The following is a 50,569-nucleotide window of genomic DNA, read 5'->3' as shown; positions in this document are numbered from 1 at the left end:
ATCATGGAAAGAGTCCTCCTTTTAGCGCTTAGCGCCTTCTTTTCTTGTTTGAGGACTCTTTCTTTTTTTGTCTGGAATATCCTCCCTCTCTTCTTCAAGCGTCCCTACGAAATTTGCGTGGACCCCGTATTGCCTGAGCAAAATCCGTCTAAGAATTGTGGCGGCGCTTCTCACCCCTTGTCGCCGCAGGAACCCTTTGCTTTCGGCTGAAGCAACATCCCTAGCCACCAAGTCTGTGGCTTCGCCCCATTTTCAGTTCGTTACGTAGGAAACCACCGGCCAGTACTTTGCTACTGTTATCAGAAGTGTACTTATATTCCCAAATTTCTGTTCCAATGTATCCTGCTTGCACCGCAAGAAGTCCTTTAGGCTGCAATCTCCCATATCTTAGCTGGGCTCTTGATGTTCTCAGTGAATCTCGACATTAAACCATTTTCAGCACGCAAGTTACAAGAAGAAGTCAGCCTTACAACCCAGAACACTAGAAAACCATTTCTTGCACCGGAATCTCTCGTTTACTATTAAGTAAGGGCGTCCAGCAGGACGCCCCGATCCATGCTCCGCCCTTGGCTTAAAGTTTGTTGAATTCCTCAGGGGTTATCGGCGCAATGTGAATATTGCTGAACCGGACCCGGCCGCCGAAGGCCATAAAGCCAATGGAGCCCGTCTCACTGTGCCATTTGTCGGTGTTGAAGGTCTTCACCCGGATCCCATCGATGAACAGTTTGACCTGGTCACCGCAAACCACCACTCGCACATCATAGGGCCGCCCCAACTCAAGGTCATAGAAGGCCCGATCCCGCTCGATCCACTCCGGCTCATCGAAGCTACTCCTGAACCTTAGACCAATTCCGTCACTGCGGCTTGCCGCACCCTGACGGATAACCAGCTTATGGCGTGGCAAGTTACTATTGGCGTTTGAACGGAAAAGGATGCCGGCAAAACGCGAGTCGCTGTCCACTTCCATAAAGGTGATCGTTACGCTAAGATCAAAATCGGCTACCTCAAGACCCTTGAAATAGATGAAAGCACCTAATCCATCTCCAGCCCTAGGAGGAAAGTTGGCCTCCAAAGCATTGTCTACCACTTGCCACTCGTCCGCGAAGACCTGCATCTCCCTGGGGATGCTACCCTCACTGACTTTGCTCAGATCCAACGTATAGGGCAAGGTGATCTTGGTGCCCTCGTGCTCAGAACATCCACTTAGCACCAGACAAACCAGCAATGCAACAAAGACAAGACCGTATTTACGCATGAGCTTACCCCCCTCTTTGGATTTTGCATAACGCGGTCTTGCTACCCCGTCGACTATCTCTACCGCGTTACCTGGCCAGACCGAAGGCCGCCCATCTGCAGACACAAACGGCCTCCGGCACTGGCCAGCAACATCACCTACACGCTCCCTCGAAGCGGCTTAGGGAATGGAAGCTGTCACTTACTAAATCCGTCCTTTTTGGCACACCACAACAGAGGCACTAGTATATGGAGTTGAATTTCTCCTCATCCACCGAATCGATCCGGATGTTACTGAAGCGCACGGTGGCACCATGCACCACAAAACCGATGCCTCCCTTTTGCAGGTAAGTCCTCGCGGTCAGATCCATGACCAGAGTATCCTCGATGAGGAGTTTAATGCGATCGCCGAACACCACCAGTCGCACCCGGTAAGGGGTATTCAGCTCGAAATCGTGATGCAGGGGCATTTCACCGATCCGGGTGGCCTTCTTGTCAGAGTCACGGTACAGCAAACCGATACCATTACGGTCCGTAGTCCGCTGTCTGATCTGCAACTTGTGACGAGGCGCACCGGTGGCGGGGGCGCTACGGAACATGATAGCACCAAACCGAGAGCCCTGGGCAGCAGACTTAAACTCCATGGTCAACTGAAGATCGAAGTCATCCACCATCAGGTTAGGGATGAAGATGAAGGCACCCTGACCGTCACCGGCCGCGGGAGGATAGTAGCCTTCCAGGGTCCCATCTACAACTTGCCAATCACCGTTCAAAGGATACCATCCAGGCGGTAGACTACCATTGGGTACGTTGGATAAGTCCACTTCATAGGGCAAAGTAGCACCAAGGGCCACACCTGCTACAAGCAAAACGAAAGCTGCTACCAGTACACATCTCACAACCAGATGTCTATTCATTTTTCCTTTCTCCCTTCCTATGTCGTTTATCTGTGGCTCCGCCTCTAGACAGAGCCTTGTTACAGCCTGAATTCATACTCAATCCGGAACCAGCTAACGCCGGGTGAAGATCTGCCTCAGGCGCTCCAAATCGGCTTTTGGTTGCCGATCGATGGTCAGCAGACCATTGACCTCCTGCTCCACATCGGTCAATTGCGTATAGCAGTAACCGGCAATTTGGCTAAAGCTCAAAAGAGCGTCCACCAACTGGCTCACCCGGTTCAGCATATCTTCCGCATCCTTCGCGGCATTACCGTAACCCCATCCCGACTGGCCATCTTCGATTTTTACGCCGCCGAACTCCGAAACAATGATCGGCTGATCCGTAAGTTTGAATCCGTCTAGGAGGGTCTCGCGGTTGTGACTGAAGGTGGTGGCATTGGGATTATCTGCAAAGGCTTGAAAGCGACGTTTAAGATCCTTTGCATCCTGGGTGTATTCGTGGATGGTCAACAGATCCGTTGTCCCATGTTGCCATCCGTCATTGCTTACCACTAGGCGGGTGTGGTCTAGGGAACGGGTATGGTAATACAGGGACTCGAGGTAGGCCACGATTCTCGAATCCACGCTCCGGAAAAGCTGATCCACGCCCCAGCTCTCATTCATAGGCACCCAGGCAATAATACTGGGATGATTTCTGTCCCTGAGCACTGCCTTAGTCCATTCCCGACGCAGGTTTTCGGCACCGGTTTCGGTATATTCGTAACAGGCGGGCATTTCTGACCAGACCAACAGTCCCAACTTGTCACAATAATAGTAGAAATAGGGGTCTTCAATTTTTTGGTGCTTCCGTACCCCATTGAAGCCTAAGGCCTTGATCAGTTCCACATCCTTCTTCAAGTCTTCCACCGATCGAGGCGTATAAATCCCTTCGGCCCAATAACCTTGGTCCAAAACGAGCCGCTGGTAACAGGGCCGTCCGTTGAGATAGACCTGACCATGCTTCCGCGTTACTTCCCGCATACCAAAATAGGTCTTGATCTCATCCACGATCTGCCCATCCCGCTTCAGGGTAAGGGTCAGGTCATACAAGAAGGGATCCTCCACCGACCATAACCGGGCCTGGGGTACAGGAACACTCATCTTCGCCACGTCCATCGGAGTAATGTTGCTCCATCGGGTGTACAGCGGACTCACGGTCACATCCTGCTGCACAATCTGTTTCCCCTCACAAAGAACCGTGGCCTCTAATGAGAGCCCCTCCACTACCTCACTCAAGGTGTACTCGATTAGCAAGCACTGATTCTCTATATCCGGCACCAAATAGAAATCTTTGATGTGAATTCTGTCTAGATGCTCTAACCATACCGACTGCCAAATTCCTGTAACCGGGGTGTACCAACAAGCCCACGATTTATCCCGGGCACTCTGTTTTCCACGGGGTTGGTCGATCCGCGCCATGTCCACCACCCGCAGGACAACCTCGTTTTCCCCCGGTTGAAGCAGATCGGTAATATCAAAGGAGAAGGGAACATATCCCCCCTGGTGACTGCCTACGTAAACACCATTCACCCAAACGGTGGCCTCATAGTCCACGGCCCCAAAATGGAGGATCGTCCTTTTGTCCCAATTGGCGGGGACGGAAAAGCGTCGTCCATACCACACAATGGGATGATACTCCGACGTCCCTATTCCACTAGCCTTCGCCTGATAGGGAAAGGGTACGACTATCTGTTGATTGAGCTTAGACAAGTCCTGGAACCAACGTTCTTTCGTGCCCCTGTTTTCATCGTCAAAGGCAAACCCCCAGGTTCCGTTTAGACTCATCCATTCTTTCCGAACCTTATCAGGTCGAGGATATTCGCTTCTCAACACACTACTCAATACCGAAACCCCTTTCATTCAACACAATGCCTTCGGAAAGCCCACTGGTCTAATTCACCCCGGCTCCCATCCTTCCCAGTGCATTGTTCTGTGCATGCACACCCACTAGATCCATAAATGCTCCATAGGAAGCACCGATCTCCCCTTGCTCCCACCCCCAGGACAAACTGCCAATGCCAGATAATTGGTCACCTGGTTTCCGACTTTCTGTTCAGAAGCGATGCCTAGACAACCTACCTCACCGAATACATTGGCTTCTATCCTATGTTCTTCTTACCCATCTTCTTTCCAAAGGGCTGCAGGAAGCGATCCTTCGTGCAACGATAGCCGCTCGAGACTAGACAACCTTATTCATCGCCTGGTGCAAGGGGCAGGTTTCCTTGTTCCTTTTTCTACGTATGATCCTGCAGAGATGCCTCGACAAGGCATCTCTGCCTCCCAACCACCGATTACAGAGCTTCGAACTCTTCCGGAGTGATACTGTCGATACTGATGTTACTGAAGCGCACACGGCCACCAAATACACCCAAGCCAACGGCGCCCTTGTCCTTATGCCATTCTTCCTCAGCAATTTCCACATCGAACACGAGGTTGTCGTCTATGAAAAGCTTAACCTTGTTCCCGCATACCGCCAGACGGAAATCGTAGACTTCACCCAGTTCGAAGTTTTCACTATAGGAGGCTCGGGCTTGCTCTTTACTTGTGTTTGCGGCATTCCTGAATAGGACACGCAAACCGTCGGCCCTGGTTCCACCCCGACGCACCTGTATTTTGTGCCGTGGCAGGTTTAGGTGGTCGGCCCGGAAAAGCAACATGGCGAAGCGACTATCGCTATCCACCGCTTCAAAACTAATACTTACCCGCATATCAAAATCTGCCAACTCAAGGCCACGGAAATGCAAGAAGGCTCCCAATCCTTCCCCTGACTGCGGCGGGAAGTTTACTTCTAAAGCGTTATCGATAACCTTCCAGTCACCTGTAATAACCCTGATCTCTTTAGGAAGGGTCCCCTCTTCCACTTGGCTCAGATCCAACGTAAAGGGTAAGGTGATCTCCACGGGCTCTTGCTTCTTCGTGAAGCAACCACTGAACATTAAACAGACCAATAAGGCCATAAGCGTAAGAGTGTACCTGCGCATAAGTTGTTCCTCCCTTTTTGTGATTCATTATATCTAAATGGTGTCTGGGCACCATTTAGTTCAGACCTTGGAAATTCAGCTCACCAATCTGCAACGAGTCACCTGCAAAACCACTTTCCACCAGGGTCAATCTAAAACGTTCATATCCCGACTTTCCATCGACCGCGGCCGACAGCTCAAGTTTGATCCAACTGTCATTGGCATCCTGTTGCACGATGGAATAGGGCAGTTCCTCCCAGGATTGCCCGTCTTTAGAGACGGCAAAACATACAACGTCCCTCACCCTATCCGCCATTGCAGGCTGTACGTAGATGGTGGCCTGTATCAGCTGCAATTTTGGAGTATCCCAGATGAGATACTCGGTGGTATCGGCCTCTCTGGTGAGCCGGTTCTCATCTCGGAAAAACAGCTGCGGTGAGTCCTGCCGATATACCCAACCCTCCGACTTCGAGGAAACCTTGTCATGGTTGATGACTCCGAACAAGGTCGCCTGGGGAGCTCTCAAAGGATCGAAAAGGGTCCACCGGTTAGCAATGGCAATAGGTACCTCTTGGGACCAGACCAGATACTCCTCGTCATAGACCGCAGTCAGCTTCAGGGTCTTCGGCCCATCGGCAAACAACGTACTGTCGAAACTCAGTTGTTGCGGCACTGTCGAACCCCTATATATTTCTCGGTCATCCAATTCCACGACCAGAGTCACGGGGACCAAACGAGGTGAACTCGTATTGAACACCACTGGCACTTCGCCACTAACGGTCTCCGCCGGCCGAGGACTCCTGATCTGTACTCCACCCGTCTCCGTGAGGAAATCCCTCAGCACAAAATAGGCACGATGTGGATTCATGGAACTCCAGGAATGATGATAGTCCGAAACCCGAATCCACGTAGACCGATACCATTCCTCGAAAGGCGGCCGTTCCGCCTTCAGGATCTCCCTTTCCAACTGCTTCAAGTACTCAAAGGCCTCTAGGCAAATTGCAAAAGCCCGATCAAGATTGGGTTCCCTCAGGGCTTCGCTCAGTTTCAAAGCGGCCTGCACCGGTCGATAGTCGATAAGCATCCCGAACTGCACATGTTCATAAAAGAACTGACGTTGTTGCGGCGTCATCAGCTCTGACGCCTGCCGGGCCAATTCCAGAGCCCGTTCAAAATCCTTTTCCCTCTCGGCCAGAGCGGCAATAGTACCCCCGCCCACTTGGTTGTAGGACTCTCCGGCAAACTTCTTATACAGGGATTGGACCATGCTGTACACATGGCCACTACCATACCAGACCCGGTCGAAGGAACCCATCAACCGATAGTAATTAAAATAGGAGTTGAAGGCAGGCAGATAGGCCGTATCAAAATACTCTTGGCACCACCACTCCACAAACCGGTAAGCCGAATTGGGGCCACTGAGGTGACTCTCCGCATCCCAGGCGATATCGGCGATCATCCGGACCTCCATAACGTGCTCCCGCAGCTCAGAAACGTTGACCAACAAATACTCTGTAGCGCCCGCGTCAACAATGTTCCGGAACTGCTGCTCAATGCGCATCGGGGTAACGGTGTGGATTGTCTGTTTGGCAGACCAACCGAAAAACGCCAGGTGGTAGTAAACCCCGTGCTTGTCATTAATTCGATGGTCTTCCTCGGTGGGCAAAGCCCGCATCACACCGTCACCGTCATCATCCCAGACCAAGATGACCCCCTCGGGCAACTTGAACTTGCCCTTCTGATAGAGATCCAGCATCTCGTTATACATGGTAAAATGGAAGATGGGTTCTTTATCCGGGGGTAGAAGCTCCTTCACCATCTCCACCTGCAAGGCAAAGATCTCGTTATAAATCTCAATCTTCTCCTCATCGGTGGTGCCTGGCGGGAAACTATAGGGATAATCATCGGTAGCCCGCATGCCAATGGGCCAAATGCAATCTAATTCACGGTTTTCCAGGACTCCGGCCTTCCAATACTCGATGATCCCTTCCCGGTTGCTAAACCAATCATAACCACCGCTGATCCCCCGCTGTTCCGCCAGTCCGTGCTTGGAAAAACCATAGGGGTTAGAGATCAATATGTCGTAGTGTTGGCCGCTGTAGTACAATCCCCAATCACTGGCCATCTTTTGCACAGCAAAGTTGCGATATGCCCTTGTGAAGGGAACTACCATGTTCATCTTCAACCGAAGGGCCGTCTCAAAATACCTTTCGTACCACTCGATGGGAACTTCACCCCGAATGTATGGGTACCCAGTACTGGGATCGATGGGGCGAGGCAGAATATCCTCATCGTCGTGGAACAAGCCACGGTATCTGAAGGTAGGCGAATCGGAAAGGTAATCCACCTGTTTCATCCTCAGGGGATTGTGTCTTTCTGGTTCATAGCCCGTCCAATGATACAAGGGATCAATGCCCAACCGTTCACTCAATGTGTATATCGCAAAAGCTGTACCTCGGAAATTGGAACCAACAAGATAAACGTCTTGATCAACGGTTACAATCTGAAAGGCTTCCCACTTTCCCGCCAAGAAGGCTTCGTCCACCGCCTCCGGCACATCACCAACCCCCAGAGTGATCACATGGATCCGGGCCAATGCCTCCTCGGAGGGAGTTTCCACAATCTGCGGGGTCACACCGGTGATCTTAGTCAAATCTTGGACAAGGAAGGTTACCGCCTGTTGCACAGCCGAGTGTTCCACTGTAGACACTACGATTTCACAACTTCGGTTCCCGTTCACCAACAAAACAGCCGATTCTTCCCCTGGTTCCACAACCCAGGATCCCCGAATAGGTTCAGTCCAACCCTCGGCAAAACTACTTCCCACCGCCACTGCGATAACCAACAAGACAAAGCTAAAAACAATGAAAGCCTTACGCATCGTTACACCCTCGCCCCCTTCCTAGTCCAGTCGCTCCCCGTTAGGTGAAGTCACCGAGGGCAACAAACCGTCGCCCTCGGTTCTTCACTTGCAAACTGCGTGCTGACTTAAAAATAGGGACTTCCTACTTAGCCAATCCCTTCAACTGCAACATGGTACTGGCCTGTTCCTGGGCCCGGGCTATACCTACCTCAGGCGCCACTTCACCCCGGATGACGGACCAGACATGATCGTTGATGATCCTGCCTACATCATCGTCCACGACGGGTCGGATATAGCTGTCGGGATCCGACAGAAGCTCGATCCAGACATACTCCCAGGGAGAAGCCATGGGGAAGTAGGCCTGGTAGTCAGCAACCGCGTGCAACCATGCCGCCGGCCGCCCGGTGACCATGATGTGGTCAACAGCCGCTTCAGTGGCCAGGAACTTAATCCAGCGCCAAGCCGCTTCCTTCTTGCTGGAACCAGAGCTAATCGCAAAACCGATACTAACAATCTCACTACCGGCCCGTTCCAACTTCGGATTCGGTCCGAAGGACCATTCCCAGTTCACGTTGTTCCGTCGCAGGATCGGTGTAATCGACGGCCCTGCGTGCAGGAATATGGAGATCTCTTGTGCAGTAAAGGGCTCGGGATAGGGATGATACGCCGCGATCCGCTCGATGGAAGTCACCCTCTGCAAGAACTCCAGAGCCTGCCGTACCGCTTCAGTATTCATCGTGATCTGAGTGGGGTTGATGTACGGTTCATACATGAATCCACCCGCATTGTGGATCCAGGTGCGCCAATGGGAATAGGTAGCGCCCCAGCGGGTCACATTTCCGGCCGCATCCATCCGCAAGAGCTTCCGTCCAATATCAGCGAAATCGTCCCAGGTCCAGGTGTAGTTGTACCGGGAGGGAACCTGCACGCCACTTTCCTGGAAATGGGTGTCGTTAAAGGCGGCTCCGATTACCCACAGGGACATGGGCAGGAACCAATGGCCACCCTCCATAGGTCCGTCGAACATCGTAGCACATTGTGCGGCGATGGGGAGAAAGTCTTCCCAGGAGATCTCCGAGTCATTCTCGATGAAGGGGTCGATATTGTCAAACAAGCCGACAGTGGCCAAGTTGTAGTGGTCCGAGGAAAGGACTTCCATCACATCGGCCCCTTCCTCCATACCATGCGTGAGCAAGAACTTCTCCCGCTGTTCATTCCGCCCGTGGACAATGATCTCGATCTCAATGTCGGGGTTCAAAGCTTCGAATTTCAGCTTGGCCGCTTCCAACCAGGCAGTCCAATCCCGCTGATTATACACATCGTGGGAGTGGCGGATTACGGTCTTTTCCGCGCTTACTCCAAGGGACAGAATAAAGACCAGCGAAATAGCTAGACAGAAAATGAAACGTTTTTTCAAGATCCCGCATCTCCTTTCGTTCTCCGGTTCAGAGTTTGCCGGCAACTACAAAGTCTATGAAGCTTCACCTTCTGAGTTCATCATCAAGACACTCACGTGTACGCCTGAGAAATGTGTTGTTTCCCCCAACACGCTTTCTGAGCCATGACATCCTTGAGACAATCGTGAACTTATATCATATTTTGTCCGATCTAGAACACAAAAGCGTCCTGCCTTCACCTCCTCCAAATCGGAATATGTTTCATATCTTACAGTTATGACAGGACCCGAAGTTCCAGATCGCCGAATCTTCTTCCATATTTCGTTTAAAGGTAAGTATATCTTACTCCAGATCCACTTTTCGGTCAAGACGCCGTCCCGGGGACTCCGGAAAGGCCGAGGAGCCCCCACATGGCATCAGACCAACGTTTCGCAGGTACGGACCGCCTTATCGGCACTAATTGGCAGTAAGGTTTTACCCAAGGATTCGGCCACCCGAAACTGTCAGGTCCTGCTGTAAGCCTTAAACCTACTCCAACGCAGCCAACTCCGCAATCTCCACACAGGCCCACATGAGGGGAGCCATACCGTGCCAATCACCAGCCCGGGTGGGTCGTTCGAAGTAGTATTCCAGTGTATCACCGGCGTTAGTCCCGACGCAGATGTCCTTCAGACGATACAATGGATCCAACCTTTGTAACAATGCCTCAAAACCACGGAAGGCGGCCTCCTTCGCCTCCTCACTAATCTGCTCTGGGAGCCATCCGTTAATACAACCAGCGGCCAGGGAATATACAAACATTGCCGTACAGGAGGTTTCTTGGTAAGATTCGGGGTACTCCAGCACTTGGTGCCACATACCTTCTTCATCCTGAAAACGTAGGATGGTGTCCATATATTCCTGATACATCTTCAGGAGTGTGCCCCATCCTTCAAAGCCTTCAGGGATGAACTTCAAACATTCCACCAAGGCCACCGCGATCCAGCCGTTAGCCCGTCCCCAGGCATAGGGCACACTAAAGGTGTGCTGGTAGAGACCATTATCCTTCAATAACGCTTCTCTGTAGGCTTCAAACTGGCTTACCACCAAAGAAAAGTACTCGGGTCTGTCCAGGATGTTACCAGCCAGGGCCAACATAGGACAAACCATGTACAAATCGTCGGCCCAGAATCTGCTATGATTCACCACCCGCGTAGCGCCAAAGACCAAGTCTACAATGTTCCGATTGGCAAGATCAAGGTACCCTTGATTGCCGGTATACTGATAAAGCTTCAGGGCCACTAGACCGGGCATGTCTTTGTCCACATGGCCAGTGGCAATCTGTCTGTTACCGTTGACAAACTCGTCACCCCACAGCAGCACCATTTTCAAAAAGAGTTCGTCTTCAGTGGCCTCGTAGACCCGCAGACCACCGTCCAGGGCAATCACCCCAGAATAGAACCAGTCGAAATGGGGCTTGATGCTAATCTTGGCCACTTCGCGGGCTACATGCATGGCCCGCTCCTGGATATCTACCCTTTGGGCAAAGACCGGTACAGTCAGGACCACAACGGCTATTGCCGTCAACGCCAGGGATAATCTTCGTTTCATATTCTGTGCCCTCCCCTTCTTGTAGGCATCGTCAATCGACAATCAAAGGTACGTTAACGGCATCCTGTAACCCCACTAGACGGACATAACCTAGTTGCAGCTCATCCTTAGGTAACCCTTGGGCAGTGAAGACCACCCGGAGGAATTCCGCCTTGAGGTCTGTGGGCACCGTAGCGATCACTTTCAGTTCCCACCACGGGTTGTCCTCAGTTCCGGGCCTGATGATCTCCGTTTCGCAGATAACCGGGTACCAATCATTGCCATCGGGCGAAGCCTCCACCCTTACACTGCCTTCGATTTCCGGATACTTACTGTACACCGTTAAGATACCACGATACAGATTGGACAAATTCCAGGTCAAATACTCATCGGTATTGCTACTACGCAGCATGCGATCCCGATCACCGGAAAACAATTCCGGGTTGACATCGGTATAGGCCCATCCTTTGGACTTGTCGGAGGTCTTCAGGGACTCAAGGATACCAAACAACCCCAGGTTCTTCGGAGGCAGCAGATGATCCTCTAGTACGGTCCAGTTGCTGACAACCACGCGCTCTCTTCTTTCGGACCGAACACCATGGACAGTAGTGGCATGGATAGCAATGTCATAGGCCCCATCCTCTAAAGCCAAGGTGTTAAGCGCACCCGACCATGGTAGGGAAGTGGTCTGGAAAGAAATCCGATCTACACCAGTGGTATCGAAGACAATCAACTTCTCATCGGCGACGAACCGTTCCACCACGATTTCCACCTGGGCTAACTCCTGGTCCGGGATAACAGGAGCAACCTCCAAAAGCACTTCTCCACTAAGCCGTGCCCCCGGGTCAGGGGTGACCAACCGAGCATGCTCCACTTGGAATCCGGTATCGTACTGATATTCTGTATCATGTTGATCCACCAAGCTAACAGATAGGCGATAATAGCCCCGCTCCAGCTGCGCAGGATCGAGGATGAGCCCTGTCGGTAGAACATCGTCTTCATACCAGATTTCCTCGTTCATGGCAATTTGTACCCACTTCACCGGTATCCCCGGGGCTTCCACAGATACGGGAGTCACTTCCGTAAGGGTGTCTCCCTCGTTGAAGGAGGAAATCCACACCATCCCTGCGGGATAACCCAAAACCATCACTTCACTCAGGGCCGCAGTTCCGGCCGGATTCACCAGTTTATCGATGGAAATCTCAATCCAACTGATGTCTTCATTGTCTGGCAGTGTTACTACAACGGCCACGCCCGGCTCCAGCGGGAACATTTCAGTGGTAACCTGCCCCGCAACCTCGTCGCCCGTTCCGTAAGATACGGTGGCTTGTTCAATCCGCGTCCCCATTACACTGCCGTACAAGAAGAGGTACTTGATCCTTCTCGGGGTCGGCCATTGGAACCGAACCCAGGTGCCTTCGCCGTCGTTGCTTGCCCAATCATACTGGGCATTCTTGATCTGGGTCACGATTTCCCCGTCCTTTAGGGCATCCACCCGATAGGGAACTCTCACGGAACTAGCGGTCACAACGGCCTCCGCCGCCAGATTTACCAGGGGCGTAGTTCCCGAGGGTTTCGGCTGCGGTGTCAAGGTCGGACCACTCACATAAATGCTACCATCTTGTCTAAAGCCCATGCGGTCAATGGCCAGGCGACGGTTTCCGCCACCCACCGCCGGATCAGCATGTACGTGGTAGACGATGAACAGCTCTGTTCCATCGGGAGAACGTACCACGCTATGGTGTCCAGTCCCTGAAAGCTCCCCGACCCAGGGTCCCCGGGAAAGAACAGGGTTATTTGCATACTTCACATAGGGTCCTAAAGGATGCTCGGATACCGCGTACCCGACAGAATAGTGGACGCCACCGTAGTAGTTGGCCGAGTACATCAAATAGTACTTACCGTTATGCTTGACGACGTAGCCACCTTCGTTCCACAGGCGGTTCCCGGAGAGCAGCTCCCAAGCTTGATCCGGTTTGATTAAAAGGACTGGCTCTCCCACCACAGAGGTAAAGTCATCACTGAGCTCAACCCCGTAGATGGAACTCTCGTAACGCCCTCCGCCAATACCCACTTGATCCTTTGAATAAAACAGATACTTCCGACCGTCGTCGTCGATGAACGGGCTAGCATCGATAGCGGAATAGCCGAAATCGAAGAGGGGATGACCTAAATCCTCAAAGGGCCCGATGGGACTGTCGCTAATCGCCAAAGCCACTCGCTTCCCGCCTTGGGGACGCTCCGCTGAATAGAAGAGATAGAACTTGCCTTCGTACTCAATGACCTCCGGAGCCCAAAAATCTGCCACGCCCCACGTGTTGGCCGGCTTTACGCTTCCTTCCCGTTTCCAATTCACCAAGTCATCGGAGGACCAAACAGACAACCCGGTGCTGTACAGATAGAACCTGCCGTCTGAAGCTCGGATAACACATGGATCCGCTATACCAATGTCAATCGGATTGTTATACGTGATCGATTCTAGGGATTGGGCAGCTGCCGTCATTGCCATCACTGCAATGAGTAGGAAAACGGAAGCGACCGTCAATCCCCTTTGTAGACCCCACTTTTTGTACATGCTTCTTCTCCTCCCACAAACAAGGCTTATACCGATAAAGCTTCGCTCCCTAGGGTTGCTATGCTAAACCATCACCTACCCTCTTTACCCCCGTATGGGAAATATGAGAAAAGGCCCCTAAGGGTAAATATCGTTGACCTATGTATCCTAGTTAATCACTAGTAGTCCCCGAAACTTGCCGAGGCAATGCCAACTATCAAGCTACTCCAGTTCAGAACGCCCCAGCCGTCTTTCAAACCACCCAAGCACTTGCCTACCACTATAAACCCTGGGGAACAAACCTCCGGCCACAACGCCCTACTTTTACCAAAATCTACAATAACTTGGGCCCACAGCAGGCTGTGCTCAACCAAAGCCGATGCAAATGATGGCTTTATCTCCACAAAACAGCTTCTATTCTTAAACAAATAGTTGCTGCTTATTACACATTATGGACTAAGTTACCTTCATAGTACCACAGTTCGCCCGGGAAATCAACTATATGATTGCGGCGCCTTGAAAAAGGACCTAGGTCTTTTCGCCAATATTGGAAAAAGGAAACAGACCGGAGGAAGCCCTGTTAGCCATTACTTTCGTTCCGCCCAAAGGAGGAGGATGACTCCACAGAGGCCGAAGATGAGGTTTGGTAACCAAGCTGCCGCCAGTTCCGGAAGATAAGCATTGCTTCCCATAGAACGGAAGACGGCAGAAATGATGTAGTAGGCAAAACCCAAGGCCACACTAGCAGCTACGCCAAAAGCTTTACCACCCCTTACCGAATAAAGGCTTAAAGGAGCGGCCAAAAAGACAAAGATGAAGGAAGATACGGGCATAGACAACTTCATATGGTAATCCACTACGAACGAACGCACCTGCAGGCCACTACGCTGAAAGCGTGCGATGTGTTCCGCCAGTTCCTTCCTACTCATCTCATCGGCGGTCTTGTATCCGCTAAGATAAACATCCGCCGGCTCTGCGGTAACAATCTGCAGTTCATTGAACTTGCGCTCATTGACCACCATGCCGTCCCGATCTAGTTCCGTGCTGACCCCGTTACGCAAGGTCCACAGATTATCCTCGTACGTCCCCTCCCGGGCACTGATGATCGAGGGAAATCCTGTGCGGGGCAACTGATAGATCAAGATATCCTGGAAGGTCTGGCGCCCCGGATCTATGCGTCGAATATAGAAAAACTGATTGTCCAACCCTTTGAAAAATAGGTTCTGTTGGATCCGGGGGGATTCTTCTTGTAACACCACCCGACGCCACATCATCTGAAACTGGTGGTTGGCCCAGGGCACCACCCGTTCATTGAACTCGTAGGTTAACAGAGTCACTAGCAAACCCATCACCAGGGTGGGGATAATAAACCGGGTAAACCTCACTCCGAAGCTTCTGACCACTGTAACCTCATTGTCCTTCACCAGTCGACCCAAGGAAGTCAAACAACCATATAGGGCCGCCACAGGAAAGCTCATGGCAAAAAGATGAGGTAGTTTGTATAAGACCATTTTGGTCACTTGGGAGGCAGGGATCCGTTTGACGAAAATAAGATCGCTCATCTCGAAGAGCAATTGGCTGATCAACATCAAGGTGAAAGCAGCAATGCAGAGGAAGAAGGGTCCCAAAAACTCCTTCATCACGTATCGGTCAAGTATCCTAAACTTCACTAACTTCCTGCGCAACTGGCGATTCCCCTCTGACAAACCAACCCACGTCCTTACATCTCTCTAGATACCTCTCTCTAGCTTACCCCGTTGGGGAAGCCCCCATCAATAAAAGAAAGGGACCTAGTCCCCCGGATCATCCCACCAGCAACACAGGAAAAGGGATCCGGGGAGACTAGGTCTTCGTCGTCAAAACTGCGTGTTGAACTTCACACCCCAACCCAGTTCTTCCATATCAACCAGGTACAAGTCTAAGTCAAAGCGAGGTGAAAAGGCTAATCTTATTCCCGCATTGAGGTGTTTACCGTCAAACTCACCCATCACCATCGCCACAGGCACGGACCAGGACTTGGTTCCCGATGAGATGGTAACGGGATTGACCACATAGGACAAACCCACAAATACACCATTAACACGGCCCTGGCCGATCCCGGCGTGAATCCTTGGAGCCCGTACCCCCAGGGATTTGCTCGCCACCAGGTATTTGCTGTTACCCGCAATCTCAAAACTCACCGCTGGGTAATCGACGCTCTCTTTTAGTAGCTGCACCTTCACCCCAGCGTCGAATTTCCCCGCTTTCCCATCCAGCTTGGTCACAGAAAGCTTCGCCGCCACCTCCGGCGAGATGCCCCAGGAAACCTCCCCTTCACCTCTGTTGTCAATATCTTGAAAGCCAAAAACCAGGCGTCCATCCTTGGTCAGGTCTGCCGTTGGCACGTTTACCAGGATGCCATTGGCGGCACCCAACACCGGAAAAAGGCAAACGAGACAAACCACAAGTCCGCTCAAAACCCAATCAATCCGTCGCACCAGAACCACTCCTCCGAACTACGGAATCAAGATTCTTTTCCAGTTCCTCAATCCTCCGGCCAAGCTCCTTCACTGTACTGAGCAACTCCGGCAAGCGACGGGTGGCCGCGGTAATCCGAAGTGCGTCCTGATGGCGCTGGGCCGGCGCTCCGGACACCAGGGAGCCAGGCGGAAGATCATTGGTCACCATGGCCCGGGCAAGAATACGACTGCCGGAACCAATTTGGATGTGGCCCACCGCACCAGCCTGTCCGGCGATGACCACATTATCACCGACCTCGGTACTACCGGCGATACCCACCATGGACACCAATAAACAGTTTTCTCCGATGACCACATTGTGACCGAGCTGGACCAGATTATCAATCTTCGTCCCCCGCCCGATGATGGTGCTATCACAGGTGGCACGGTCCACAGTGACGTTCGCCCCTATCTCCACATCGTCGCTAATGATCACATTGCCGATTTGGGGTACCTTGGTATGCCCCGAAGCCTCCTGGACATATCCGAAACCGTCGCTACCGATAACCGTTCCTGCGTGAATAACTACTCGGTTTCCCAGCACGCAGCCGGCCATGATCACAACATTAGGATAAAGGGTACAATCATCACCGATAGCCACATCATGGCCCACATACACTCCGGGATAGAGGGTCACCCGATTCCCCAACTTGGCTCCATCCTCAATCACCACATGGGCACCAATACTGCAGTCGGCACCCAGCTCCACATCAGCACCAACCACCGCGGTGGGATGAACGCCCACCGGACGGGGATACTGGGGCGCAAAGACCGCCAGAAGCTGCGCAAAGGCCAACCTAGGATTGGCTACCTTGATGTGGGGCTTATCCAAGGAACCGTCGGCGGGGACAATCACCGCTCCGGCATTGCTCTCCTCCGCGACCTTGGCCAAGACTTTCTTATCGGCGGCAAAGGTAATCTCCTCGGGGCCAGCAGTTTGGTATCCCCTGATACCCTTAATCACTAGATCAGGGTCACCACACAGGGTGCCGGCAACCATCCGGGCAAGTTCCCCTAACTTATGCCCTGTACTCATCGGGGCTCACCTCCGCTATTCCCCAAGGTCGATCAATAATAGCTGCTCAAATCTACGCCCAATTCCGCTAGGACCTTCACCGTCAGATCCACACCACCAACCAGGACAACCTGTCCGTTGAGCACCAAATCAACCTTCTCGGCGGCGGCCACTTTGTAAATGGCCTGGATCAGTTCGTTGTAGACTTCGTCTTCTACCTCTGCAGTCAAAGCCCGCTGACTAGCATCCAACTGGACCTGATACTCCGCCTGAATGGCCTGGGCCAACCGCCACTTGACCGTCTCCGACAGGCCGTCATTGGCCTCAAGCTCCGCCAGCTCTTTATCCAGTTCCTTCTGGAATTCCTCCAACTTGGCTTGTAGTTCGGCGTCCAGACCTACTTCCACCAAACGCTGCCCTAAGGCAGGCTGCACATAAGCATAATAGATAAATTCAGTGTCCACATACCCCACGGTACTCTGCTGGGTAGCGCGCAGAACACCGCGTTGTCCTGCCGCCAAAACCAAACCGAGCATGAAAGTCAAAGCAACTGTTACAACCAAGTAATTCTTGTGTCTTCTTTGCATAGTCGTTCTCCTTAAATTATGATTGTAAGGACGCAGCTTGGCGTGCGTCCTTCTCAGTATTTCTACTGATTATTAGAACTGCTCTCCGATGGTGAAGTAGGTCTTCCCGCCCTCTTCACCGATGCCATAACCCAGACCCATCACACCGAGGGGTGTATCGATGCGAACACCGATCCCGTAACCCACCTTCAGGTCCTTTAGAGAAATGGGGGTATTCTGGTCCCAGGCATTGCCCAAGTCTACGAAGACCAATCCCTGAACGGTATCGGTTAGCTTCAGACGGTATTCGGCACTGGTGGTGAGCATCTTCTCCCCACGGAACTGGGCATAGTTATAGCCCCGCAACGACCCGGTACCGCCTACCCGGAACAGTTCATAGGATGGCACCTCACCGGTCTGTACCCCCGCATCCACCCGCAAAGCGATGGTATGCTTGTTTGTCTCTCCTAGCTGGAAGTATTTGCTGGCACTACCCCGGTAGGTGGTAAAGTCCAGATCCCCACCCAGGAACCGACCCGCCACTTCCACACTGACAAAACCAGCCCACCCTTCGCTGGGATAGAAGGGGTGGTTGCGAGAATCGGTCTGGGCGATCAAAGACAGACTCCGCAGCTTCTTGTCATCATTTATCGTCTCGTCTTCACTGACCACGTTAATATCTTCAATCTTCAGGCGCGTAAAGATATGACTAAACAAGCCCAGCCGCCGTCCGAGGGTCACATCGCCACCCATCCGATGATCGGTCGCTGGTACATCATCATAGGTTCTGGTCACTGTGCGGTTGTACGCACTAAGGCCCAAGGAGGTGGGGCTGTCCCCAAGATAGGGGAATTCCAAGCCGATATCATAGGATGTCTTCTTCTTACCAAATTCCCATTTGATATCGATGGTATTGCCTGTACCACGGAAGTTGGTGTCCTGGACCTGGATAAGGCCGACAAGACCGTCCAGCTTGCTGTAGCCTGTACCGAAGTTAGCCAGACCGGTCTGGCGCTCTGTCACCTTCAACCTCAAATTCACCACATGGGGTTCATTGGTCTCCTCCAGGGAAGGTTCGATCTCCTGGAAGTGCCCCAGCATCATCAGTTTTCCAAGGGTTTGGCGTAACGGCTCTAAACGAATAGGTTCGCCGGGTTGCATGAGCAACTCCCGCCGAATGACGTTTTCCTTGGTCTTCTCGTTACCTTCGATAATAATCTCACCGTAAACCAACTCCCGATACACAATCTGCAGGACGCCTTCTTCGGTAAACTGCAGACTGTGGGGTTGGATCAGGTACCCATGCTCGTCCTGGACTTTTTGTACTGCCAACCAGATATCGTTGTCCAAGCGGCGGGCATTCAGTACGGCACCGTCCTGCTGGGAAATGTAACGCCGGACCGTGGCCGGATCCAAGTGAAGCAAACCAAGGATCTCAACACTCTCCACCACTGGATTCTCGGTAATCTCAAAAATGAGCTCGATGCCATCCTGATAGGGCCTACTGTCCACGGCCACATAGTAGATGGGACCCGACTGGGCGATATTGTCCAGATCCTGGGTCAGCTTTTCCGTATCAACGGGTTGTCCAATTTTGGTATAGATTATTAGCTGTTCAATGTAGTCGGTACTGACATACTCATTCCCCGTAATGGTAATCTTTCTAACGATAGGTGCAGTTTCCTGGGCAAAGGTCACTGCCCCCAGGGCTAGCAAGCAAGTCAGGAGAACAAGTAGAATCAAGTAATCCTTCACGTATTTCACCTTATTGCCCCCTTCAACAATCCGATGACATCATAAAACAAATAGGTGGGATGCCTTACTCCCTTGTAATTCTCGTTCCCTAGGATAATTCCTGCTCGTGGTCCGAGACAAATTCATCCCCTTCTGGTGAGGTTTGTACAGATTCTGTGGACTCCTCTTCCCATGATTCCTTCCCGGGCACAATCTGCAGGTCGCACAGAACTGTCCCTATGGCCACAAAGGGCAGATCAATAACCCGTTCCACCCGTTCTTCGCTTTCCATATTCATCAGGGTAACCTTTATCTGGTCGTTCCGTAACCGTTCGGTAAACTGACGGATCAAGAGGTCTAGATCTCCGGCATCGGCAGATTCTTCATCGAGGCCGGGTGTGCGTACCGCCTCCGTCCAAACCATCTCCTGGGCGAGGGCCGAGTAATCGGGGTAGTAAAAATCAGCGCTGCCAGACTCTACTAGGACCGTGGTCATACCCATCGGCCAATGGTCGGGCACTTCCAACACCACCTCATACTTTTGAACCGCTTCCCGAAAGGGCCGAAGGACAATCTCCAGGACAACCTCATCACCGGGAGAGTAGTACTCCTGACGGGCAACGACCTGAACCAGACTAGCCCGCTGCAGTTTATCCGAAACAGTAATCCGAGCGCTGATCCGCTCCAAATGCACCGGACGAAACTCGTTGGTGGCCAGCAAAGAGACGGCCTCCGACAATTCCGTCACTGCGGTAGCCCCAATGTCGCCGCTGCAATACACATTAGTCCGGATAAGGGGTTGGACCAGGTCCCGGGATTCAATGGTGAAATCAACCAGGGCTGTACCGGTGCCCACCCGGTCCAGGGCCCGGTCCACCAGAGCCAGGGCACTGCTTCCGAAGAGGTATGTAATCAGGTTCTCATCATAGACAGCGTAAAACTTAAGCTGCTCTCTTTTCCCTGTGGATGTATCCTCAATATCCAGGACCACCTCCGTATACTCAGGCACGATGCCCAAAGTCCCTGCAATGCCTGCACTCCGATCCTGGAGAACCGTCCCCGCCGGCCGAGTAGGATAGGCCAGTTTGAAGGGCAAAGGATCCGCATCCACCGTATCCACCACCACCGCCTGGCTCAATAGCAAAGATACACTGCCCGCATGGTAGAAGGGGTGTCCAAAGGCCAAAAACACTCCATCCTCTACCCAGGTGACTGTGCCCACAGCTACCACCGACACATCCCCATAGACCAGTTGCACCGCCACGGCACTACCCGGTTCCAGCTCCGCCACGACATCGCTCCCTGCAGGCCAACCCCGCAAACTCCCCAGGGGCCTTAGGGAAAAGATGTCTTCCAAAGCCCGCACCGACCGTGTGGTGTAACCGTAGGTAAAAACCGGGGCCATCAGAGGTTCCAGGCCAACTGTATCCTCGGGTAATTGCTGCTCCGGAAGCAGGGCGAGGATCTCCAGCATCTGCTCGATGGGAGTAACCAAGGCATACCGATGGGAACGATCGTTCAAGGCATAGCTTAGGGCACCAATCAACTCTCCTTCGGCATAGACGGGGCTGCCGCTCATTCCTTCGGCGATGCCTCCCGAACGCTCGGCCAATTCCTCGGAGATCCGGATCAAGATCAGATCCTCATCCCCGTATCTGCCGAGAATCTCCACAGGAAACTCCTCTACGCTGGTACCACGCAGCACCGTCTTCATGCTCCCTGGCCGGGAGAGACTTTCAGCCTGGGCCCACACCCGCTCGACTCCGGCGGCAATACCAACGAAAACCAGACATAACAAAAATAGACTGACCGTAGGACGCCGTAAGCGCATCGGGTCAATCACCTTCTTTCTTGGTAAACTCCCCACAGGGCCATCCACGAAACTGGCTCCTTTGGTCTGATGCCGCCTGGCCCTTGACCAAGACAAGGATTGGACAGGCAAGAATAAACCCGTCCTTCGCGGAGGGAACCTCTGTAGTCTATTCTTTTAGCTGTGGGTGTTGAAGAAACAGTAAAAGAGGAAAATAGACTGCTCATCCGGCAGAATAATCATTCAATACCCCTGGACTCAATGGGTACTGTTTGTTGTTCATCAGGACCTTAATTCCGTCAATGACCGACAAAAGCGGCTCCGCCGGCAATTTGACCTGAATACCGGTGGCCTCTTCCAAAACCTGATCCATACCGTGCAACAGGGCCCCGCCCCCGGTCAAAACCATCCCGAAACTATAGATATCCCTAGCCAACTCGGGGGGAGTCTGTTCCAATACATGGACAATGGTAGCGATGATCGGCTCCACACACCCCAGGAGGACATCCTGCAGCTCCGTGGCGGAAACCTTTCTCACTTCGGGAAGTCCAGACACGTAGTCTTGTCCCCTAATCTCCCACTGACCATCCCGGGGGATTACCGTACCGATAGCACACTTCATCTGCTCCGCAGATAGCTGACCAACAACCAAGTTATGGTGTTTTTTTAGATAGCGCATAATGGCCCGGGTAAAGTCCTCTCCACCCACCTTGATGGACTCGCTGATCACCTCGCTATCCATGGAGAGCACCGCCACATTGGTGGTACCCGCTCCGATATTCACCACCAAATGGCCCCGCGCTTGATTGAGATCGAGACCAGCACCCAGACCGGATAGCAAGGTTTCCGAGACTAAGTGGGCCTCCTTGGCTCCAGCACTATAGGCGGCCTGCAATACAGCCCGCCTTTCCACCGAATTGATCTTGGGCGGCACAGAAATAATGGTCACCGGTCGGAATAGGCACCGTCGCCCACAGACCCGGAGGATCAGATAACGAAGCAGCAGTTCCAAAATCCGGTGGTCCGTCATGGCGCCTTCGGACAAAGGTTGGAAGATCTTGATATGTTCTGCGGTACGTCCCACCATATTCAAAGCCGCATGCCCCAAGGCCTGGACCTCGTCTTTTCGGGTGTCAATGGCCACCACCGCGGGCTCCTGGACAACGAGCCCCTTCTGGTCCACATAGGCTAAGACATTGGCCGCACCCAGATCGATGCCAATACGCGCTGCAAACACACAGGAAGCTCCCTTCAACATCCCCAAAGCATTAGGTCTTGCCTATGACTTTTTCGACAAAAACCCATCGTTTCCTGCTAATTCCAGAAAACCGGGTCCGATGCAGACAAAGGCGAGTAACTAAGTACTAGTCCCTCGCCCATGACCGCAGAACCGCCAAGAAAACAGGACACGCCTGGTCATACACGACCCTCGAAATGTCCTGTGGCCACCGCGTATTGTGCCTTTCCCGAACCATTCCCAATGCCCATTGAGTTTTCTAGATCCCAGACTACGGTGTCTGTCCTACGCACTCTCTATCTCCTTATATTTCCTCCTCGTGGCTTCGCCACCCCGCAGGTGTCGCTCCGCCTTGTTCAATTGTAAGATCTTGGCCACCTGCTTGGCCAGTTCTGGATTTACACTGGGGAGCCGTTCGGTAACGTCCTTATGGACCGTGCTCTTACTGACTCCAAAGACGGTGGCGGCCTGTCGGACAGTGGCTTTCGTTTCAACTATATAGCTGCCAATCTCTACAACTCGTCTGCGGATGTAGTCTCGCATCAACCCGCCCCCTCCACCACTTGCTAATTAATGTATATTGTGGGGAGGGGGCAAATATGAATAGAAAAACAAGAGTTGATTCTTCCCCTGGGAAGGACGTGCTACCGTCCTTACGGGACAGGGAAAACCCAGTTACTAGGATCCTGGTGCTGCCCTTGGTAAATCACTTTCCAGGTCAACAAGCCAGAACCTGCACTGGTCTTACGTCCAATGGTTTGACCCTGGGGCACCCTTTGGCCGTCGCTGACCAAAACCACGTCCACGTCTTCGTAAATAGTCTCCCAGCCCGATCCATGTTCGATTCTGATCTGACCGGGACCTACGACGTAAGCAACACCGGGGGCCGAGGCGGCCACCAGTTCCACCCCAGTAGAAAAAATCACCCCGTCAATGTACCGCCAATCACCGTATTGGGGATGGCGTTGCCAACCAAATCCGGCCACCACCTCTCCCCTCACCGGTGCAGCAATAGTAAGAGGATCAAAGGGTGGCGCCGGTTCCTTGGGTAATGCCTCCAGCTCCGGCTCCGAAGGCTGGGTAGCAGTGGCCACCGCGGGCCAATTCAACACCAACTCGCCAAACCAAGGACGGGGAGTGTCCACCGCCAATTTGCTGTGGGGAATGGACCCTACCACCGGCGGCGAAGGTTCCGCCTCCGGAACAATTTGTTCCAAGCGTCCAAGGAAGTGATTGACCACCAGTCTTTGAACAACCAGTACACCCCCCACCAAAAGGCAGGCCACCAATGCCCAGCGAACAAGATAACGACGGACCCTGCTTAGGGACCGGATCCCTTTCCTGACCCTATCCCCTAGAAACCCAAGACCTTTGCGCAAAGGATACAAGATGTTTGTCATAAAATCACCCCGTTAGTTATTCTTCCCGGGGCTACCAATTTAATACATGTGTATAGAATTATTGGGGCAGGGTGGGCACTCCGATCCGAAGGTAAGTTACCTCCCTTTGGGGGTCGTAGAGTGTTCTGATCTCCACATTAACAGCACCTATTTGGGGAAGGGTCACCACCTCTGCGAGGCGGGGAGAATAGACTCTAAATAGCTGTTCCGCATCCATTACTTCACTGCTATCCCTGCAGTGACCGGAAATCTGGTCTAACAACAGGGCTAAGTCTTCGTGCGTGAAAACACCCGGAAACCATCCGACAAACACCAGGTGAAAACTCTGCAGCTCCCCTACTTTACGGCAGGCCCGCTTGATCTTGCGACGCGATGACCACACATCCAGGCTCCGGTCTTCCGCCCCCTCGATCCAATGGACCGAAAGGATGGTCTCGGAAGCCACCTGATCGTAAACCCAGTGTTCACCACCAAAGGAGGTGGCCACCACCGCCACCGTTTTTAACGGTTCTTCGCCATAGGCCCGCACGCGGTTGAACCCCGCCTCCGCCTCCGCCAACAGCTCCAGGCCAGCTGGTTTCAGTCCCAATCGCTGGGCGAAGGCCATGGCCACTTCCTTCAACTCCCCTAGGCCGAAATATTCTGGTCCCAGATATACGTCCGCGGAAATCTCCAGACGGGTAATATGTACCCCGGCCTGCTGTAGACCCCACACCAAGGGATACTCCAAAAGGCCCTCTTCCATCACCCGGGCCCCCTGGTGCATCAACAACAAATAGACGCACCACACGCCAACCAAACGGAGGGCCACCCGGAGCACCGGTGGTACCTTTGTCTCCTTCCGCTTCGGTGTTTCCGTCTGCACAGACTGTTCTGGGGACACGGCCTTCACGTCCTTCTTTTGCTAGATTACATAGTCCCGCGGACGGTTAGCTATTCGCCCAAAATGATGATATATGGCATCACGGATCCGCACACTTGCCTTGCCATCACCGTAAGGATTAGGTGCCAGGGCCATCTGGCGATGCTTCTCCCGGTCCTGGAGGAGGTCAGCCACCAGTCGATAGATTCCCTCCCGCCTGGTACCGGCCAATACCGCGTTCCCCGTCGCCAAACCCTCGGGGCGTTCGGTGGTGTTCCGAAGGACCACGACCGGCACGCCCAATCCCGGCGCCTCTTCCTGAATTCCACCGGAATCGGTCAAAACAAGATAGGCCCGCTGCATCAATCGCACAAAATCGTTGTAGGCGGGAGGAGGGATCAAGTGGATACGCTCCTGCCCACCAAAGGCCGCGGTAGCCTGGTCCCTCACCACCGGATTCCGATGTACCGGGAACACCACCTGCACATCGGAAAAATCCCTCACTAAGTCCCTCACCGCCGCAAAGATCTCCCGCAAACCGGCACCCCAACTCTCCCTCCGATGGGCCGTAAGCAGAATCAATCGTGCAGTGGACTCTACAAGCCTTTCCAGGGCTGGATCAGAAAAGCTTCGGTGATGTTCGATGATATACCGAAGAGCATCCACCACCGTGTTTCCAGTTACGTAGATCTTCTCCTCGGGAACACCTTCCGCCAACAGGTTCCCTTTGGCCGCGGCCGTAGGGGAAAAATGCAAGTCGCCCAGATTACTAGTAATCCGACGATTCATCTCCTCCGGATAGGGATTATACTTATCCCCGGTCCGCAGTCCTGCTTCCACATGTCCAAGTGGTCTTCTCCCATAGTAACTAGCTAGGGCTGCCGCCATGCTGGTGGTGGTATCCCCGTGGACCAGCACCAGATCGGGATCTTCCCGGGCAATAATCGCCTCCAGACCAGTCAGCACCCCACAGGTAACTTGGGTCAAAGTCTGACCCGGACGCATCAAATCTAGGTCATAATCGGGCCGGATCGAGAAAATGTCTAGTACCTGATCGAGCATTTCCCGATGTTGCGCCGTCACCACCACAATGGGACGGATATCCGGTTCCCTTTTTAACAGAAGGACTAGGGGGGCCATTTTAATGGCTTCCGGTCTGGTACCAAAAACACACAGTACAGATAGCCGCCTTTTCAAGACTTCCCCCCTCATCTACTGCCTCACTTATGTAACCCGCTTCTTCCCCATCTCAAAGGAGGGATCACCTGCAACCGTTGGGCCATCAAGGTATAGCCATAACTCAAGAAAACAACCACAGGGAGTGATACCCAGGCGGGCAAATGGCTTAACCCAAGGGCGATACCGGTATTTCCAAGGCTCATCAGCACCAGTACCGCTGAGGCTACGGTCCCTGACCGCAGATGATCGGCCAAACGATAATGTAAATGCTCCCGGTCCCCAAGGTAAAAGGGTGTCTTACGTTTGGTCCGACGGTAGATGGCCCAGGCAGTGTCCAAAATAGGTAGGGCCAACAGGATAAAGAGTACCGAAGGACGAAAGGCCCCTACCCCCGACAGCCGCGTCATCAGTACCGCCAGCAGGAACCCGAGACTCATCGCCCCCGCATCTCCCAGCACTAACTTGGCCCGGGGGAAATTGAAGGGTAAGAAACCAACGAGCGCGCCGGCCATCACCAACACCATCGCTCCTTCCGCCATGAGACCCAGCTGCCGGAAGGTTACATACAGATAGAGACAGCAAGCGAGGCTGATTCCCCCCGCCAGTCCGTCCAAGCCGTCCACGAAGTTTATCACGTTGGTCATGGCGACAAGCCAAATCACCGTGGCAGGATAGGCTAGCCACCCCAAAGACAGGGACCTGCCGGTCAGAGGGCCGGTCACCTCAGGGATCAAGATCCCCCCAGCCACTGCTACCGCCGCCACCACCAGTTGACCGATGAGCTTATACAGGGCCCTCAGTTCAAAAATGTCGTCGCAAATCCCCAAGACTAGAATCATAAGAAGGGGAATACTGACAAATCCCGGACCGTCAAGAAAAAACAGGGTAGACAGAAGGATCCCCAACACGATGGCGATACCGCCGCCGTTGGCTAAAGGCTGGGGGTTAATGCGGCGATGATTGGGATAATCCAGCAACCTCAATCTGGGTGCAAGGGAATAAAGCACACCGCTGGCCACCGCACTGAAAAAAAAGCTGAAAATCGCCGCCCTAACCACCCTTTAACGCCTCCCTAAGGACTTACCGCTTCCACCGCGATCCCCGCCTCTTTCAACAATTGGGCGGCCACCTCATCGGGGTAATCCCCCGCGTAAATAACCCGCACGATGCCCGCGTTGATCAGCATCTTAGCACACAGGATACAGGGTTGGTGCGTAACATAGATACTACAGTCCTTAGTACTCACACCATGCAAGGCGGCTTGGATAATCGCATTCTGCTCTGCGTGAATCCCACGACAAAGCTCATGCCGTTGTCCTGAGGGAATCGACTGCTCCTGTCGTAGACAGCCAATATCCAAGCAATGGGGCAAATTGGCGGGAGCGCCGTTATATCCTGTGGCTACGATCCTTTTATCCCGAACCAGCACTGCACCCACCTGCCGGCGCAGACAAGTGGACCGCTTAGCCACCAACTTTGCAATCTCCATGAAGTATTGATCCCAACTCGGCCGCACAACGTACACAGAACCATCTCCGCTGGTTGCCAACCGGCAAAGACGATCCTGTTTCCTCCCCTCCGGGAAACATTCTCTCCCACTAGTCTTCCAGTTGCATCATCTTATCGATTCTGCGCTTGTGTCGGGGGTGCTCCGCTTGAAACTGGGTATGCAACCACACGTCCACCAGTTCAACGGCCAGCCCGGGCCCCAACACTCGGGCTCCCAAACAAAGCACGTTCGCATCGTTATGCTCCCGGCTGGCCCGAGCAGAAAAGGTATCACTGCAACTGGCCGCCCGGATTCCCCGCACTTTGTTCGCCGCAATACACATGCCGATTCCCGTACCGCAGATCAAGATCCCCCGCTGACACTGCCCGCTGACCACGGCCTGGGCGACCTTGGCGGCAAAATCTGGATAATCCACTGCTTCATCGGAATCCGTTCCAAAATCTATATAGGGAATGTTCTTCTCCTTCAAGTACTCGATGATCTCCGCTTTCAACTGTACGCCAGCATGATCGCAACCCAATGCAACAACCATGTGACTACCTCCCCAAGAATCACCCTTTACCAAGTCAAGCAAGAGCACTTCAATTGCCTTTTCGATCTCCCTGGCACTTTTCCGGTAGATCTCTACCCCTTGCCCGAAGGGATCGGCAATGTCTAAATCTTCGGGTCCATCGCCGTACTTTCCTTCCTGCTCCGACCGCAAAGCCGCATACTCCTTCAGTGTAAAGAGTCTGTCCCGGATCCAGGGGAACTCCTGTTCAAGCAGTTCCTTGTGTCGCCGGGTCATAGTCAAGACCAAGCTAGCCCCCTTAAGGTCCTCTGCGGTCAGCAGGGCCGCCCGATGACGTTCCAGATCCACCTGGTAATCCTCTGCCATCACCTTCTGCGCGTTCTCACTGGCCGGTGCCGCATATCCCACAGCGACTCCCCGGGACAGCACCTTGATATCAGTTCTCCCCAGTTCCCTCAGACGTTTTTTCAAGAGTCCTTCCGCCATGGGGGAACGACAAGTGTTACCGGTACAGACGAACAATATGGTCTTAATGCCCTTCACTCCTTTACATAAGGGATTATGACACGATCCTTCCACCAGCCGCCTTGCGCAAGCGATTCATGATCGCAAGACCCAGTCCCTTCTCCTCTATCCCCTGCACAACAATATCATCAACACCGAGGTGATCCATTTTTCGGAGCAGTCCGTATAGGTTGGCTGCGATGGTCACGGGTTTCTGGACCTGGCCCATCGGTTCCAAGAGCAACTGGCCATTGGTGTATAAGGGAATGCTCTCGGCCGGAGCCATGACGGCTACCCGCCGGCCCGCCTTGGCCAGTTCCCCCGCCAAAGCCTCCACCCGCTTTTCCACCCCCGGACGATCAAGCACCAAGTGCACCCTGGCTACGGGAGCGTAATGACGATACTTCATCCCAGGCGAACGGGCGATGCGCACCGTGCGCTCTTCCTCCAGGGCGGGATCCAGATCCACCGGACCGAGGATCTCCCTCAGCTCTTCGACGGTTACACCCCCTGGACGCAACACCATCGGTGGGGTGCTGGTCAGGTCCAACACCGTGGACTCCACCCCGATCCCCGTGGGGCCACCATCGATGATACAATCAATTCTTCCCGCCAGGTCCCTGTGGACGTGAGCCGCCGTCGTCGGGGACGGACGCCCGGAGACATTGGCACTGGGTGCGGCCACGGGTACCTGGGCTTCGGCGATCAGCTTCAGAGCCACCGGATGATCCGGCATCCGGATCGCCACCGTGTCCAGGCCCCCGGTGGTACGCAGGGGCACCTGTGGAGCCTTCTTGAAAATCAAGGACAAAGGGCCAGGCCAAAAGCGCCCTATGAGATCCCGAGCACAGGAGGGAACACTCTGAACCAGGTCATACAACTGTTCCTGCTCCGCAACGTGGACGATCAAGGGGTTATCCTGGGGTCTTCCTTTGGCCTGAAAAATACCTGCCACCGCAACTTCGTCCAAGGCATTGGCGCCTAAGCCGTAGACCGTTTCAGTGGGAAAGGCCACCAGACCGCCCTGGCGTAAGATCGCGGCCGCCTGGGCCATCTGCCCCTCATCGATCCCTGTGCGCATGTCCAAAAATAGTGTATCTTTAGGCAACTAATTCCACCTCGAATTGTCTTCCTGGCAGAAAACGAGAACTCGTTCGATCCCTGCATGATCTTTGTGTACCTCTTCCAGGTTCCACCCCTTGGCCATTCCCAGCTGGCAGACCGCTTCCCTTTGTCCCGCACCGATCTCCAAAAACAAGTAGCCCCCCGGTAACAGATAGGGTGGGGCTTCCTGGAAGATCCGCCGGTAAAAGTCAAGGCCATCAGCCCCCGCCTTCAGGGCGATCTCAGGCTCATATTCCCGGACCGACCGGGGTAACTCCTCCCATTGGGGGAGGGAAATATAGGGTGGATTACTCACCAAAACATGGGCCTGATACCCCGGGGGCAAGCCCGAGAGTAAATCACTGCGGAGAAAGCGGCACCGGGAAGCAACCCCATGTCGCTGGGCATTATCCTCTGCTATGGTTAAGGCCTTCGGACTAATGTCCAAAGCCATCACAGACACATGGGGTAGCAAGTGGGCCAGGGACACCGCGATGGCACCACTGCCGGTGCCTATGTCCACAATCCGTACTTCCCCCTCGGGAAAACTGGCGGATACCCGTGTAATCACCGACTCTACTAGTATCTCCGTATCTGGCCGTGGAATTAGCACATCCGGGGTCACGTGAAATGACAGGGACATGAATTCCTTCTCCCCCGTAAGATAAGCCACAGGGCAGTGCTTGCCCCGGCGGGCGATGAGCCGGCGATAGCAATTCAGCTCTTCCTCCGTAACGGGACGATCGTGGTAAACATACAGCCAAATCCGCTCAAGCCCTAAACAATAGGCCAGCAACACCTCGGCATCCAGTCGGGGTGTATCCACCCCCGCCTTTTTCAGGTAATCGGTGGATAGGGTCAAAAGCTCTAATACTTTCCGACTCGGTTGCCCCATCTACTTCTGCTCCTCCAGATTTCCCAGGGCCAGTTTCTGTTCCGCCTCGATTAACGGCTCGATGATCAAGTCCAACTCGCCATCCATCACTTGATCGAGATTGTATAAAGTCAAACCGATCCGGTGATCCGTAACTCGACCTTGGGGGAAATTGTACGTCCGGATCCGCTCAGACCTTTCTCCGGTACCCACCTGACTGCGCCTTTCACTAGAAAGCTTCTCCTGCTGTTCCCGCTGTATCTTGTCCAGCAGGCGAGCCCGCAGAATCTTCATTGCCTTTTCCCGGTTCTTGTGCTGTGATTTCTCATCTTGACAGCTGACCACGATCCCCGTAGGAAGGTGGGTAATGCGCACCGCGGAATCTGTGGTGTTCACACTTTGTCCACCGGGACCAGTGGACCGGAAGACATCGATCCGGATGTCCTGGGGGTTAATCTCTACTTCCACTTCTTCCGCTTCGGGTAAAACGGCGACCGTCGCCGTCGAAGTATGGATCCGCCCGCTGGCCTCCGTGGCAGGAACCCGTTGGACCCGGTGCACGCCGCTTTCATACTTGAGTCGGCTGTAGGCACCCTTGCCACTGACCATAAAGATAACCTCTTTCAACCCATCCAGCCCCGTGGTGCTGGTACTCATAGTTTCCACTTTCCAGTTAACCGTTTCCGCATAGCGGTTGTACATACGAAACAGATCCGCGGCAAATAGGGCGGCCTCCTCACCACCGGCCCCGGCCCGGATCTCCATAATGACGTTCTTATCGTCATTGGGATCCTTCGGTAGCAGCATCAACCTTAGCTCCTTAGTGAGCTTCTCCTTCCGCACCGTGAGTTTTTCCCGTTCTTCTTCGATAAGGGCCGCCAAGTCCGGATCGTCCTCGGACATGGTGTCCAGCTCGGACAGCTCCTCCTCCACTGCCTTGTACTCCCGGTAAAGCTCTACCAAACGGCCGAGATCCGCATGCTCCTTTGCATATTGGGTATACAACTGCTGCTGACCGATAATCTCCGGATCCCCCAACTTCTTTGTCAGCTCTTCATACCGCTTTTCCGCACTCGCCAATTGCTCAAACATCTAGATAACACCCCGTCTTTAGCCTTACACTAATCTTCTAAGCGTTCTGATTCTTTCTCTCTTCTTGGTTCAACACGGCTTCCAACGAACGGATCGCCACCATGATCTGATCGTCGTCCGGTTCCCGAGTAGTGAGTTTCTGCAAAAGTAGGCCCGGTTTGGCGACCGCCCGTACCAAGGGGTTGGCATTCTTTTTGCCGGCCAGTTTAATCACCTCATAGGACAAACCAGCCACCAAGGGTAGAATCGCCAAATGGGTCAACACACGAATCAAAAAGGGTGGACGACCAAAGAAGGAGAAAATAAAGATACTGGTAAAGAAGACGATCAAGATGAAGTTTGTGCCACAACGGGCATGGATGGGGCTGTGCTTGCGCACATTGTTCAGCGTCAGCTCCTCACCCTGCTCGTAGCAATTGATGGTCTTGTGTTCGGCTCCATGGTACTGAAAGACCCGCCGAATATCTGCCATCTGGGAGATCAGCGCGATATAGGACACAAACAGGGTGATCTTGATTAATCCCTCCACCACATTCAAAAGCACATTACTAGTGATATGACTCTGAACAAAACGCAACAAAAACGCCGGTAACACAATGAAGATGCCCACCGTAAGCAACAGGGCCATCGCCATTGTAAGGACCAGTTCCTTCGTACCCAGTTCTTCTCCCTCATCCTCGGCAATAACACTAGCAGAATAGTTGAGAGCTTTGATAGAAATCACCAGAGTCTCCACGAGGGAAACCGCCCCCCGGATGATGGGCCAACCGAGGAAGGGATACTTGTCCGCCAAGGGCTGCAATGTTTCTTCATTCAGGACAATGTCCCGATTGTTATTCCTTACGGCAATGGCCATGGTTCTACGACCACGCATCATCACGCCTTCAATTACCGCCTGGCCCCCATAACTGAATCTCTTGCTGCTCATTTTCATGGCTCCTTCGCGCTGTAGAAAGTAGTTCTGGTACCCTCTCTTTAGGTATCCAGATCAAAGCCTGATCGTTGGGATACAGATAGTCTTTACCGCTGGGTGCAGGAATGTGCGTCTCTCCCCGGTGGATCGAAAGCACATAGGCGTTGAACCGTTCCTTAAGGGCAAGTTGAGCTAAAGTGCTTCCCGCCAAGGGACTGTCCTCCGAAATGGTCAGTGTAAGTAGCGCCATTTCATTGCCTGTCCCAGTCACTTCCTTAAACGGTCGATACTCCAAGGGTTGGTCATAGGCCGCGCTCTTCAAGTATCGATAGCCTCGGGGTAAAAAGAGTCGGGTCACTAGTCCGATCAGCAACCCCGCTCCCCAGCCGGCCAGCAATGCTCCAAAGGTCCCGTAGGAAGCGATTAAGCTGACCTTCAACACCGTCATCAACATTTCCTCGGCCACTGACGCCGCCACGATTTCCTGGAAAACGTTCAGCCCAGCGATCATTCCCACGTAACCCGAAATATTCCATTTGGTAGCTACAGCTATACTATAGGCGATTCCGGCGGTCAGCACCGCTCCGAAGAATACCGGAAGGCCCAATCGGGTAATAGTACCAAAGATAATCCCGATAAACAACCCCTTAAACAGGGTCAAGGCCGTGGCGGTGATCCTGGGAACAACGACAAGCACAATCTGTTTCACCGCCGCCCGACGGGTACGCAAACTCGGCAGGGACACCATCAAATCAAAGGGCAAAAGGGCCGTAAAGATCGCTACAAAAGAAGAAGTAAGCCCGGGGAATCTATGCACCGAATAGTAGGCCAAGCCTACGGTAAACGCCCGGGCAAACGAAAGCAACCGTACCGGCCACTTGGGCTCTATTCGCTCACCCATTCCCCACCCCTCCCCTTATCATCTATGGGCAAGCCTTCAACTTAACAATATGGTATCCCTGTAAGCTTTGCAACCTGCGGTGCCAAAAACCCCTTGTTAATCGGAGCAAATCCTACCAAGTCGCCAAGCGCCCTAGTTCTTGAGCCCGTCTTCATACGTTACCAGTTCAATTATACCCAAGAATAATAACCATCTCAATCATTGAATGGGAAAGACAAGCTTCAGCTGTCCATGGGCCGAACCTCTCGGATCAGCAAAAGGGACAGACTCTTTAGTGCTGACCCACGTCCTTTCACTGGGACAAACTCATCGTTGGGGAAGTCTCCGAACAGCGCCTGCGCAACCATGCAATCCACCCTCAACCGACTTGGTTTGAGACCGAAATGTGCTTGTCCCCTCCTCACAGTTCCCTAGATTGTTCTCCCAAACAGTCATTGATATAATACTGCCAAAGGAGGGGAATTCCGTGGCCACCATCGTGCACGTCGATCTCGACGCCTTCTTTGCAGCCATCGAACAGAAGCGGAATCCCGAGTATCAGAACAAACCTGTAATTGTGGGAGGGTTAGGTCCCAGAGGGGTTGTATCTACTTGCTCCTACGAGGCCAGAAAATATGGGGTCCGTTCCGCGATGCCCATGGCCCAAGCCCGCAAACTCTGTCCCCATGCGGTTTTTCTCCCTCCCGACCTGGACTATTACCATGAGATCTCCACGATAATTCACAGGACCTTCTACCAGTTCACCCCGGTGGTAGAACACCTCTCCGTCGATGAGGCCTTCCTCGATATGACGGGATGCGAGCATTTTTACAAAGACCGTCAGGAGATGGGTCAGACCATTAAATCAAGGATTTGGTCCGAGGTGGGACTGACGGCCTCCGTGGGCATTGCCCCGAATATGTTCTTGGCCAAAATAGCCTCTGATCTCCAAAAACCCGATGGTTTAGTCATCATCGACCAAGACAATGTGCATACTATCTTGGATCCGTTACCGGTAAGCAAAATCTGGGGCGTCGGTACCCAAACCCAAAGACAACTACAGCGCTATGGAATTCATACTATAAAAGATGTACGTACCAAGTCTCCCGAATACCTGGCCAGGATTCTGGGCAATAGTGGCCCCGTCATCTGGCAACTAGCCAACGGCATCGACCATAGGCAAGTGACGCCTAATTCTGAGGCCAAATCTATCAGCCACGAAACCACCTTTTCCACCGATACTGCTGATCTGGCCCAAATCAAGGGCATCTTGGCTGAACAAGCAGCCGCCATAGGCCATAGACTAAGGGCACAGTGTCTTTCGGCCCAGACCATCACACTAAAAGCCCGTTACAACGACTTTTACACTGTGACCCGGAGCACCACGAAGGAATATACCTTTCAGGATGATGATACGATCTACTACGAAGCATGTCGGCTTTTGGAGAGACTACCCCGACGGAATCGTCCCTTTCGGCTAATCGGTGTCGGTGTATCCAAACTGAGTCGCCACCAACAGGCCTCTCTTTTCGAGGACGAATCCAAACGAAGGTTGTCCTTAGCCTTAGACCGATTAACAGAGAAGTATCAAGCCCCCATCGTCCATCGAGGGACAGAAATGAAAAAGGGCCAGGGGAAAAACCCTGACCCTCCGAAATAACCAGCTTGGTTATGCTTTCTTCCTCTTAAGCTCGGCTGTCTCCGCTGGATAGGGGTAACGTTGTCTCTCCAGTTCCGCCCTCAGCTCCTTGTTCAGAATCCGCAGATAGGTACCCTTCATCCCAAGCGACCGAGATTCGATCACGTTGGCCGAGGACAGTTTCCGCAGGGCGTTGACCACCACCGAGCGGGTAATACCCGCTTCGTCGGCAACCCGGCTAGCCACCAGCAGACCCTCATCCCCATTGAGCTCATCAAAGATCCGCTGCATTGCCACAATCTCGGAATAGGAAAGACTCCGGATCGCCGAAATGGCCATCTTTCGCTCCGTAACCTCGTCTTCTTCCTCTTCGCTCATGGCGTGGGCCATAATCATGCCAATGACCGTAGAGGCAATCTCGGCAACGAGGTTATCGTCGTCGTTGAAGCGCTCACCATCCCTAACCATCATCAACGTGCCCAAACGGCGTCCGCTGCCCACCACCGGAGCAATCAATGCAACTTTTACTCCAAGAGCGGTGGCGACATCCTTCTCTGCCGTTAGGGTGCCTACCCGGAGGAGTATCTCGTTGTAATCCTCGGGAAGCCTGCCTTCCATTAGCCAGTCGGCATCAAAATCGGTGGTCTCATAGCCAATCGGCAAGGCATAACCGAGAATTTTCCCTTTGCGGTTCACCACATAAACACTAGTGTCTTGCATCTCTGCGGCCAAAACCCGAGCGATATCGGCAAAGGCTACATCTTCTCCCTCGTTTTGCATCAGTTGGGTGATTCTTCTAACGCGTTTAAGTAATGTATCCATATTTCAACTTCCTTTCTACCTGTGTTATTATTCCTACCCATTATCAATATGCAGAAAACTGGCGACCATCGCCAAGAAGTACAAACTACGGTACTAGAGAGAATTATACCCAAAACTTATATTTCAGTCAAGTTTTCACACGCAAGTTAGATATTTACAAGAAAACGATCTGCTGACTGTCGTCTTAATTTCGCCACCGGTATACAGGCCCGGAAATACTTCCGAACGGAATGGCAATGATCCGTCATTGAACTCATCCCCGCACTCATAGACGTCGGGACCTACTGATAGGGGACAAATCCCGACTCTAAGCTGCTGGAAGGATGAATAGGCAAGCCTCTAGAATTGCCTGTTCAGCTCCCTACCTTGCTACCCCCGGAACATTTCTACCGGACACACAAATGGCCCACAAAGCTATCCACGCCGGCCCCTTCCCTCCAATGACCGTTTCCCACCCGCACACCCTGCAACCTTTAGGAGAAAGAGCGCGTCTATCACTTGGGCGACATAGCTCATTGTTAACAAGGGAGACCCGGCGTTTCGGAAAAGCGGCCGCCCAAAAAAGCCCTTCCATCACAAGTCAGTCGGTACCCTGCTGCATTGCATCCATATTACGAAGCATTGGATAATATGGTCTTTTGTCTCGAGGGACGCTTGGGAGGCATCTGCCAAACTCATACCGGTGCGGAAAGACTTTCTAGTGCAAGCTAAGTTTACTATAGTACCGTCTACATAGACAAACCCTAAACTCTTCCGTTTTTCTCATCTAGAGCCGACTTCCTCCATAATCCTTTCTCTAACGTAATTTTCTGTTACTTCCCGCATAATCCGAGGTTTTTCGACACGAGGTTCTAGTCTAAACTCAGCAAAGACAATGGTTTCTCTTGGCTTTGAACAGCTGCGTCTAGGTGCACAATTCCGGTTCTTGACAGTGTCGTTCCTGCGAAATCGCCGCTAAGATGATCCCTGCCCGATACACTCTTCTTCGAGAGAAGCATACTTGTGCGTTCCATAAGGTCAAACCTCTTCGTGCCCACATATACCTACCTTGGCCTCAACGTCCGGTTCCTTCCACTGGTCGCTTTGCGGTATCTGATGGTAGTACCCATTGTTCCCATCAAGAGTCCCTTGGAAATGGCCAAGGTCCTGCAGAAAGATTATCATGTCTCCTTAGACATGACGTACCACTCGGGGAACTTGCTGGTATGGCTCACCTTCATAGCCTGGAACCTCCCGGAACAATGGCGTGGGGGGTTGAACGGAGGTATCAACAGGATAGACAGGGCGGAGGGCATTTCTTGTGCAAGGGAACACATGTGATGCCTGGCCTACCGGCCAGGCATCACATCTTGCGACGAGCATTAGTAGAGGTAATTACTAGTTGCCGAACAGCGCCGCATAATCAGCCTGTAGCTTGGCGTCAATGGCTGGCTTAACCATTTCCACAGCCTCCTGTACTGAGCGCCTACCGTTCCAGACCGGTCCAAATTCCTTTTCTAGCATGGACTGTACCGCAGCTTGATCCACCAGGAAGTAGAAACTGTGGGCATATTCCGACGCATGGAGATATAGTTCTTCATGCTGGGGAGTGTTCGGATCGACGAAGCTACTGGCAGCCGCTTCAATGTTCACTGGGATTCCGGTCACTGTTCCCAGGATCTTTTGGCCTTCTGGCCCGCAGACAAACTTCATAAATGCCCACGCCCCCTCCACGTTGCGTGCATTCCGGGGTATGGCTAAGTTTTCCGTGAAAAGGCGAGTGGTCTGGCGCACCGGACCGGAAGGATAGGCCACAAGCTGCCATTCCAGATTCATTGCTCCTAAGCTTTCCCGGACATCTCCAATATGGGAAGGCGCCAGCTCCGCCATTGCACTCTTGCCCGTCTTGAATGAAAAGGCTTCGAGCTGGTCTGTAGGCACAACAGTCCTCCTTACGGTGATAAGATCTGCCATAAACTCCAGTGCCGCGATGGCTTCCGGCTCGTGAAGCAAGGTCTCTTTCGGGAATATCCGTTCATCATAAAGCATACCACCCCATCCTTCGACCAAGGGCGGCCAGGTCCATGGACCAGCTGCAGAAAACCACAGTCCAAAGCGCTGTGGCAGGATGCTGAATCCGGATTGCTGTACTAGGGTTAGTTTAGACGCATAACTCTCCACGTCATCCCAGGTCCAATCATTGGACGGATACTCCAACCCAGCTTCATCAAAAAACGTACTGATGTAGCCGAACACAACAGCTCCCCACGCAAAGGGCAGATCATAGAGGTCCCCCCCTGCCATGGCACCTGATTGATAGGAAACGTCGAGAACAATTGGAAACATCTGTCCCAAGTCAAAACCGTCTCGTTCAATCAGTCCTCCGATGGGCTCAAGAAGTCCGTTTAAGATATGGGCCGTATCACTCCTGTGCATATGAACTAGGTCAGGAGGCGCACCAGACACAGTTCTAACCATGAACTCACTGGGCGACGACTGGGCTTTCAGTACAACAACGTATTCATCTTGTGATGCATTGAACGCCTCCGCTAATGCTTCCCAAGCAATCCGCCAGTTACCAGCGGGGTACAACAGTTCGACCCTCTGCGGTGCACCAGTAGCGGTAAGGCCTGCACCCACCACAATCAGCATGGTCAAACAGATTGCTGTAACCCACAACCGAAGTCTGTTTCCTGCCATTACCATACTAAAACATACCTCCTATCCAGGTTGGTAAACTAAAACTCAACAAGGCTGTGCCAGTTCGTGCTTCTTCCAGTACTCAGGTAAGGAAGTCCCGATGGGCACGTGCTACTGCCCCGCATAGGGCCGGCTCCTCTACAGAGCCGGCCTCAGCGGGCTGTCGCTCTCTACTGCCAATTCCCCTCGATCCGGAGCATAGTGATGGATCGATGGCCATTAACCTCCACCTCTAGACTAGGTCCCATGGCAGAAAAGCTCACCTCAACCTCGGTACTATCCTCGATGTGCCTCTGCAGCACCCGGGTCACCTCAAATCCTTTGAGGTTGGCCGCTATCTTGAATGGGTCCTTGGGCTCTGCCTTGAAGGGCATCCCCTCCCAGGAGACCAAGTAGATGACAAAGCCACCATCAGCGGTCTGGAATATATTCCCATCGATGTCCTCTGGTGTAACCAACGCATGAGCCTCTAAGTACCACTTCGCCCCATACATAGGTTCCCTGAGCGGCACATAGTGGAGCAGGAGGTTGATCCCTTCGTTGTCGAACTTCCTAAGCCCGCGATAGTTCAGGCTATAGAAAGCTTTCGCAAGCAGGCACCCTTTGATATCCTGCTCAAGGTTCTCGATCAAGGCCGGTGCCGCCAGTTCTCGCTCACTGAGACCTAAGGCGTGGTTCAGATAAAGCGGCAGATAGGTCATCGGCTTTTCCAAACAAAGATACTGCATGCCGCCTAGGGACCGGCGCGTCCCCTCAGCCATAATGGAGTCCACTGCTCCAGCAGAGTTGGAAGAGGCACCATTGGAAGCAATCACCAGCCCCCTAGAGCGCACCAATTCAGACACCGCGTGGATTATCTCCGCATATTCTTTCTCCCAGCTATTGTCGAACTGGATCCCATGCGCGTTGGGAACTGCATCTAAGAGGGCCTCCGCCTGTTGGAGCATATGGTTAAACCAACTGGATCCCGGGCGGCAGGTCATCTTGGCACCAAAACTGTAGCTTTCCAGAATAGCCCCGTCAACAGTGTACTGCAGTGAGTCAGCAAACCGTTCTTTGGCCAACGGGAGGCTCTGACATTCCCTAGCGTTAATATACAGCAATCCTTTGATGCCGTGGTGCTCAGCACTCTCGATTTGGGCACTGAGCCCTTCATAGAACTTCAGGACGTTGGGGCTGGGGTCTTCAGGTACATACCGTCCGAAAAAGAGTTCGTTCCCGTCGGTTGTGCCCATCTGCCGGTAGACAATCCCGAAGTTTTCCAGTTCCGTAAGGAAGTAGAAATCTGACGGTCCTCCTACAATCATGGGACCATCCAACGGGTTCTTCTCATGAGGGCTGACAAAGACCTCTGGGAACCTCTGCACCATCCATTTTAGTACCGGCCGCCAGTCACCTTCATGGAGCACAAGATAGTAAGTAATAGTCTGCTCTTGCCCGGCCTTGATCGTAAGATCGTAGTTGGTGATGCCCATTATACCCAGGGGCACTTCTGATCCAAAATCAAAGCGGATGAGCCCTAAAGTATCTGGCGGCTGGCACACGGTCAGCCCATAATCCCGCTCCCCATGATACACCGCAGACAACGGCAGGTAGGTATTTGCATAACCAGTCCAGCCCTGGATCCGGCTTCGATCGCCACCATACTGGGCCATCCCGTTACGCGCCGGAAATGGATTATCATCTGCGGCAAGGAAAGCCATATCGTCAGGGCTAACAGCGGGGAAATTGACACCAACGTCGCCGCGCCAGTCTTCCTCCCCGGTATTCCTGATGCTCACCTTCCACTCCACATAGTCCCCAAAAGTCTGATACCGGCTTGTCACTTTCAATTCTGGATGTTGCTGGATTTCCTGGACAACCACCAGCGCATCTTCTTGTTTTTGGTACTCCCGGGCCCGTACGTCTACCTCCTGGCCAGATAGAACCAACCGCACTGGTTGAAACAGAAGATCCACCTTCGCCTGTCTATGAATTAGGGATGCAGGGAGTCCGCTCTCCTTGTCGATGCGCATCCTGTACAAATCTGTGGCCAACTCTTCTTCTCCGAGTTCACCCAGTTCATCATCCTCAAGGCCTACCCGGACAGGGAAGAGGAACTGCTCCTCTTGATCGGACACGGTGGGCACTTCATGGATGAACCGTGGTGACCGCGGCTGATCCCAAACCCGCACTGCGTTTATCACCATGCCAGTGGACTCTCCAATTTCAATCACTGAACGGTCATTGAGAGTGCCACCGATTTCACCGTTGAACTCCTGCCATCGGACTGGGACACCATCCAGATACAGTATCTGGTGACCATTGCTCCACGTTACACAAACGTGATGCTGTTCGTTTTCTTTCCAATCCAAGATATTACTAACCATGAACGTCCTGAATTCGTTATTGGCCGCGTTCTTATCTGGTGTGTCGTTGGTGATCCAAGCGACGATCGCCCGCTCATTGCCGTTATAATACAACCCCAGGCCGTTGTTCTGGTCAACCCGGAGTCGAAACAGGTATTGGCTGCGGCCACGGAATCCCGGAAGTGTAGTAACCCATACTTCGACAGTCCCCTGCTCCAGGGATATGTTCCCCAGGGCAGGGTAGGTAACCCTGCCCGAAGAACTTACAGACCTAACACCAGGGTATAACGGCGATTCGCCGTGTACCAGCTCTACATCCATGCCTACGGTTCCCCCCACCTCTCCGGACTGCTTAGAGATCACCTCGGCGATGGTGTGCCTTATTCCTTGTGACTCTCTAACCTCAGAAAAGGTATCTAGGAGAAGAATGCTAGCGGGGGCCGCAGAGCACCCAGCCACCATCAACAACAAGATCAAAACCATAATCAAGGCGATATGCATATATGCCACAATTAAGCACCTCTTCTTGAACGATAGATCCATCACTGCCTACTCGACTTCGATTGAATTAATGTTGATAGTACCAAGGTTAGCGTTCACATTCTGAACCTCTAAGACAATATAGAACTGCTCCCAGTCGGAAACACCAGCACCGTGCTGCTCGTTGCAAGGTGCAACGCTGCCAAACAGCATCTGGAAGTTCTCATTGTCAAATTGCACAGTCATCTTTGCAGGAAATCCAGTACTAAGTTTCATTTCCCTCTGAGCGACCATGCGGCCTTTGGGTTGAGCGTTTTCCGCCTTGTGCCACACTTGGATAAGCACTTTGTCATTAGTACTGTCGATTTCGAGGTACACCGACAGGTATTCTCCCGTATACCACTGCCCTCCCACTCGGCCATCCTCGGGGTTATACCAGCACCCGTCCTTGTTTTCGTCCGGGGCGATGGGGGCTAGGTACATCGTAAAGCGGATGTCGACCCCAGGGTCTCTTTTCACAATATCCGGAGTGTCAAATTCCACCTCGATAGTGTACTGATCTTGTTCAAACAGGATGGGCTCCGTAAAATACAGGACCCCCCTTGCCCAGGATTGGTCGTTCGCCGTAATGGATAAGCGCCCATTCTCAACTACAACGGTACCATCCAAAACCTCATAGGGCATCGGGTCGATTTCGTCCACATCACCCGGCCCAATAGTAAAGCACCCAGCCGCTAAGAGTAGCACCGTACTCAGCGTTAAGCAGAGGACTCTTCTTAGGGACATTGCTACGGATACCTCCTTGACTAAGTTTTGTGTTCATGGTCCTAAGGGAGCTTTGTGGTTTGTCTCGCACGTACTCCCTAATAGCTCATCGCCCTCAGAGAATCCAAAGTGATACCGCCTCGGTTGTCATCTACATTCTGAACTTCTAAGACCAAGAACACTTCTTCCCAATCCATGATGCTCGACCGGTGATCCCGGGTAACGTCTACCCGATCGGAGTAAAGCATGTTGAAACTGTAAGCATCTATAACCAGGCGGAGATAACCAGGAAAAGCACCGGTAAAGGGGAAGTCCTGACGGAACAGCACACTGCCGCGGAATTCCTGATCCTTCGCCTTATGCAGTAACTGCAAACTAACCACATTAGCAGTTTGGTTTATCTCAAGAAAGGCCGCCAGATACTCACCGGTGTAATTGGGGCCACCAACTCGCTGCCTCTCTGTCTCCCACCAGTTCCCCGTCGGCCCAACAGGTTCGGGGACCAGATACAAGGTAAAGCGCATCTCCGGCATGTCGTTGATTGAGGTGACAGCTACTGATTGAATGTCAAGCTCCACCATAAGCTCTTGGCCCAGCTTCACCCCATCCTGGATTGCAACAAACCCCCGGTCCCAAGCACTGTCCTTGGAGACTATAACAAACTTGCCGTCCTCGAATCCCGCACTACCTTCATAGACCTCATAGGATGTGGCTTCTGACAGTTCAATAAAAGGCCCACTGCCCAAGCAAACAGACACACTGCTAAGCAAGAGCAAGCTTACCAACAATGATACACCAAGAATGAAACGAACCTTTTTCATTTACCTTCACTCCTTCGGTTAAAATGTGTCAAAATGTAAAAGTAGCTACTCTGAACACCTTTCGAGCACACCTAGCTTTTCGAAATTGCCGGCCACCTTTCCGTCACAAATGGGTCCTATCACCCTCCTTCCAAAGGCTTTTCTGCTCTCTTTGACGTTCTCCATGGAGGATACCTAAGCATGTAGTCACCCCCCAATATTCACTTGGAACCTGCATCGACTACATGTCGTTTTCATTCCACTGTACCTTTTGCTAACATCCAGAGTATTCTTGGAACCAGTCTTTCTCTGAACCACGGTTGGGAAGACGCTATCCCAAGACATATAAACAAACCGCAGGCCCCAAAAACATGACTTCCTATCTGCTTTTACTCTTCCGCTAGCGGGAGCCCCATTGTCCGCTGTTCTTCCACAGCTAGCAGCGTCGCCATGCACCCTTCAAAGATTCTTAGCGAATAATCCGGCGGAATAGTCTGCTTCTTGCCGTGGAGGATACTCTCTACGAAATCCTGAATCACGATGCGGATAGGTTCCTGGTGTTCCTTCGGCGGTAGTGGGACGGAACGATAGCCATCACCGGTATACTCTGACAAAGAGCTGCCCATGAGTGAGACGTCAAGGTTGTCCTCTTCACCGATCACAACTACCCGTTCAAAGGCTGGGGTACCCGGTTGCACGCATAGGTTCATCTCACATACCGCAGAAGCACCGTTTTCCAGCAGCATGGAACAAAGGACGTAGTTGTCTGTCTCTAGCCGGTCACTGGTGGGATAATATGAGAGGCTCATGCCGGCCACGTCAGTGGGCTGCGAACCCAGAAGATAACAGATGAGATCTACATAGTGCACCCCATTATGAATGAACTGACCACCAGTCCACTTTTTCCGATACGGACTATCCGGAGGATAGCTGAAGAACGGCTTCTGAACGATGTATTTTAGATGTCTGGGCCTACCGAGCTGCCCTGAGTCCACCACCTGTTTTACATAATTCCACTCGGGGTAATAGCGGTAGTTCGCCATGATCTGCAGCTTCCTACCGTTTTTCTCTGCAACCTCCACCATAGACCGGGCATCACTGACAGATAAGGCCATGGGCTTTTCACACAGTACGTGCTTACCTGCCTCCAAAGCCTTGATCGTCTGTTCCGCGTGAAGCCAGTCAGGAGAACAAATGTCCACAATGTGTACATCATCCCGCGCCAAGACTTCGTCGAAATCCAATGTCCATTCGACACCGTACTCTTCTGCGTATTCTTTTACCTTTGGGTTTTTGTCCATAAGCAGAACAAGGTTTAGTTCCGGTATCTTCTTAATGGCAGGCAGATGATTGGCCGTGGCAATATTATGACCACCAGCTCCTACCACAGCTATGCCTAATCTGGTCATCCTGTATTCTCTCCTCACTGGTTGTTAGATTAATATGGTCTTTCCTTTTTCAATCGCCTCATAAGCAGCACTGAGAACCCGAGCATTGTAGCAGCCATCCTGACACCCCGGCAGATCCCCTGCGGGCTTTTCACCACGGATGCTAGAGACAAAATCTGTGATCATTTCCATCTGAGCATCGCTTACTAGCCCCGGTGCCTTTAGATTGACATCAGCCCGAAGCACCCCGCTTTCACCAGTTACATTCACGCGGATGATCGCCATGCTACCAGGACTCCGACCCGTGGTCAGGTTCCCGATGCTGCCATCCTTGAACTCAATCCCCACAAACCCAAGGGAGTCCATACCTACCGCTTGATAATCAGGATAAAAATATGGAAAGGCCCCAGCCTGCAGTGCGTGGGGTTCACCCAGCAGCCAACACAGGTAGTCCACGCCATAGCACCCAAAAGTGACCAGTTCACCACCACCATAGCCCTGGAGGTATTCTGCTGAAGCCGTAAAACCACCCAACGGTCCATTGCCCATGATAAACTCCATTGACGCAGCAACCGGCCGACCGATCACACCCTCCGCGACCTGTCTCCTAAGATCTCGAAACGGAGGAAGGTACCTAGCCCAGAAAAACACCATCAGCTGAACTCCACTTTCAGCGACGGCCCGCCGGATGTTTTCAGCCTCTTCGGGACTTTTCACCATAGGCTTGTCGCAAAGAACGTGTTTCCCCGAAGCGATGGCTTCCATGATTACCGGATAGGCCGCAGCCGGCTCCACCATGACACTAATGATGTCCACCTCTGGATCTTGCACCACTTGGCGCCAGTCTTCAAGATAGCTAGCACCTAGATTCGCGGCGTACTCCCTTGCCCTAGCCTCCGTAAATCCTTCCAAGAGAACCGGGTGCGTACCCGGGTACATGCTTAGGCTCCTGATCTGTACTCCTTCTACTTTTCTTAGCATCTGTTCGAGGCTGTGCCTGCCCCGCACACCTACACCAACAACACCCACGTTAAGTGACATATCAAGACCACCTTATGTAGTTTTTTCTTACCCCTGTAACCTAGTCAAAGCTGCAGCAAGCGATGTCGACGTCCCCTGCTTCACTCCACGGAAACCAGAGCATCTTGCTGCTCGTGTCGATTTCTTTTTCGCATTCGTTTTCATAGATATTTCTACAATCACCGGAAGTATTCCTGCCTAGGGACCAGAAGGTTCTTCTAGACCGGACTTGTCTTATACCTCTAATCCAGTCAACGCTGCAGCAAGCAATGCCAATACTCAGCTTTTCGCCGGTCCCGTAGACTCTCTCACCACCAACCCCACTGGGCATATGGTCACCGTACCCGACAACTCCAGCCCGGCAATAGTTGCACTGTCCATCAACCGCCTGACAGCATAGCGCCCCATATCCACCTTATTAACAGCAACAGTGGTCAGCCGCGGGGTAAGGAACTCCGCCATCGGCACATCATCAAAACCCAGCACCGAGACATCCTCTGGCACAGATAGACCAGCATCATGAATGGCCCTGATCGCCCCAAAGGCAATAGCATCCGAAGCGGCAACCAGCCCGGTAAAGCTTCTGCGGCCCAGCACTTCACGGCAGGCCCTGTACCCTTCCCGCAGAGAAAACTCCGCCGGAAAGATGATGTCTCCGCTTCGGCAGAGCTCTGCTTCCTGTAGGGCCATTTCGAAACCTCGGGCCCGTTCGTCGACGGGGCCCACATAGACAATTTGCCTATGCCCAAAGGATGCCAGATGGTTTACAGCTTGGCGCATGCCATCCCATTTGTCTGCGATCACCGCATCCAGCCCTTTGTAGGTGAACTCCACCAGTACGATGGGAACTTCCCCGTCCACCACCTGCGACAGGACCTGATCATTATAGGGAGAACATCCCACGAAGACTAGGCCTGTAGCCACTTCCGGTGCCAGCTCGTTCAGCAGCGAAGGTTTGTTGGCAAACTCATCGATCCTGCGGTTAAACGCCACGACTTGGTTCTGCTGCTCCGCTTCGATTTGGATACCTTCCAGGATTGGGGTAAAGAATTCCGGGGAAATCTCCATCGCCTTGCTGCTCACGATCACTCCTATGCCTTTCGTCCAGCTGTTTACAAAAGACCCGTTGCCGCGCAGAGACTGGGCAGCAAGATTGGGAACATACCCCAGCTTCTTCATGGCTGCGAGAACCCGTTCGCGCTTTTCTTTGCTGACATTTGCGCTTTTAGACAGTACCCTTGATACCGTCGACGCTGAAACATTGGCCTCTCGCGCCACATCCTTAATCGTAACCAAACTATCACCCTTTTTTATGAAAGGAATTTGCGTCTCCTGTTTCCCATGACAGGTCAAAGGAGCCAAATGAATCCGGAGTGCCGCCCAACGATTCCCTTTATGCCCTAAAGGACCCTGCCCCCTGTTGCACCTAGTGGGCTTCTCCATGAAGCCGCCGAGTCATACCGCCTCCCTATGGTTTCCTTTTCGCATTCGTTTTCAATGGTACTTGTTCTACGCCAAAGAGGGTATTCCTGCCCGGGAAATCAAAATTTCTCTAAATCACTTTCGCAGCAAACATAAACTGTAACTATAATGCACTTCGTTGCCGGGCATAAGGGGCAGAGTTCCATCGGGTTCAAGTTAAATCTATTGCAACTATGGGAGTCGGACTATCCATGGACTTTCGAAGAGCAGTGACACCCACAATTGCGTAAACCTTCTCCCAAGTCTAACCAGTTAGTCTATACTCGCCAGTGAATGACACACACCCATCAAGACCGGGTGGTCGAAGCCCCGTTCGATTCCAAGACAACATGATCAACTCGCAGCCATACCCCGAACTGGGTCCAGTTGTCACGAGTAGCCTACCGATTACCCCAACGTACGTTGACTCGGTTCTCACGTTCTGAAAACAGTGTCTTGGTCGATGTACAGGTAGTTTTCCACTCCAGACACCCTGCCTTCTGAGTCTGGTGGCTGGCCAGAAGGGCATTGACGCGCTCCTTCAATCCTTTGGATTGGAATGTTGTGGAACGGACTCTGTCGTTTCTCTGTGCACTTCGGAGTTACGAAAGGCCGACAAGCAGTAATGCTTCGCGCAGTCCAAGGACAGAGCACTAGCCCGTTTGAACAAGCCAGAACACTAGCTGCCAAGAACAACCCTACATAGAGCCTTGTTTGCGACCCACGAATTACAGATTAGCGCCACTTCCCCCTGTGGAGCCACGCTCAGCATCGTCTTTCCCATAGATTCAGTCCGGCAGGGGCTTGGCCTAGTAGCCACTCACGGAAACCCCAATTCCGGTCTCCCAGAAACCGCCAAGAGCAGCACCTGTTGATTATCAACACACTGCCCCATCTTCTCTATCTAGTTGCTAAGTAGAAACCCACTGGTCTATGATGATCACTCATCCAGAAAAGGGTGGGCAGATCTGCCCACCGACAGCACTTCGGCCCAAAGCCCCAACTCCCAGTTAGCTGCCGATGAGAAATCTGCCCTGCCCGGTCTCACTGGATCTAGAGCAAAAGCTCAGGATCTAGGTTTCTTCTTACAGCTTACTGTCCCTGCAGGATAGCATCGATCGCCGGTTTTACCTTCATAATCACACTGTCTAGACTAGCCGTGCCCCAGTAAACGGGCCCGATCTCCCGCTCTAAGATTGGACCGATTTGGGCCATCGGGGCGCTACTGGTCATGGTCGTCGACTCTTCTAAGATGAGATGAATCGGCCATTCGGGGTTCATGTACTCGATGATGGTGTCAATGGAAACCGGTAGTGCCCCTTCGTACTCTTCAGCCAGAATCCGTTGTGCCACCGGTCCGGCCATAAATTCGATCAACTTCCAAGCTTCCTCTTTGTTCTGGCTAACACTCGGAATCCAAAGCACTTCCAACGCAGCACGGATATACCGACCGTTTGGACCCAATGGGCTGGCCATAATCCGGATATCATAGTCATATTTCGGTGGCTTCAGGGTTGGTGGTGCCCCTTCCCCGGCCATGGCAACATTGCCTGCGGCAATATTTAGCAGATTCTGTCCCTGGCCTGGAGCCAAACGAGGAGCAACCCCGTGCACAACGCTGAGGTCTACATAGAACTGCATCCCCCGCATCGCCCCTGGCTGATTCATTGTGAACTCAGTAGGACGGAGGTAATCATTGAACATGGAACCACCAAAGGAAACCAAAATCGGCTCCCAAGTCCAAGTGGCGATCCCATAGTTGTTCACCGCATAGACTTCCGGCACTCCGTCCCCTGTTCTGTCGACGGTTAGCTTGGTACCGTAACTAACAATATCGTCCCAAGTGAACTCCAGATCCGGAAAGGGAACCCCGGCTTCCTGGAAGAGGTCAGCGTTGTAGACCCAGGCCCGGGGAGTCACGTAGAACCCGATACCGTACAATTGAAGCCATAACATCAGGGGCGATACCGCCCATTAGGCGGATCGTAAACTGCTCATACCATAACCCGGACAAGGGCTCGAATACTACCTCTATCTCTGGGTATTCCTCCCGGAACGCATCTAGGATTTTGTTGTAGAGCTCCACCAACTTCTGATCATTTCGTGCGCTAAACACGATCTTTGCATCCACACTGCTCATGGCAAAACTAAGTGTCAGAAGAACCACCAAAACAGCCATAATGTGTCTTGATTTCATTTTACTCCCCCTTGTCTTGAGTTTGGAAGTGTTCTCTTTACTTTTTCTACGGTACTTGTAAGTACTCCCTTTGTTGCGTTTAGGGTCTTCCCTCCTCCCTTCCTTCTAAAGGTGGCAGCCACCTAGATCCACGTGTGCGAATGGCACACCTTGTTGCTGATGGACTGTTAAAAGACTGTCTCTTCTATAAAACTCCACACACAGTCGGTCTCCACTGACACACGCGGGAAGCTAGATGAATCGAAGACGAATCTCAGTGCACCCTTTCACACTACCCTGGAAATCTGCCAAGATAGAAAACCGATCAGCACCTCTTCATCACGCCTATCGTATGCTCAACTGGAACTGCCACTCGGTTGCCACTTCTACCAGCAATCAGCCGATGGGATTGTGCCGACGTCCAAGTGGTCCCTATCTTCCACCGGTGCTCAACAGAAAGTGTATGGTATAGGCCGTCTGATTTCCTTTTCGCATTCGTTTTCTTCGCTAATTGTTATTTCTATATCGGCATAGTTATTCCTGCCTAGAGTTCCGAAAATTTTCCGAAGCACCTGCAGTGAAAACCCAACCTTCTTGACTGTTGAGTAGAAATCGGCATTCGTCCGTGCCCCTGATGAGATACCATGTGGTTCGGTGCACCCAAGACCGGAAACGGCCGGACAGAGGATGGGAGTACTATGTACCCGTTGGAAGCAAGGGTACGGTTTCATTTCCCTTTTGGCTGATGCAATCAACCTGTGTCTCTCTTGACGCGTACCCAGTTTTGAATACTTAGCCGAAAAAGACAGAGACTCCACATCAACTCGCTCTGATGATGACAGGATAACAGACTGCCAAATATGCCATGGTAGCCAGATGTTCACGGCGAAAATGGCAGGAAAGCCGAGGCAACGAAATATGGCTGCGCGCTTGCCGCGGCCGCCCATAGCAGACGGCTTTGGAGTCAACTTGGACACTGGCCCTTTAGCTAAGGCGGATAAGTAGTCCTATCATTCTGGTACGCCAGATTAGACCTGCACGACGATTTCCAAAACAGACCTTTGCCAATTCGAATGCTGAAGGTAAAAGGTGGCCTTTGAAGAAGTGGGGCCTCGAAGGTCTCTGACAAGGTGATTGCTCGGCACTAGGTCAACCATGGGTGTACCGCCCAAAGGGTATGTGCAGTGATGTGAGAGGACAAGGGCCAACCCCTCCCTCTTACTCGATTTCGAAAGATGGCAGTGATCTTGTCAAGGACTTGGTGCTAGGGAGTACGTACCCAGGGATTTAAGGGGTAGCCACGATGTTAGCTGACCGGACGTCCCTTGGACCAGATGACAATGTGTTCCACTAGGCGTCCGCGGATGTTCCCGGCAGACGTCCCCGGGTAAGAGTACTGTCTTTCCCTTGATCCACCCGCCAAGTCTACTCAAGGACTTCGTCCCATTTTGGCAAGCTCATCCAACCGCTGCTAGCCGCTTATGTACTTCCTGCTCGTCCGGCCGGAGGTTTGCCGCCCACTTCCTTCGGATTGCACCTACCGATGGACACCCGTGTGTTAAGCTAGGACTACTGCTACCTTCGCCGTCTCGAACTTTCAACCTCTAGACACTACCCATTCCGGGAGAACACAAAAAAAGGAACGGCGATTCTTGCCGCTCCACCCTAAGGGCCCCGCAATGAGTTTGGAGAAACCCTTTGCACTATGATAGTATTGAGTCAGGGAGGGTTTCCAAATGAAGTCACGCCAGTATTCTGATGAGTTCAAGGAGAAGATCATTCAAGAGT

At 52.7% G+C, this 50,569-nt stretch carries 38 protein-coding genes; 1 reads left to right on the top strand and 37 read right to left on the bottom strand.

Annotated elements, in window-relative coordinates; translation table 11 throughout:
• Nucleotides 1-571 precede the first annotated feature (571 nt).
• The 27 genes from GXX57_05605 to GXX57_05475 all read right to left on the bottom strand — a co-directional run bounded on the left by GXX57_05605 (nt 572) and on the right by GXX57_05475 (nt 33,224).
• Nucleotides 572-1,255, bottom strand: a complete 684-nt coding sequence (locus GXX57_05605; protein HHV44126.1) for a DUF1080 domain-containing protein — start codon at nt 1,253-1,255, stop codon at nt 572-574.
• Between the two features lie 220 nt (nt 1,256-1,475).
• Nucleotides 1,476-2,150, bottom strand: a complete 675-nt coding sequence (locus tag GXX57_05600) for a DUF1080 domain-containing protein (protein ID HHV44125.1) — start codon at nt 2,148-2,150, stop codon at nt 1,476-1,478.
• 93 nt (nt 2,151-2,243) lie between these two features.
• Nucleotides 2,244-4,013 (bottom strand): glycoside hydrolase family 2, encoded by a 1,770-nt coding sequence (locus GXX57_05595; GenBank protein ID HHV44124.1) that lies wholly within the window; start codon nt 4,011-4,013, stop codon nt 2,244-2,246.
• A gap of 449 nt (nt 4,014-4,462) precedes the next feature.
• The gene (locus GXX57_05590) at nt 4,463-5,152 is read right to left on the bottom strand and encodes a DUF1080 domain-containing protein (protein ID HHV44123.1); all 690 of its coding nucleotides are present in this window, start codon (nt 5,150-5,152) and stop codon (nt 4,463-4,465) included.
• A gap of 55 nt (nt 5,153-5,207) precedes the next feature.
• Complete coding sequence (locus tag GXX57_05585; protein HHV44122.1) at nt 5,208-8,012, bottom strand: hypothetical protein; 2,805 nt, start codon at nt 8,010-8,012, stop codon at nt 5,208-5,210.
• Nucleotides 8,013-8,136: 124 nt separating this feature from the next.
• The gene (locus tag GXX57_05580; protein ID HHV44121.1) at nt 8,137-9,411 is read right to left on the bottom strand and encodes an extracellular solute-binding protein; all 1,275 of its coding nucleotides are present in this window, start codon (nt 9,409-9,411) and stop codon (nt 8,137-8,139) included.
• Between the two features lie 508 nt (nt 9,412-9,919).
• Nucleotides 9,920-10,981: a hypothetical protein gene (locus GXX57_05575; protein HHV44120.1), complete on the bottom strand. Its 1,062-nt coding sequence runs from the start codon at nt 10,979-10,981 to the stop codon at nt 9,920-9,922.
• Between the two features lie 31 nt (nt 10,982-11,012).
• Nucleotides 11,013-13,463, bottom strand: coding sequence for a family 43 glycosylhydrolase (locus GXX57_05570; protein ID HHV44119.1), 2,451 nt, complete (start codon nt 13,461-13,463; stop codon nt 11,013-11,015).
• Nucleotides 13,464-14,101: 638 nt separating this feature from the next.
• A complete protein-coding gene (locus GXX57_05565; protein ID HHV44118.1) occupies nt 14,102-15,199 on the bottom strand; it encodes a YjgP/YjgQ family permease in 1,098 nt (365 codons plus the stop codon).
• Nucleotides 15,200-15,370: 171 nt separating this feature from the next.
• Complete coding sequence (locus GXX57_05560) at nt 15,371-15,991, bottom strand: YjbH domain-containing protein (protein ID HHV44117.1); 621 nt, start codon at nt 15,989-15,991, stop codon at nt 15,371-15,373.
• Nucleotides 15,978-17,048, bottom strand: a complete 1,071-nt coding sequence (lpxD, locus tag GXX57_05555) for a UDP-3-O-(3-hydroxymyristoyl)glucosamine N-acyltransferase (GenBank protein HHV44116.1) — start codon at nt 17,046-17,048, stop codon at nt 15,978-15,980. Before lpxD ends, GXX57_05560 begins: the two co-directional genes overlap by 14 nt.
• A gap of 32 nt (nt 17,049-17,080) precedes the next feature.
• A complete protein-coding gene (locus tag GXX57_05550) occupies nt 17,081-17,614 on the bottom strand; it encodes an OmpH family outer membrane protein (protein HHV44115.1) in 534 nt (177 codons plus the stop codon).
• A 72-nt stretch (nt 17,615-17,686) separates the two neighbouring features.
• A complete protein-coding gene (locus tag GXX57_05545; GenBank protein ID HHV44114.1) occupies nt 17,687-19,357 on the bottom strand; it encodes a BamA/TamA family outer membrane protein in 1,671 nt (556 codons plus the stop codon).
• 79 nt (nt 19,358-19,436) lie between these two features.
• Nucleotides 19,437-21,158 carry a hypothetical protein gene (locus GXX57_05540; protein HHV44113.1) on the bottom strand — a complete coding sequence of 574 codons (1,722 nt, stop codon included), beginning with the start codon at nt 21,156-21,158 and terminating at the stop codon, nt 19,437-19,439.
• 202 nt (nt 21,159-21,360) lie between these two features.
• On the bottom strand, nt 21,361-22,374 hold the full coding sequence (locus GXX57_05535; GenBank protein ID HHV44112.1) for a rod shape-determining protein: 1,014 nt from the start codon (nt 22,372-22,374) through the stop codon (nt 21,361-21,363).
• Between the two features lie 285 nt (nt 22,375-22,659).
• Nucleotides 22,660-22,917, bottom strand: a complete 258-nt coding sequence (gene spoIIID, locus GXX57_05530) for a sporulation transcriptional regulator SpoIIID (GenBank protein ID HHV44111.1) — start codon at nt 22,915-22,917, stop codon at nt 22,660-22,662.
• 110 nt (nt 22,918-23,027) lie between these two features.
• On the bottom strand, nt 23,028-23,774 hold the full coding sequence (locus GXX57_05525; GenBank protein HHV44110.1) for a M23 family metallopeptidase: 747 nt from the start codon (nt 23,772-23,774) through the stop codon (nt 23,028-23,030).
• A gap of 58 nt (nt 23,775-23,832) precedes the next feature.
• Nucleotides 23,833-24,639, bottom strand: a complete 807-nt coding sequence (locus tag GXX57_05520) for a hypothetical protein (GenBank protein ID HHV44109.1) — start codon at nt 24,637-24,639, stop codon at nt 23,833-23,835.
• A gap of 39 nt (nt 24,640-24,678) precedes the next feature.
• On the bottom strand, nt 24,679-25,848 hold the full coding sequence (wecB, locus tag GXX57_05515; GenBank protein HHV44108.1) for a UDP-N-acetylglucosamine 2-epimerase (non-hydrolyzing): 1,170 nt from the start codon (nt 25,846-25,848) through the stop codon (nt 24,679-24,681).
• 8 nt (nt 25,849-25,856) lie between these two features.
• Nucleotides 25,857-26,873 carry an undecaprenyl/decaprenyl-phosphate alpha-N-acetylglucosaminyl 1-phosphate transferase gene (locus tag GXX57_05510; protein ID HHV44107.1) on the bottom strand — a complete coding sequence of 339 codons (1,017 nt, stop codon included), beginning with the start codon at nt 26,871-26,873 and terminating at the stop codon, nt 25,857-25,859.
• A 14-nt stretch (nt 26,874-26,887) separates the two neighbouring features.
• The gene (locus tag GXX57_05505; protein HHV44106.1) at nt 26,888-27,331 is read right to left on the bottom strand and encodes a cytidine deaminase; all 444 of its coding nucleotides are present in this window, start codon (nt 27,329-27,331) and stop codon (nt 26,888-26,890) included.
• Nucleotides 27,332-27,413: 82 nt separating this feature from the next.
• The gene (rpiB, locus tag GXX57_05500; protein HHV44105.1) at nt 27,414-28,322 is read right to left on the bottom strand and encodes a ribose 5-phosphate isomerase B; all 909 of its coding nucleotides are present in this window, start codon (nt 28,320-28,322) and stop codon (nt 27,414-27,416) included.
• A 73-nt stretch (nt 28,323-28,395) separates the two neighbouring features.
• The gene (locus tag GXX57_05495; GenBank protein HHV44104.1) at nt 28,396-29,394 is read right to left on the bottom strand and encodes a threonylcarbamoyl-AMP synthase; all 999 of its coding nucleotides are present in this window, start codon (nt 29,392-29,394) and stop codon (nt 28,396-28,398) included.
• A gap of 54 nt (nt 29,395-29,448) precedes the next feature.
• Nucleotides 29,449-30,339 carry a peptide chain release factor N(5)-glutamine methyltransferase gene (prmC, locus tag GXX57_05490; GenBank protein HHV44103.1) on the bottom strand — a complete coding sequence of 297 codons (891 nt, stop codon included), beginning with the start codon at nt 30,337-30,339 and terminating at the stop codon, nt 29,449-29,451.
• On the bottom strand, nt 30,340-31,410 hold the full coding sequence (gene prfA, locus GXX57_05485) for a peptide chain release factor 1 (GenBank protein ID HHV44102.1): 1,071 nt from the start codon (nt 31,408-31,410) through the stop codon (nt 30,340-30,342). It abuts the gene before it with no gap.
• A 37-nt stretch (nt 31,411-31,447) separates the two neighbouring features.
• Nucleotides 31,448-32,338 carry a DUF1385 domain-containing protein gene (locus GXX57_05480; protein HHV44101.1) on the bottom strand — a complete coding sequence of 297 codons (891 nt, stop codon included), beginning with the start codon at nt 32,336-32,338 and terminating at the stop codon, nt 31,448-31,450.
• Nucleotides 32,295-33,224: a hypothetical protein gene (locus GXX57_05475; GenBank protein HHV44100.1), complete on the bottom strand. Its 930-nt coding sequence runs from the start codon at nt 33,222-33,224 to the stop codon at nt 32,295-32,297. The genes GXX57_05480 and GXX57_05475 overlap by 44 nt, the downstream gene beginning before the upstream one ends.
• A 466-nt stretch (nt 33,225-33,690) precedes the next feature.
• On the opposite strand from GXX57_05475, the gene GXX57_05470 reads away from it, so the two are divergent.
• Complete coding sequence (locus GXX57_05470; GenBank protein HHV44099.1) at nt 33,691-34,863, top strand: DNA polymerase IV; 1,173 nt, start codon at nt 33,691-33,693, stop codon at nt 34,861-34,863.
• A 9-nt stretch (nt 34,864-34,872) separates the two neighbouring features.
• On the opposite strand, the gene codY is transcribed toward GXX57_05470, so the two are convergent.
• The 10 genes from codY to GXX57_05420 form a co-directional block, all read right to left on the bottom strand.
• On the bottom strand, nt 34,873-35,664 hold the full coding sequence (gene codY, locus GXX57_05465; protein ID HHV44098.1) for a GTP-sensing pleiotropic transcriptional regulator CodY: 792 nt from the start codon (nt 35,662-35,664) through the stop codon (nt 34,873-34,875).
• Nucleotides 35,665-37,041: 1,377 nt separating this feature from the next.
• On the bottom strand, nt 37,042-38,295 hold the full coding sequence (locus GXX57_05460; protein ID HHV44097.1) for an extracellular solute-binding protein: 1,254 nt from the start codon (nt 38,293-38,295) through the stop codon (nt 37,042-37,044).
• A gap of 218 nt (nt 38,296-38,513) precedes the next feature.
• A complete protein-coding gene (locus GXX57_05455; protein HHV44096.1) occupies nt 38,514-41,201 on the bottom strand; it encodes a LamG domain-containing protein in 2,688 nt (895 codons plus the stop codon).
• A gap of 39 nt (nt 41,202-41,240) precedes the next feature.
• On the bottom strand, nt 41,241-41,957 hold the full coding sequence (locus tag GXX57_05450) for a hypothetical protein (GenBank protein HHV44095.1): 717 nt from the start codon (nt 41,955-41,957) through the stop codon (nt 41,241-41,243).
• 77 nt (nt 41,958-42,034) lie between these two features.
• Nucleotides 42,035-42,757 (bottom strand): hypothetical protein, encoded by a 723-nt coding sequence (locus tag GXX57_05445; GenBank protein ID HHV44094.1) that lies wholly within the window; start codon nt 42,755-42,757, stop codon nt 42,035-42,037.
• A gap of 368 nt (nt 42,758-43,125) precedes the next feature.
• Nucleotides 43,126-44,145, bottom strand: coding sequence for a Gfo/Idh/MocA family oxidoreductase (locus GXX57_05440; protein ID HHV44093.1), 1,020 nt, complete (start codon nt 44,143-44,145; stop codon nt 43,126-43,128).
• A gap of 24 nt (nt 44,146-44,169) precedes the next feature.
• Nucleotides 44,170-45,165, bottom strand: a complete 996-nt coding sequence (locus GXX57_05435) for a Gfo/Idh/MocA family oxidoreductase (GenBank protein HHV44092.1) — start codon at nt 45,163-45,165, stop codon at nt 44,170-44,172.
• A gap of 258 nt (nt 45,166-45,423) precedes the next feature.
• Nucleotides 45,424-46,440: a LacI family transcriptional regulator gene (locus GXX57_05430; GenBank protein ID HHV44091.1), complete on the bottom strand. Its 1,017-nt coding sequence runs from the start codon at nt 46,438-46,440 to the stop codon at nt 45,424-45,426.
• 1,257 nt (nt 46,441-47,697) lie between these two features.
• On the bottom strand, nt 47,698-48,561 hold the full coding sequence (locus GXX57_05425; GenBank protein HHV44090.1) for an extracellular solute-binding protein: 864 nt from the start codon (nt 48,559-48,561) through the stop codon (nt 47,698-47,700).
• The gene (locus tag GXX57_05420; protein ID HHV44089.1) at nt 48,494-48,802 is read right to left on the bottom strand and encodes an extracellular solute-binding protein; all 309 of its coding nucleotides are present in this window, start codon (nt 48,800-48,802) and stop codon (nt 48,494-48,496) included. Before GXX57_05420 ends, GXX57_05425 begins: the two co-directional genes overlap by 68 nt.
• Nucleotides 48,803-50,569 lie beyond the last annotated feature (1,767 nt).

Source organism: Bacillota bacterium (assembly GCA_012839765.1).
In the GTDB taxonomy this organism is placed as follows: domain Bacteria; phylum Bacillota; class Limnochordia; order DUMW01; family DUMW01; genus DUMW01.
This window is presented reverse-complemented; position numbering and strand designations above follow the sequence as displayed.

Excerpts from the sequence above, each read along its gene's own strand:
- wecB (HHV44108.1), bottom strand. The coding sequence starts at position 25,848 with ATGAGGGGGGAAGTCTTGAAAAGGCGGCTATCTGTACTGTGTGTTTTT.
- GXX57_05425 (HHV44090.1), bottom strand. The coding sequence starts at position 48,561 with ATGTTATGGCTTCAATTGTACGGTATCGGGTTCTACGTGACTCCCCGG.
- GXX57_05585 (HHV44122.1), bottom strand. The coding sequence starts at position 8,012 with ATGCGTAAGGCTTTCATTGTTTTTAGCTTTGTCTTGTTGGTTATCGCA.
- GXX57_05420 (HHV44089.1), bottom strand. The coding sequence starts at position 48,802 with ATGAAATCAAGACACATTATGGCTGTTTTGGTGGTTCTTCTGACACTT.
- codY (HHV44098.1), bottom strand. The coding sequence starts at position 35,664 with ATGGATACATTACTTAAACGCGTTAGAAGAATCACCCAACTGATGCAA.
- GXX57_05570 (HHV44119.1), bottom strand. The coding sequence starts at position 13,463 with ATGACGGCAGCTGCCCAATCCCTAGAATCGATCACGTATAACAATCCG.
- GXX57_05605 (HHV44126.1), bottom strand. The coding sequence starts at position 1,255 with ATGCGTAAATACGGTCTTGTCTTTGTTGCATTGCTGGTTTGTCTGGTG.
- GXX57_05540 (HHV44113.1), bottom strand. The coding sequence starts at position 21,158 with ATGCGCTTACGGCGTCCTACGGTCAGTCTATTTTTGTTATGTCTGGTT.
- GXX57_05550 (HHV44115.1), bottom strand. The coding sequence starts at position 17,614 with ATGCAAAGAAGACACAAGAATTACTTGGTTGTAACAGTTGCTTTGACT.
- GXX57_05460 (HHV44097.1), bottom strand. The coding sequence starts at position 38,295 with ATGCTGATTGTGGTGGGTGCAGGCCTTACCGCTACTGGTGCACCGCAG.
- GXX57_05475 (HHV44100.1), bottom strand. The coding sequence starts at position 33,224 with ATGGGTGAGCGAATAGAGCCCAAGTGGCCGGTACGGTTGCTTTCGTTT.
- GXX57_05600 (HHV44125.1), bottom strand. The coding sequence starts at position 2,150 with ATGAATAGACATCTGGTTGTGAGATGTGTACTGGTAGCAGCTTTCGTT.
- GXX57_05450 (HHV44095.1), bottom strand. The coding sequence starts at position 41,957 with ATGTCCCTAAGAAGAGTCCTCTGCTTAACGCTGAGTACGGTGCTACTC.
- prfA (HHV44102.1), bottom strand. The coding sequence starts at position 31,410 with ATGTTTGAGCAATTGGCGAGTGCGGAAAAGCGGTATGAAGAGCTGACA.
- spoIIID (HHV44111.1), bottom strand. The coding sequence starts at position 22,917 with ATGCGAGACTACATCCGCAGACGAGTTGTAGAGATTGGCAGCTATATA.
- GXX57_05435 (HHV44092.1), bottom strand. The coding sequence starts at position 45,165 with ATGTCACTTAACGTGGGTGTTGTTGGTGTAGGTGTGCGGGGCAGGCAC.
- GXX57_05495 (HHV44104.1), bottom strand. The coding sequence starts at position 29,394 with ATGGCCCAGGCGGCCGCGATCTTACGCCAGGGCGGTCTGGTGGCCTTT.
- rpiB (HHV44105.1), bottom strand. The coding sequence starts at position 28,322 with ATGGCGGAAGGACTCTTGAAAAAACGTCTGAGGGAACTGGGGAGAACT.
- GXX57_05575 (HHV44120.1), bottom strand. The coding sequence starts at position 10,981 with ATGAAACGAAGATTATCCCTGGCGTTGACGGCAATAGCCGTTGTGGTC.
- GXX57_05480 (HHV44101.1), bottom strand. The coding sequence starts at position 32,338 with ATGAGCAGCAAGAGATTCAGTTATGGGGGCCAGGCGGTAATTGAAGGC.
- GXX57_05525 (HHV44110.1), bottom strand. The coding sequence starts at position 23,774 with ATGACAAACATCTTGTATCCTTTGCGCAAAGGTCTTGGGTTTCTAGGG.
- lpxD (HHV44116.1), bottom strand. The coding sequence starts at position 17,048 with ATGAGTACAGGGCATAAGTTAGGGGAACTTGCCCGGATGGTTGCCGGC.
- prmC (HHV44103.1), bottom strand. The coding sequence starts at position 30,339 with ATGGGGCAACCGAGTCGGAAAGTATTAGAGCTTTTGACCCTATCCACC.
- GXX57_05445 (HHV44094.1), bottom strand. The coding sequence starts at position 42,757 with ATGAAAAAGGTTCGTTTCATTCTTGGTGTATCATTGTTGGTAAGCTTG.
- GXX57_05440 (HHV44093.1), bottom strand. The coding sequence starts at position 44,145 with ATGACCAGATTAGGCATAGCTGTGGTAGGAGCTGGTGGTCATAATATT.
- GXX57_05590 (HHV44123.1), bottom strand. The coding sequence starts at position 5,152 with ATGCGCAGGTACACTCTTACGCTTATGGCCTTATTGGTCTGTTTAATG.